The sequence below is a fragment of the uncultured Allobosea sp. genome (genome assembly GCF_945956895.1).
GTDB lineage: Bacteria > Pseudomonadota > Alphaproteobacteria > Rhizobiales > Beijerinckiaceae > Allobosea.
The window spans coordinates 1-57,097 of record NZ_CAMFJF010000017.1 but is presented as its reverse complement, the minus strand read 5'-3'; the positions used below and the strand labels follow the sequence as shown (position 1 = coordinate 57,097).

Below are 57,097 nucleotides of genomic sequence, written 5' to 3'. Positions count from 1 at the left end.
GCCATAGAAGTTCTTCTCGCGGCTGAACATGTGCATCGAGCCGCCCTTGCCGCGCGAATAGCCGCCGCGCCGGCCGGTCAATTCCGCCATCACGCCGCGCGATTCCATGCCGCAGGCCAGCATATGGCCGTGGTCGCGATAGCCGGTGATGACCTGATCGCCATCCTTGGAGGCCATCTGCATGCCGATCACGACGGCTTCCTGGCCGATATAGAGATGGCAGAAGCCGCCGATCAGGCCCATGCCGTACATCTGGCCGGCCTTTTCCTCGAAGCGCCGGATCAGCAGCATCTCGCGATAGGCGTGGAGATCTTCGTCCTTGGTGAAGGTCGGCGTGTTGCTGAGAGCCCCCTCGACCTTGCCGGCGCCTTCCTTGCCCGCCCGGGCCCGCGCCGGCTTCGCGGCGGCTTTGGGTTGAGCGGGAGCTTTCGACTTACGCGCGGCAACAGCCATAGGCGGTCCTCCAAGGTCATCCGACTATTGTTGTAGAGGATCGAAAAAACCTTGGCGAGCACGCTATCTCGCAATGCAGCATGGCCTAACCTGTTGAAAAACAAGAGGTGATGAACATTAACCGAGATCGAGTTAATCGATACGTCCGCGACTAAGTGCGGCGAGTTTTGGAACGCCCGGGCCGCTGGGTGGAACTCCGCCTTTCGGAGAAGGCCGGCGCGGCAACAACGAGATCGATCGACGCCATACGCCCGCAAGGGCGCCGGCTGTCGAGGGCTCAGCGCCCCATGATGACGATGTCGTTCTTATGGGTCCGGCCGAGGATCTCGCGGGCGTTCTCTTCGAGGAGATCGCGATCGACGGACTCGCTGCGCACCAGGGCGAGCTTCTGCTCCCAGGACTTGCGCTCGGTCACGAGGGTGGCAAGCTCGCCCTCCATGTCGCGCAGCGACTCCCGGATCGCGCCGCGCGCCTCGAGGCCGCGTGCGCCGTGTTGGGCGTGGAACATGAAATAGGCGACGGCCGCCCCCGATACGAGGTAGAGGGCCAATGTCACGAAGATCGACCGGAGACCGCGGCGAATAACCATGGCGGAAACGCTAGGACGGTTTGGTTTCCGGCGAGTTAACGGGGCCTCTGGGCGCCGCAGCAAGATTTCGCGCAGCGCATGCCTGCGGTGGTGAGCGGGGTGGGGATCGAACCCACGACCACATGATTAAAAGTCACGTGCTCTACCACTGAGCTACCCGCCCTCACCGGGGCGCTGAATACGGAGCCGAACGACGCCGGTCAACTCGTTCCGTGAAGATTGGCTGCAGCCAGGATCATTCCTCACATCTTTCAGCCAGACATCGTTCAGCCAAGCCGCCGGGTCACGCCGCCCCTGTGCCCGCGTCCGGAAGGAAGAGCCGGCGGCGCAGGCAGGAGATACGCGCCCCCTGCCCTGCCAAGCGCCGGCCAGCCGGGATCGGCATAGGCGTTGAGTTGCCAGCAGCGCAGGCGCTCGCGCTCCGCATCGCTCGTGGCATCGGAGCAGGCCGATACCTGCGAACGCTGCCAGAAGGCGGATGCAGGCCGGCTCGCGACGGCGATCATCGCTACCGCCAGGCAGGCCGGGATCAGAAAACCACGCATCATCCGCCCTTCCGGCACCTTGCACCCCACTGAAGACCGCTCATGATGCCCGCCACGCCCTTGCTGAAGGCTTAAGTCGATGCGACGCCCCAGCGGGAGCGCTCTCACGCCAGTCACAGTCGAGCATCAAAGGCGTTGTGCAACCAGGCACGCGCGCCGAATATAGGCGGCGAAGCGCCTACCGGGCCGGAACCCGCCACGCCCGAAAGGCGTTCCGGTCGACGCCGGGCGCCCTCCAGTGGTCATGGAAGGGCAGCGGTATTGCCGGCCAGCCCGTGCACGCCACGCCTTGCCGCGAAGGAGAACAGCACCGTGAAGCTCCCCATCGTGATCCACACCGAGGAAGACTACGACCGCGCGCAGCAGCGGGTGGAAGAGCTGAACGCGATGCCGAACAGCGCCGAGAAGGAGCGCGAGCTGCATGCACTGGGCGAGGCCATGCTAGCCTTCGAGCTGCGGCGCGACGATGCCGACGACTGACGGCAGCAACCCTCCTGAATCTCAGGAATCGTTGCTCGCGTTGAGATCCTCAGGGCGCAGCCCCTCGTCCGGCACCACGAGATGCTCCGGGCTCGCCGCCCAGGCGGCGAGAATGTCCTCGATGAGCTCGGTGCGCGAGCGCCCCTGCCGATGGATCTCGATATAGTGGTCGAGCGCGGCCAGTATGCGCTCGTCCACGGACAGCGTGACAGGAACGGCGGCCATCGAAGCACCTCGCGGAACCGAGGATGGAACAGCGCCGCAGCGGCGGCGTTCCGATAAGGATGGCATTGGAGCACAGCTCCAGCCGACAAGCAAATATCCGGCGCGACGAAGCACATGTGGCCGGATGGCGAATTTTCATTACCCACTGACTCTGTCATACGCAAGAATTCGGTCAACAGAAGAATTTAACCTCACGAAAATCTGAACAAAGCGGCTTCTCGTTTGTTTTCGAAACGACCCGCTTGAAGCGGAAACATTCTGGAGGACGATATGATCAGGCATCATCACTTCATGCTGTCGACCGTTGGTGTCGCGATGCTCGCCACGGCCGCCATGGCCCAGACCAGCGCGCCGACGCCGCCGTCCGCGGCGCCCGCCGCGCCGACCGCCACCCAATCGAGCGCCAGCGCCCCGGCCCACACCAATCTGGCCGGCCAGGGCAAATGGCGCACGAGCAAGCTGATCGGCGTCGATGTCTACGGCCCGGACGACAAGAAGGTCGGCGACGTCACCGAGGTGATCGTCGACAAGTCCGGAAAGGTCGAGATGGTCACGATCGGCGTCGGCGGCTTCCTCGGCATAGGCTCAAAGGACGTCGCGGTTCCCTTTGACCAGGTGACCTGGAGCGACCAGCCGATCGCCCCGCCGGCTCCTGCCCCGGCTCCGTCCGGCAGTGCCGGCAGCACAGGCGGTAGCATGGCTTCCCTGCCGCCGGCCGCGGCGGCTCCCCGAGCGCCGGCAATGTATCCCGATCACGGCAAGATCGCGCTGACCAAGGACCAGCTCAAATCCGCGCCGAGCGTGACCTATTCCGGCACCTGACGCCTATCGCCGCAAATTGGCTGGATAATCGAGCAGGCCCACCCCGTGAAAACGGGGCGGTTTTTTCTGCGTCGTGTTACCTCACAATGCGAAGATGCTCCGCATCAGCGATGGGATCGCCTCGGGCAGGTCGTCGGCGATCAGCCCCATTCCCAGCCCTTCGCCGGCAATGCCATGCAGCCAGACGGCCGCGCAGCCTGCTTCGAAGGCAGGCATGCCCTGGGCCAGGAGGCCGCCGACCAGCCCGGCCAGGACATCGCCGGATCCCGCCGTCGCCAGCGCCGACGAGCCCGTCGCGTTGATCGCCGCACGCCCGTCGGGCGCGGCGATGACCGTATCGGCGCCCTTGTAGACGACGATCGCACCGGAGAACGCCGCAGCCTTCCGTGCCTTCTCGAGCTTCGACCGCTCCGTGGCGATGGCAGGATCTTCCCCGAACAGACGCTGGAACTCGCCTTCATGCGGCGTCAGCACGGCCGTGCCGATGCGGCCATGGAGAAGGCGCACGCCTCCATCGGGAAGGCTCGCAAGCACGGTCAGCGCGTCGGCATCGAGCACCGCCGGCTTGTCGCTTGCCATCAGGCCCCCCACCAGATCCTGCGCACGCGCCCCGAGCCCCAGCGCGGGACCGGCGACAACGGCTGAAACCCGGCGATCCCCAAGGAACGCGTCCAGCGCGGCACGATCGACGATTGCCCGCTGCATCAGCGCATCCGGCCCCCGCGCGGCATGAACGGGCAAGGCCTCGGGCTCGCACAGAAGGGTGGCCAGCCCAGCACCGATCCGCAATGCCGCCCGCGCACTCAGCCGCGGCGCCCCCACACCAGCGATGCCTCCGGCGATCACGGCAACCGCGCCACGCCGGAACTTATGCGTATCGACTTCGTGTTTCGGCCAGACAGGCCGCCAGAGCGCCGGGTCATTGCGGAAGGCGGTCGGCCCGACTGCGTCGAGCGCGGCCCCGGCCGGAATGCCGATATCGGCGACCGTCACCGGGCCGCAGCGCGCGCGGCCGGGTTGCAACAAGTGCCCGGGCTTCAAGCGGAAGAAGGTGACGGTCTCGCTCGCCTTGACGGACATGCCGTCCGCCCGGCCGGTATCGCCGGACACTCCGCTCGGAATATCGACGGCAATGACCGGACGACCAGCCTTGTTGAGGAAGTCCGCGGCCTCGGCGAAGGCCCCCGCCAGAGGGCGCGTCAGGCCGGCGCCGAACAGGGCATCGACGAAGACATCGGCCTGCCCCGCGCAAAGCGCGCTCAACGGCTCGACCGGGCCGGCCCAGCGCTCCAGCGCGATGGCGGCATCGCCCTTGAAGCCCTCCGCGCCACCCGGCAGAACAACGCGCACCTTCAAACCCCATTCGCGTAGAAGACGCGCCGCAATGAGGCCGTCGCCGCCATTGTTGCCGGGGCCGCAGAGCAGCGCGACGGCGCCTCCCGCCCCTGCCCGCATCAGGATGACTTCCGCCACGGCGTGGCCGGCTCGCTCCATCAGCTCGATGCCGGGAACGCCTGCCGCGATCGCTATGCGATCCGCCATCCCCATCTGTTGCGTGGTCAGCAAGGCGAGCTCTGCCCTGCCCGTCATCTCGGCGCCGGTATCGTCCATGCCGCATCTTCGGGCGGCGTCCGGCTGGCCGCAAGTTGCGGCGGAATGCCGCTTTTGATCAACAGATATGCAAATGCTCATTTTTTATGCTGTTTATTGCCCTTCTGTCAGGCGCGCAGCCGGGCGTTGCCGCATGGCGGGGCGTCGGCGCCAATGCTATGAGCAGAGGCAAGGCTGCATTTGCCCGATAGCGCGGACCTCTTTCCCGCGCTGGAGGGTATTGGCGGCCGCGATCCGGCCCGAGCCGGAGCCCGCGATGCAATGGAGGCCGGTCGGCGCATGAAGAAGATCGAAGCGATCATCAAGCCCTTCAAGCTGGACGAGGTGAAGGAGGCGCTCCAGGAGGTCGGGCTGCAAGGCATCACGGTCCTGGAAGCCAAGGGTTTCGGCCGGCAGAAGGGCCATACCGAACTCTATCGCGGCGCCGAATACGTCGTCGACTTCCTGCCGAAGGTGAAGATCGAGATCGTGCTCGCCGATGACATGCTGGACCGCGCCATCGAGGCCATCATGAAGGCAGCACAGACCGGCCGCATCGGAGATGGCAAGATTTTTGTATCGACCATCGAGGGGGTGATCCGCATCCGCACTGGCGAGACCGGCGCGGACGCGATCTGAGGTCGTCTCCCCGATCATTGGACAACGAGCCGCTGGCCGGATTGGAGCCGGTTGCGGCAGCGTGAAATTGAATAACTGCTGGCAAGAGGAATGCTGAAATGAAAAGCGCCAAGGATGTCCTGAAGGCGATCAAGGACAACGACGTCAAGTATGTCGACTTCCGCTTCACCGACCCGCGCGGCAAGTGGCAGCATGTGACCTTCGACGTCGGCATGATCGACGAGGATATCTTCGCCGAAGGCACGATGTTCGACGGCTCCTCGATCGCCGGCTGGAAGGCCATCAACGAGTCCGACATGCTGCTGATGCCGGATCCGACGACCGCGACGATGGATCCGTTCTTCTCGGCCCCGACCATGGTCATCAACTGCGACGTGCTCGAGCCCGGCACCGGCGAGCCCTATGGCCGCGACCCGCGCGGCATCGCCAAGAAGGCCGAGGCCTATCTGAAGTCGACCGGCATCGGCGACACCGTCTATGTCGGCCCCGAGGCCGAGTTCTTCGTCTTCGACGACGTCAAGATCGCCGCCGATCCGTACCACACCGGCTTCAAGCTCGATAACGTCGAGCTGCCGACCAACGGCTATTCGGACTACGAAGGCGGCAATCTCGGCCACCGCATCGCCACCAAGGGCGGCTACTTCCCGGTTCCGCCGCAGGATTCGGCGCAGGACATGCGCGGCGAGATGCTGGCCGCGATGCAGTCCATGGGCGTGGTCGTCGAGAAGCACCATCACGAGGTCGCCTCGGCCCAGCATGAGCTCGGCATGAAGTTCGACACGCTCGTGCACACCGCCGATCTGATGCAGGTCTACAAGTACGCGATCCACAACGTGGCCCAGAGCTACGGCAAGACCGCGACCTTCATGCCGAAGCCGATCTATGGCGACAACGGCTCGGGCATGCACGTCCACCAGTCGATCTGGAAGAACGGCAAGCCGGTCTTCGCCGGCAACAAGTATGCCGACCTGTCGCAGGAGTGCCTGTGGTACATCGGCGGCATCATCAAGCACGCCAAGTCGCTGAACGCCTTCACCAACCCCTCGACCAATTCCTACAAGCGCCTCGTCCCGGGCTATGAGGCTCCGGTGCTGCTCGCCTATTCGGCGCGCAACCGCTCGGCCTCCTGCCGTATTCCGTGGACGACCTCGCCGAAGGCCAAGCGCGTCGAGGTCCGCTTCCCCGATCCGATGGCGAACCCCTACCTCGCCTTCGCGGCCATGCTGATGGCCGGCCTCGACGGCATCGTGAACAAGATCGATCCCGGCCCGGCGATGGACAAGGATCTCTACGACCTGCCGCCGCGCGAGCTGAAGAAGATCCCGACGGTCTGCGGCTCGCTCCGCGAGGCGCTGGAGTCGCTCAAGAAGGACAACGCCTATCTCAAGGCCGGCGGCGTCTTCAACGACGACTTCATCGAGAGCTATATCGAGCTCAAGATGCAGGATGTGGCGCGCTTCGAAATGACGCCGCACCCGGTCGAGTTCGCGATGTACTACTCGTACTGAGGAGTTTGGCCGGCGGCGCAAGCGCGCCAGCCGACATCCGCGGAACGATCAGGCCGGGGCGGCAACGCCCCGGCTTTTTCGTGGGCGCGGGAGCCGCGGCGCCGGGTAACCTCGCCTTCATGCGTGATCGGGCAGGTTCGGCGGAGATTGGCTGAACGGCGGTGCCCAAGACTTGCAAACCCAAGACACGCCAACATTCTCTATCAACGGGCGGTTTCTCGGCCAACCGCTGACCGGGGTGCAGCGCTTTGCTCTGGAACTGACCAGGGCGCTCGACCGGCGGATCGGCGCTGGCGCCCTTCCCGACAGGCTGAAAGGCGCGCGCTGGCGACTGCTCGCGCCCCTGGACGTTCCCGAGACCCATGAATTCAGGCATATCACGCTGGAGCGCTTCGGGCCGTTTTCCGGCCATCTCTGGGAGCAGACCGCGCTCGCGCGCCGGGCGACGGGAGACATTCTCATCGGCTTCGGCGGCAGCGGTCCCCTGTTGCATCGGCGACAGCTCGTCGTCATCCACGACGTCACCATCTTCCGCCACCCGGAAGCCTTCAGCTGGGCCTATCGCGCCACCCACAAGGCTCTGGGCTTCGGGCTGACGCGCACGGCGCGCATCGCCACCGTCTCCCGGTTCTCGCGCGGCGAGCTGAGCACGATCTTTCGTGTCCCATCGGACAAGATCGCGGTGATCTACAACGCCACCGACCATTTCTCCGGGCTGGCTCCGGACGAAACCGTCCTGCAGCGCCTCGGGCTCGACGGCACGAATTTCTTCTTCATGCTGGGTACCCTGAAGCCCAACAAGAATGTCGATTTCGCCATCCGCGCCTTCGATGCCCTGGGCGACCGCGGCTGGAAGCTCGTCATCGCGGGAACTCTCGACAGGAATGGCGTGTTCAAGGCCGATGCGCCGGCGAGCGCCGAGAACCTCATCTTCACCGGGCGCCTGAGCGATGCCGAGATCGTTGCGCTCGAACGCCGCGCCCGCGCCTTCGTCTTTCCGAGCCTCTACGAGGGCTTCGGCATCCCGCCGCTCGAAGCGATGACGCAGGGCTGTCCGGTCCTGGCAGCGAATATCCCCGCGGTTCGCGAGGCCTGCGGCGAGGCAGCGCTCTATTTCGATCCGCGTAATCGCGCCAGCCTCGAAGACGCCATGCGCGGGATCATGGACGCTGGCGGCGACACGCCCGGACTGGTCGAGAAGGGCCGGACCAACCTCGCCCGCTTTTCCTGGGACAAGAGCGCCGAGACGCTGCTTTCGACCCTCTCGGAAATGGCGGCCCTGCGGCGCTGATCGCGCCCTTCAGGACATCTTCGGCGACGCGTCCTGGCGCTGGAGCAATGCGATGGCGGTCGCGACCGTCGGCGGGATGCAGAGCAGGAAGACCACCAGAGACACCGGCAACGATGCCTGCGGCGTACCGCCATTGGCCAGACCCGCGATGACGAGCGCGGCGAGCGCGCTGCCGAGCGTGAAGCGCGGCCAGCGGAACGGCATCGACAGGAAGAGCGGCGTTCCCAGCATGACGGCGACGGCCGCCCCGGCGGCACTGCTATAGAGCAGCCCGGCCAGCGAGCCGCCGGACACGATCCAGCCAGCGAGCGCGCTCAGGTTGAGCAGGATGGCATCGGCAACGGCGAGCCCGATGATCGGCCGCAGGCGTTGCGCCAGATGCGCCGGCGTCGGCAGCAGGTTCTGCACCCAGGCCCGCAGCAGCGCGAGGATCGTCACGGCCGGCGCGGCCAGCAGGAAGGCCTCGCGCAGCTCGGCCTTGACCAGCCAGGCGGCAGCCGGCGCCAGCAGGCACAGAATCACGGCCGCCGCTACGAGCGAGCAGTTCGCCAATTGTCCGTAATAGCCGCCGAGACGCTCGCGGAATGCCGGCGAGTCCGGCTCCCGGTCATAGCTCGCAACCAGTTCGGGATAGCGGATCGCATGCAGCGCCGAAACGACCAGGACGAAGGGCCGCTGCAGCAGATCGAGCGCCAGCAGCGCACCGGCTGCGCCCTGGCTGCCGATCATGGCCGTTATCAATGTCTTGAGCCCGAGCGGCGCCAGCAGGCTCGCCACCGAGGCTCCGGCCGAGGCGCCGCCATAGGCCAGGTATTTTTTCACCAGGGGACGCTGCGGGCGCCGAAGCCCTTGCGCCAGGGACCCGCCGGCAAGCCGCGCCAGCACCACATAGGCTAGGCCCCCAGCCAGCATGCCGGCCACCGCGCCGGACAGCGTCGGGGCGAACAGCGCGCCGCCGACCGTTCCAATCGCCAACAACGACGACCGGATGACCTGCAGGATCGAGAACAGCCGGAAATCCTGCCGGAAGCGCAGCATCGTCAGATGCAGCTCCGTACCGCCCTGGAAGACCGCCACAAAGGCTCCGCCGACGGCAATTCCCGCCGAAATGACGCCCGACACGAGAACACCCGCCCCCACCAGCAGGCAAAGTACGGCACAGACCGCGAAGGAATACAGGATCACCGAGCGCTGCGCCGTCTCGTCCGCGCCCGGGTAGAACCGGCTGCAGGAAAAGCGCAGCCATTCGAAAGCAGCGATGCTGCCGAACTGACTGATCGTGACGAAGAGCGAATAATAGGTGAAGTCCTGCGCCGGCAGCAGGCGTGAGACCAGCAGCAGGAGCCCGAGCGCCAGCAAGGCCTGGTAGGCATAGGCTGCGAGAGCGACGATCTGGCCCATCGGCGCGATGCTCAGCTCAGAGCATGCCGGACGCGCAAAGGAGCGTGGCAAGCAAAGCCGCCCCACGCCCGGCCGAAATGCAATCTGTGATGACGCGGCACATCCAATCGCCCTCCGGCCATAGGCCTAGATCACCGCGCGTCCTATCGGACGCGATAACGACGATCTATTCCATGGGTATTGCATCGGGTTGACCCGAAAAGCGGATTCCACTTTTCGGCCCGATGCTATCCGGCAAAAAGGTTGACATTTCCGCGCTAAGAGACGGTCTCGTCAGGAGAAATGCAGGACCGCAAGCCCGGCGGACGCGGCAACCGCGGCCAGCCACCAGAGCCAACGCGACGCATGCAGATCGGCCGTCGCCAGGGGCGTGCCGATGACATCCTCATGACCGAAGGATTCGCCGGCGAGGCGTGCAGCACGCTGCAAACCCGCTATACCCGCAACCGGCACAGACTGACGCGACGCCACGGCCTTCTCCCCTTCAGCCCGATCATAGCGCATTGCGGGAATCCGCATAGGCCTGACCGTGTTGATCATCCTCGGCATCGATGGTTAACACCACCTGAACACATCCGTTCCATGCCGCTCTTGCGCATGCCGGCGACGCGCATGTGACAGGATCGCGCGCGCCAGGGGCGCAGAGCCGGTTTCGATCCGTTGATGAGGTGTCTATAAGCTGCCCCTGACAGGGCACGGCAGCCCGCAATGCGCTAGAGTTTACAGTCGCGAATCAGGAAGCATTTGGTGGCAATGGCGGATAACGGCGATCTTTTCGGTTCGGAGCCGGAGCGGCCGGACGCGGCGAGCCCGCGACCGGAAACGCGCCCGCCCGCCACGGCTCCAAAGGCAGGGCCGGCGCCTGCGACGCCGGCCCGCAACGGCACCCTCTCGGAGGCCGGCTACGATGCTTCGGCCATCGAGGTCCTTGAGGGGCTGGAACCGGTCCGTCGCCGGCCGGGCATGTATATCGGCGGCACCGACGAGCGGGCGCTGCACCATCTCTTCGCCGAAGTGATCGACAACGCCATGGACGAGGCCGTCGCCGGCCACGCCACCTTCATCGATGTCGAAGTGTTCGAAGACGGTTCGATCGCCGTCACCGATAACGGTCGCGGCATCCCGGTCGATCCGCACCCGAAATTCCCCGGCAAGTCGGCGCTCGAAGTCATCATGACGACGCTGCACGCTGGCGGAAAGTTCGACTCCAAGGCTTACGAGACCTCCGGCGGCCTGCACGGCGTCGGCGTCTCCGTCGTCAATGCGCTGTCGGACCGGCTCGAGGTCGAGGTCGCGCGCGGCAAGACGCTCTACCGCCAGGTCTTCTCGCGCGGCCTGCCGCAGGGTCCGCTTGAGACGGTCGGCGCCGTCGCCAACCGGCGCGGCACCAAGGTGCGCTTCCATCCCGACGCGCAGATCTTCGGTGAGGGCGCGCATTTCTCCCCGGCCCGCCTGTTCAGGATGGCGCGCTCGAAGGCTTATCTCTTCGGCGGCGTCGAGATCCGCTGGACCTGCGCGCCGGCGCTGCTGAAGCCTGAAGGCGACGTCGCGGCCGAAGCCGTGTTCCGCTTCCCCGGCGGCTTGCGCGACTATCTCGGCCGCGAGATCGAGGGCAAGGACCTCGTCGCCGAGCCGATCTTCTCCGGCAAGATCACGAAAGAAGGCAGCCACGGCTCGCTCGAATGGGCGGTGGCCTGGCTCGCGACCGGCGAGGACGGCTTCTCCTCCTCCTATTGCAACACGATCCCGACGCCCGAAGGCGGCACGCATGAGCAGGGCTTGCGCATCGCCTTGCTGCGCGGCTTGCGCGACCATGCCGAGCGCATCGGCCAGTCCAAGCGCATGGCGCAGGTGACCTCCGACGACGTGATGGCCACTTGCGCCGCCATGCTCTCGGTCTTCATCCGCGAGCCGGAATTCCAGGGCCAGACCAAGGACAAGCTCGCGACGCAGGAAGCTCACCGCATCGTCGAGGGCGCGGTCCGCGACGCCTTCGACCATTGGCTCGCCGCCGCCCCGCAGCAGGCGCTACGGCTGCTCGACTGGTCGGTCGACCGGGCCGAGGAACGCTTGCGCCGGCGCCTCGAAAAGGAAGTCTCGCGCAAGACCGCGACGCGTAAGCTGCGCCTGCCCGGCAAGCTCGCCGACTGCTCCAATGCCGGCGCGGCCGGCTCCGAGCTCTTCATCGTCGAGGGCGACTCGGCCGGCGGCTCCGCCAAGCAGGCGCGCAATCGCTCGAACCAGGCGATCCTTCCGCTGCGCGGCAAGATCCTCAACGTCGCCAACGCGACGCGCGAGAAGCTGAACCAGAACCAGCAGCTCGCCGATCTCATCCTGGCGCTCGGCTGCGGCATCGGCACCCAGTTCCGCGAGGACGACCTGCGCTACGAGAAGGTCATCGTCATGACCGACGCGGATGTCGACGGAGCCCATATCGCTTCGCTGCTGGTCACCTTCTTCTGGCGCCAGATGCCGCGCCTGATCGAGAAGGGCCATCTCTATCTCGCCGTGCCGCCGCTCTACCGGCTCCAGCACGGGGGAAAAAGCATCTATGCCCGCAACGACGCCCATAAGGACGAACTGATCGAGACCGTCTTCAAGGGCAAGAAGCCGGAGATCTCGCGCTTCAAGGGCCTTGGCGAAATGATGCCGGCCCAGCTCAAGGAAACCACCATGGACCCGAGCAAGCGCATCCTGCTCAAGGTCATGGTCGATCACGACGCCAAGGAGGAGACCTCCGACACGGTCGAACGCCTGATGGGCAACAAGCCGGAAGCGCGCTTCGTCTTCATCCAGGAACGCGCCGCCTTTGCCGGCGAACTGATCGACCTGTGAGAGCTGAGCCCTGCATGTTTGCAGGGCTGGGCCTCAAGCCCGGCGGGCTGCTCGACGGAGCGTTTCCCGGCAGGGTTCGCGCATGTCGAACCCTCCTCACGCTCCGGACCGTCATGCCCCTCACCATCACGCCACTGCCCGGGACTGGCCGCTGACGGCATGGGCGAGCCTGCTTCCCCTCCATCTCGACGCAACGGTGAACTGGCATCGCCGGCCGGACAGGCGTCCTGGGACGACATCCGCATCTTCAACGCCGTCGCCGTCGGCGGGTCGATGGCCGTGGCGGCGGCGCAGCTAGGTCTGAGCGAAGCGACCATCGCTCGCCGGCTGAAGAGCTTCGAAACCGAACTGGGCCTGCAACTCTTCACGCGCGAGGCCAACCGGCTCGTGCCGACCTTGATCGGCACGGAACTCGCGGCCGAGGCTGCTCTCGTCGAGGCCGCCGCCAGACGCTTCGCCATCCGCGCCGACGCCGCCCGCCCGCAGGCCAATGCACCGGTCCGTATCACCGCCACCACCTCGATCAGCCTGCTGCTGACGATGAACGCGACCGCGATCTCGCAAGCGGCCGGCGGCGTCGAGATCGTCATCATCAGCACGCGCAGCCGGCTCGACCTGGCGCGCGGCGAGGCCGATATCGCGCTGCGCATGACCAGGGTGCCGAGCGAGTCCGGCCACTACGCCCAGAAGATCGGACGATTGATGCAGGCGCTCTATGTCCGCCGTGACGTCGATCCCGCGACCGCGCCGATCATCTCGGTCAACCGCGAAACCTCTTCGCGGATCGACGACCACATCATGACCTATGCCGCCGGCCGGCCGATCGCGGCCCGCGTCGGCGATTCCGCGGCCCGCTACGAGAGCATCCGCTCGGCCGGGGCGCTCTCGATGGCGCCCTGCTTCATGGGCGATGCCGATCCGACGCTCCACCGCCTCCAGCCCCCGCCCGAGCAGACCGGTGACGACATCTTCCTCGTCTCGCACGAGGTCTCGCGCCGCAGGCCCGGCGTCGCCGCCGTGCTGAGCGCCCTGCGCAAACTGTTCAAGGAGCATCAGGCCCGGCTTTCGGGAAAGGCGGTCGACGCCTGAGACGATCACTAAAGTCGTCCGCAACCCGGCAAGACTTAGCTAACCATCCTTTTACTGCTGAGGGCGCATGCTGCCGCAAAGCTCGTGAAGTCACGGGCCGTGGAGAGTGCGCCATGCGCCTGATCGAACTGTTCTGGAAGAACAATCGCGGCACCCTTGCCGCCGACATCGCCAAGGCCGGCGCGGCCATCGCCTTCCTGTCGGTCATCGCCGCGAATTTCCTGTCGAGTCAGACCGCCTCGCTCGACAAGGAGCGCATGGCGCAGATCAGCCTCGCCGCCTCGAAGCGCCAGGCCGTCGATCCGATGATCACCGGATCGATCGGCCAGACCGCGAACGCGACGAAGCTCGACCCCTGCGCCCTGCCGCGCTGATCAAAACTACGCCAGCCAGCGCAGCAATTCCGCCGTCACAGCTTCAGGCGCTTCCAGCGTCGACAAGTGGCCGCAGCCCGGCACGACCACGAGCCGCGCTCTGCCCTCGGTCGCCTTCGCCATTTCCTGCGCTTCGGCAACCGGGGTGATCTCATCCCCCTCGCCGACCAGAACCAGCGCCGGGATCGACAGCCCCGCCAGAATCGGCCGCGAATCCGGGCGCTGCATGATCGCCTTCTGCTGCCGTACGAAACCGTCGGCCCCGACCTCTTCAGCCATCTGACGCACCAGCAGGCGCAATGGTTCGTCCGTCAGGCGCGCCGACGCGACCAGCCTCTGCCAGAGCAGTGTCGTGACGTTGTCGAAGGCGCCCTTTTCGGCGAGCGCGATCATCTGCTCGCGCGGCGCATTGGTCTCGAGCGTAGCAGGTTTGGCGCTGGTATCGAGCAGGGCGAGCCGCGTCACGCGCTCGGGCGCCTGCCGCAGCACTTCGAAAGCGACATAGCCGCCCATCGACAGGCCACAGAGCGCAAAACGCGGAGGCGCAGCCGTCAGCAAGCGCTTCGCAATGGCAGAAAGCGTGTCGTCTCGGGCGTGATCGGCAACCAGGATCGGGCGTCCATCGGCAAGAGCCGGCCATTGCGAAGCGTAGAGCGCAGCGTTGCAACTCAGGCCGGGAACGAGAACAAGCGGCTCCTTCATGAGGCTTATGCGGTCCTTTCGAGGCTAGATGATTGACTTTGCCGCGTTTTCTTTGCATTCCACACGGGTCCGCAGGCGCGCAGGAACTGTCGTCGCGCCAACGTGGTGGTTGAGCAGGTCATCCCACCGCGTTTCACCGACCCAGAAGAAGCAGCATACGCGATGTCATTTGCCGAACTCGGCTTGAGCGAAAAGGTTCTGACGGCTGTCACGGCCGCGGGCTATAGCACGCCGACCCCCATCCAGGCCCAGGCCATTCCGCATGTTCTTGCCCGCAAGGACGTTCTGGGCATCGCCCAGACCGGCACCGGCAAGACGGCAGCCTTCACGTTGCCGATGCTGACCATCCTGGAAACCGGCCGCGCCCGGGCCCGGATGCCGCGCACCCTGATCCTGGAGCCGACGCGCGAGCTCGCGGCGCAGGTCGAGGAGAACTTCACCCGCTATGGCGTCAACCAGAAGCTCTCGGTCGCGCTGCTGATCGGCGGCGTCTCCTTCGGCGACCAGGACGCCAAGATCACCCGCGGCGTCGACGTGCTGATCGCGACGCCCGGCCGCCTGCTCGACCATGTCGAGCGCGGCAAGCTCTTGCTCACCGGCGTCGAGCTGCTCGTCATCGACGAGGCCGACCGCATGCTCGACATGGGCTTCATCCCGGATATCGAGCGGGTTTGTAAGCTCGTCCCCTTCACGCGGCAGACGCTGTTCTTCACCGCGACCATGCCGCCGGAGATCACCCGCATCTCCGAGCAGTTCCTGCATAACCCGGTCCGCGTCGAGGTCTCCCGCCCCGCCACGGCAGCCGCGACCATCACGCAGCGCCTGATCGCCTCCAACGCCCAGGATTTCGAGAAGCGCGAGACACTGCGCAAGCTGATCAAGGGCGCGGTCGACCTCCAGAACGCGATCGTCTTCTGCAACCGCAAGCGCGATGTCGCGACGCTGCACAAGTCGCTGCAGCGCCATGGCTTCCCGGCGGTCGCGCTCCATGGCGACATGGACCAGTACGCCCGCATGGCGGCGCTGGAATCCTTCCGCACCGGCGAGAATCCGATTCTGGTCGCCTCGGACGTCGCGGCCCGCGGCCTCGATATCCCGGCCGTCAGCCATGTCTTCAATTTCGACGTGCCGACCCATGCCGAGGACTATGTCCACCGCATCGGCCGCACCGGCCGCGCGGGCCGCCTCGGCTCCGCCTTCACCATCGTCACACGCCATGACGACAAGCTTGTCTCGGCCGTCGAGAAGCTGACTGGCCAGACCATCGCCTTCGAAGGTCCGGGCCTGGACGCGCTGCCCCCGGGCCAGCCGCGCGAGGAACGCCGTGGCGGCCGCCGGGACGACAAGCGCTCGTCGTCGCGCGATGGCCGCGGGCGGCCGGAGCGCGGCGCGCGCGCAGAATCCAGACCCCCGCGGTTGGACGAAGCCGAGAGCCCGGGCGATACGCCGCGCAAGCCGCGTCGCGTGCCGATCCGGCCCGATTCCGAGACGGCAGCCCCACCGCCTGCTGCGCGCGTCCATGAAGAGCCCCGGCGCGGACGCGGCTCGCATAGCCGCGACGACGATGACGGTCCGCAGGTGAAGGGCCTGGGCGACCATGTCCCGGCCTTCCTGCTGCGTCCGGCACGCGTCGGATAGCGTTACGGCATCAACCCGTTTTTAACATCATCGCCCTAGATTGTGTTTCGCTGCGGAGGGAAACCCTCGCGGCGGACGGGCGCATGCCGCCGTATATACGGACAGGATGTCCCGCTTCGATTGTGTCAATCGAAGCTGACGTGGCCAAAGGCCGCGAACCGGCTTCATACCGGATGGCGAAGGCATGGACGACCTGGTTTCGGTTCCCGCCCGCACTGATGATCTCGCCGAGCGCGTGGTCGCGGCGATGCGGGAGCATGGCTCGCCGAGTTATCCCCGCGCCTTCGAGGTCTGGTACGCTCATCTGAGCGGCGAGATGCCGGCCGTCAGCATCGCGATGAACGCCATCCTCACCGGCAGCGACGGCAAGGTCAGTGCCGCCGATATCGACAGCCTCTACGAACGCTTCATCAGTACCGAGCGCTTCTCGCGTCAGGCAGAGCGTACCAGCCTGCAGGTACTGAGCGAGATCGACGCGATGATGGGGTTGGTCGACAAGGCGCTCGGCTCCAGCGAGCTCTATCACGGTCGTCTCTGCGCCATGTCCGAGGATGTGCCGCCGGCGACCGACCGTCACAAGCTGCGCGAATGGGTCGAGGCGCTGGTGATGTCGACCCGCGAGGAAGTCACGCGCAAGGCGCAGCTCGAGGCGGAGTTGCGCAACAGCTCCAACGAGATCCGCAACCTGCGCGAAGCGCTGGAATCGACCCGCGCCGAGGCTCTCACCGACCCGCTGACCGGCCTCGCCAATCGTCGCCATTTCGAGGAGATGCTGCAGAAGTCGATCGATCAGGCGACGCTGCGCCGCGAGCCCTTCGCGCTGGTCATGGCCGATATCGATTTCTTCAAGCGCTTCAACGACGCCCATGGCCACCTGACGGGCGACCAGGTGCTGCGCCTCGTCGCGCGCACGATGAAGGACAAGTTCAAGGACAAGGCGATCATCACCCGCTTCGGCGGCGAGGAATTCGCCATCATCCTGCCGGAGGCCGACCTGATCGCCGGCAAGTTCGGCGCCGAGACGGTGCGTCAGGCCCTGCTCACCCGCGAGTTGGTCAAGCGTTCGACCAACGAGAATCTCGGCCGGATCACTATCTCACTCGGCGTCTCCAGCTATCGCCGCGGCGACACGGCCGGCTCGCTTGTCGACCGGGCCGATCAGGCCCTGATGCAGGCCAAGCGCGACGGCCGCAACCGCACCGTCACCGAGGATGTCGTGGAGACGGCGAGCCGCGTGGCCTGACCTTTCGCGCTGCGGCCCGCCCGCCGGCTTCCCGCGCCAGCGAGACCCATTCGGCGAGCGCCCCGATATTGCTTAGCGCGCTTTCGGGAAGGCTCCAGTAGCTCGTCTCGCGCGTGGCGCCGCGCATCGCAATCCGAAACGGCTCGCTGCCGGCCTCGGCATAGCGTGGGCGCGTGGCATCGTCGGTCTTCAGGTAAATGCGGTCGGCGATCGACAGGGCAAACATGCTGTCATCGTCGTAGACACCGATCCCGCCGAACATGCGGCGCGTGCGGATGGCGAGGACCGGCGCGAAGAAGGCTTCGAGCTCCTTCGCCTTCACGGCTCAAGGCGCCGTCAGCGCGCTTTCGCTGCGCGGCTTGATCTCGACGGATTCGCCGCAGCCGCAGGCCGAGACCTGATTGGGGTTGTTGAAGACGAAGGTCGAGGAAAACCGGTCCGTCTTGAAGTCGAGTTCGGTGCCGAGCAGGAACAGCACGGCCTTGGCATCGACGACCACCGTCGCGTCCTTGTCGGTCACGATCTCGTCGCCCTTGCTGACCGCGCACGCGATCTCGAAGGTGTATTCCATGCCGGCGCAGCCGCCCTTCTTGACGCCGACGCGAAGGCCGATCGCCGGAGCATCCCCGCCCGAGGATTGCGCCATGATCTCGCGGATGCGGGCCGCCGCGGCATTGGTCAGCGAAATGACCTTGAGGCCCGGTATCGAAAACATCTGTTTCCCTCCTCGACCGGGTTCAAGGCCCGGTGAAGCAAGATTGTTCCTGCCAACATAGGGATCGACAGGGCTTTCGTCGAGATGGCGCCCGCACGCCATGCGCCCGCTATCCGCCCCCTGCCCGCCCAGCGCATTGCGGAACGGGCCGGCTCATGCACTCTGGCGGCTGAGATCCGCGAGACCCCAAGACCTCTCCCAACAAGACCTCTCCCAACCGGCAGGAAACCCATGGCGCATCGTCTGCATCGCCCCGAATCGCTGCATGCCCTCGTCCGCGACATGGTCGTGAAGGCCGGCTGGACGGAAGCGGAGGCGCAGGAGACCGCCGACCATCTCGTCCTCGCCAATCTCAGCGGCCATGACAGCCACGGCGTCGGCATGCTGCCGCTCTATTTCCAGTCGCTGGCCGACGGCAATCTCAGCCCGGCGTCGCAGCCGCAGACGCGCGTCGATGCCGCGCCCTTCCTGATCATCGACGGCAAGATCGCCCTCGGCCAACCCAACGCGCGCAATGCCGTCGACCGGGCCGTCACCATGGCGCAGACGGGTGGCGTCGCCATCGTCAACCTGCTCGATTCCCATCATATCGGCCGCATCGGCCATTATGCCGAGGTTGCAGCAGCGGCCGGGCTGATCTCGTTCTTCTGGGTCAATGTCGCCGGCCGCCCGCCGATCGTCGCGCCCTACGCCGCCAAGGAAGCCCGCTTCGGCACCAATCCCCATGCGATCGGCATCCCCGTGCCCGGCGGCGATCCGCTGATCCTCGATTTCGCCACCAGCCGCATGGCCCATGGCAAGGCGCGCGTCGCGCTCAACAAGGGCGAGCAGGTGCCGCCTGGCTACATCATCGACGGCGAGGGCCGCCCGACCACCGACCCGGCCCATGTCTTCGCCAGCCCCGACCATCCGCTCGGCGCGCTGCTGCCCTTCGGCGACCACAAGGGCGCCGGCCTCTCGCTGATTGCCGAACTGCTCTCGGCCGGGTTGATGGGCGCGGCGCGCATCGACCAGAAGCCGCAGAAGACCTGGGTCATCAACTCGCTCTTCGGCGTCATCATCGACCCGGCCCGGCTGGAGCCGGACGCTGAACTGCGTCGCAACCGCACCGAAAGCTATCTCGCCTTCGTGCGCGCGGCGAAGCCGATGGACCCCGCCAACCCGGTGCTGGCGCCCGGCGACAAGGAGCGCAAGGTCAGGCTCGAACGGCAGGCCGCCGGCATCCCGCTCGACGACGAGACATGGTCGCAGATCGTGGCCGCCGCCAGACAGCACGGCCTCGACGCCGAGAGCTACTGAGCCAGGAGTTGCCGACGCGATGTCGCCCGAAGCCTACAACGCCTTCTGCGCCTCGCTGCCTGCCACCAGCCATGTCGTGCAATGGGGCGGCGCCGATGTCTGGAAGGTCGGCGGCAAGGTCTTCGCCATTGGCCGGCAGCAGGATGACGGCGAGATGGCCGTCTCCTTCAAGTGCTCGCCGATGGGTTTCGACATCCTGAGCGAGCAGCCGGGCCTCAGGCCCGCGCCCTATCTCGCCTCGCGCGGCATGAAATGGATCCAGTGGCTTACCGGCGAAAGCATGCCGGACGATGCCTTGCGGGATTACCTTGCCGAGAGCCACCGCCTCGCCGCCGCCGGGCTGACGAAGCGGGCTCGGGCAGAACTGGGCCTATAGCAGCGCCTCTCCCCGGAACATCGGTACGCAGCCGCCGCCGACCCGCGAGCGGAACCCATCCGCGACGCGACGGGACGTGACGTTCAGCCGGCTCGGCCGCCCCATCTCGACGCCCTGCGTGATGCTGTAGGCAGCCTCGTCGCCGCCATCGAGCGACAGGAGCAATGCACCGAGCGTGGCGCTGGCGCTGCCGGTGGCGGGGTCTTCCCAGGTCCCGGCCAACGGCGCGAACATCCGCGCCCGGATCGCGTTGCCGTCGCGGGCATAGAGGAACAGCGACAAGCGTCCCTGCAATTCCGGATTCTGGCCTTCGAGCTTGCGGAAGGCGGCGATATCGGGCGTTGCACCGGCAAGCGCGGCCGGCGCAACCTGCGCGAGCACGAATTTCACGCCGAGCGAAGCCTGGACCGGCGTGTGGCCGCTGGTGACGATGTCGGAGGCCGAAACACCCGCGCAGGCGGCGATACCCTCGACCGGCAATTCGATGCCCAGCGACAGCGCCTGCGGCGCGGCGATGACGGCGCCCGTGACGGCGCCGGCCGCATCGCGCTCGACTGCAATCTCGACCAGCCCTGCCATCTGCTCGAAGCGCAGCACGCCGTTGCGATCGCGGCCGTGGCGCGCCAGCACGCAGGCCGTGCCGACATTGGGGTGGCCGGCGAAGGGCATTTCGGCTGTACGATGGAAGATACGCACGCGCGCATCGTTGGCCGGGTCGTCCGGCGGCAGGACGAAGGTCGTCTCGCTATAGTTCATCTCCGCCGCAAGCGACTGCATCTGCGCGTCCGAGAGCCCGCGTGCATCGGTAAAGACCGCGAGCTGGTTGCCGCCGAAGGGGCGGTCGGTGAAGACGTCGACGGTTTCGTAGGGAAAGCTGGCCATGGCGGGCTCCGGGAACGGATGACGCGCCTATTCCTGCCAGCTGCGCGATCTCAGCACCAATGAAGCGATGAGATGCGATTCATCAACGCGACCGGTCTCGCGCTCACCACATGTCGAGCGCGACGCGGGCCTCGTCGGACATGCGCGACTGGTCCCAGGGCGGATCGAAGGTCATGTTGACGGTGACGCCGGCGACGCCCGGCACGGCGCCGACCGCATTCTCGACCCAGCCCGGCATCTCGCCGGCGACCGGGCACCCCGGCGCGGTCAGCGTCATGTCGATCGTGATCTGCCGGTCATCGGCAATGTCGACGCGGTAGATCAGGCCGAGCTCGTAGATATCCGAGGGAATCTCGGGGTCGTAGACCGTCTTCAGGGCGGCCACGATATCGTCCGTCAGCCGGTCGATCTCCTCCGGCGGCAGCGCGGTGCCCTTGCCCATGGCGGGGGCGTTCGGCTTCAGGTCTTCAGCGACGCTGTCGGTCATCTCTTCAAATCCCGGTCAGGCGAACAGGCTCTCGGCCTTCCGCAGGGCGTCGACCAGCTTGTCCACTTCTTCGAGCGTGTTGTAGAGCCCGAAGGAGGCGCGGCAGGTCGATGTCACCCCATATCGTGCCAAAAGCGGCATGGCGCAATGGGTGCCCGCCCTGACTGCGACACCGGCGCGGTCGATCACGGTCGCGACGTCATGGGCATGGGCGCCCTTCATCTCGAAGGCGACGATCGCGCCCTTCTCGCGCGCCTTGCCGAAGATGCGGATCGAGTTCATCTCGCCGAGCCGCTCCATGGCATAGGCGCCGAGCTTGGCCTCATGGGCCGCGATGTTCTCGCGGCCGAGCGCCATCATGTAGTCGAGCGCGGCGCCCAGGCCCACCGCCTCGACGATGGCCGGCGTGCCGGACTCGAAGCGATGCGGCGGATCGTTATAGGTCACGCTGTCTTCGCTGACGGTGACGATCATCTCGCCGCCGCCTTCGTAGGGCGGCAGCTTGTCGAGCCATTCCTTCTTGCCCCAGAGGATGCCGGAGCCGGTCGGTCCATAGGTCTTGTGGCCGGTGAAGGCGTAGAAATCGCAGCCTAGAGCCTGCACGTCCACCGGCAGGTGGACAGCGCCCTGGCTGCCGTCGACGACAAGCGGAATGCCGTAGGAGCGGCAGATCGCGGCAACCTCGGCAATCGGGATGATCGTGCCGATCGCGTTCGACATCTGCGTCAGCGACACCACCTTGGTGCGCGGCGAGATCAGCTTCTCGAATTCCTCGACAAGGAAATTGCCGTCCTCGTCGACCGGGGCCCATTTGATCACGGCGCCATGGCGCTCGCGCCAGTAGTGCCAGGGCACGATGTTGGAATGGTGCTCCAGGATCGAGAGAATGATCTCGTCGCCTTCCTGGATCTTCAGGTGGCGCCCGAGCGACGAGGCCACGGTGTTGAGCGCGCCGGTGGAGGAGCGCGTGAACACGATCTCCTCCAGATGCGCGGCGTTCAGGAAGCGGCGCGCACTTTCGCGAGCCGCTTCATAGGCTTCCGTTGAAGCGTTGGCGAGATAGTGCAGGCCGCGATGGACATTGGCGTAGTCCTCCCGCATCAGCCGCGTCATCGCCTCGATCACCGCTTCCGGCTTCTGGGCCGAGGCGGCGTTGTCGAGATAGACCAGCGGCTTGCCGTAAACTTCCCTGCTCAGGATCGGGAAATCCTTGCGGATCGCCGACACGTCATAGGGATTCGCCAGCGCGTTCATCGGTTCAGGCCTTTCCGGAAGCCGGAGCCTTGTCGGCGACCAGTTCGCCGCCATGGCCCCAATCCTCGCGCTCGATCTCCTGGATCACGATATGGGTGTTCTGCGGGTTCTTGCCGAGCACCTTGACCAGCGTCTCCGTGAATTCCTTCACGATCTGCGCCTTCTGCTGGCGCGACGCGCCCTTGGTGATCTGGAGATTGATATAGGGCATCAGACGGTGCTCACCTCGGAAGCGGCCTCGCGGGCCTTCAGCCAGGCCTCGACCTCGGCCATGACCAGATCGCGTACGTTCTCGTCGCCGACGAACTCGACCGCCTCGCCGGCGAAGGCCTGCAGAACCAGCGCCTCGGCCTGCGGCCGCGGCAGGCCGCGCGCCATCAGGTAGAAGAGCTGCTCGCCGTCGATCTGCGCGACCGTCGCGCCATGGCCGCAGACGACGTCGTCGGCGAAGATCTCAAGCTCGGGCTTGTTATACATCGAGGCGCCGTCGTTCAGCAGCAGCGCGTTGCTCTTCATGCTGCCATCGGTCTTCTGCGCGTATTTGCGCACGATGACCTTGCCCTGGAAGACGCCGGTGGCCTCGCCGCCCGCAATCGTCTTGAACAGCTCGCGGCTGGTGCCGTGCGGCACCTCGTGGTCGACGATCAGCGTGACGTCGGAATGCTGCGCCTTGTTGATCAGGTTGACGCCGCGCAGGCCGATCTCGCTATGCTCGCCGGCATAGCGGATGAAATGCTGCTGGCGCACCGTGCCGGCATTGGCGACCAGCGCGAAGGAATCGAACTTCGCGTGCGCGCCGACCGTCGCGAGCAGGCTCTGCACCTCGACCGTCGCCGCCTGCTGGCGGGTGACGATGCGGACATGCTGGATCTCGCTCTCGTCGCCGGTCTCGAAGACGATCGCGCCGTTGATCTGCTGCGCGGCATGGCCGGCCGCCTCACTGACCTCGACGATCGTGCCCTTGACGCCCTTGCCGGCAAGCACGACCGAGCGATGGAACACCGCACGCTCTTCCTCGCCCGAAGCGAGCGCAACGATCACGATCCGCTGCTCCAGCTCGACGCCGTCGGCGATTTCGATAAACACGCCGTCGCGCATCAGCGCGGTGTTGAGCGCGAGGCCCATATCGTCATCGCCGACCGAGGGGCCGGCCAGGATACGGGTCAGATCCTCGCGCGGCGAAACCAGCGCTTCGGCGAGCGACTGCACCGAGACGCCCTCGGGGATCGCGTCGAGCGTGGAGAGCTCCGGCGCGAAGGCGCCGTCGACCAGCACGAGGCGCAGGCCGTCGAGCTTCAGCGCGGCAAGGCGCGCCTTGACCGCCGCAGTGACGGCAGCGCGGCCAGCGAGCGGGCGCGCCTCGCGCAGCAGCGTGCGCAGGTCGGTATAGCGCCAGGATTCAAGCCGGCGATGCGGCAGGCCCTTGGCCTCGAAGCCGGCGAAGGCGTCCTCGCGCAGCTTGCGCACGGCCGGGCCGCCGGGCAGCTCCGCCTTGCTGTCAGCGAACTGCTGGATCAGCGTCTGCTCGGCCGCCGTCTTCAGCGGGGTGACGATGGCCATCAGGCGGCCTCCCCATAGGAAGCGTAGCCCGACTTCTCGAGCTCCAGCGCCAGCTCCTTGCCGCCGGTCCTCACGATCTTGCCCTGCGACATGACGTGGACGGTGTCCGGCACGATATGGTCGAGCAGGCGCTGATAGTGGGTGATAACGAGGAAGCCGCGGTTCTTGTCACGGAGCGCGTTGACGCCCTCGGCGACGATGCGCAGCGCGTCGATATCGAGGCCGGAATCGGTCTCGTCGAGGATGCACATGGACGGCGAAAGCAGAGCCATCTGAAGGATTTCCATGCGCTTCTTCTCACCGCCGGAGAAGCCGACATTGAGCGGACGGCGCAGCATGTCCTTGGCGATGCCGAGCTTGTCGGCGGCGGCATTGACCTGCTTGATGAAGTCCGGCGTCAGCAATTCGTCCTGCCCGCGCGCCTTGCGCTGCGCGTTCATCGCCGCCTTCAGGAAGGTCATGGTGGCGACGCCGGGGATCTCCAGCGGGTACTGGAAGGCGAGGAAGATGCCGGCGGCGGCGCGGGCATCGGCCTCCATCTCCAGCACGTTCTCGCCATTGAGCAGGATCTCGCCGTCGAGGACCTCATAGTCCTCCTTGCCGGCGATGACGTAAGACAGGGTCGACTTGCCGGAGCCGTTCGGCCCCATGATCGCGGCGACCTCGCCATCGTTCACGGTGAGGTTCAGGCCGTTCAGGATCTGCTTGTCCTCGTCGGCGATCTTGACGACCAGATTGCGAATTTCGAGCATCGTTTCGTTCCTGTGTCATCCCGTGCGCGATGCAGCGCGAAGCGGTGCGCCGCAGACCCGGGATCGTTTTGTCCAGTGGTTATTCCGATGACGGTCCCGCATCTGCGCCGCAGCACTCCGTGCCGCAGCGCGTGCGGGAAGACCGCCCTTATCCAACCGAGCCTTCGAGCGAGATCGTGATCAGCTTCTGTGCCTCGACGGCGAATTCCATCGGGAGCTGCTGCAGCACCTCCTTGACGAAGCCGTTGACGATCAGCGCCACCGCCTCCTCCTCGGAGAGGCCGCGCTGCTGGCAGTAGAAGAGCTGGTCCTCGCCGATCTTCGAGGTCGTGGCCTCATGCTCGAAGATCGCGGTCGCGGTCTTGGCCTCGATATACGGGATCGTGTGCGCGCCGCACTGGTCGCCGATCAGCAGCGAGTCGCAGTTGGTGAAGTTGCGCGCGCCCGTCGCCTTGCGATGGGCCGAAACCATGCCGCGATAGGTCGAGTCCGACTTCCCGGCCGCGATGCCCTTGGCGATGATCTTCGAGGTCGTGTTCTTGCCGAGATGCAGCATCTTGGTACCGCTATCGACCTGCTGCATGCCGTTCGACACCGCGATCGAGTAGAACTCGCCGCGCGAGCCGTCGCCGCGCAGAATGCAGGACGGGTACTTCCAGGTGATCGCCGAGCCGGTCTCGACCTGCGTCCACGAGATCTTCGAGTTCTTGCCGCGGCAATCGCCGCGCTTGGTCACGAAGTTGTAGATGCCGCCCTTGCCCTCGGCGTCGCCGGGGAACCAGTTCTGCACGGTCGAGTACTTGATCTCGGCATCGTCAAGCGCGATCAGCTCGACCACCGCGGCGTGGAGCTGGTTCTCGTCGCGCTTCGGCGCCGTGCAGCCTTCGAGATAGCTGACATAGGCGCCCTCATCGGCGATGATCAGCGTGCGCTCGAACTGGCCCGTATTCTGCTCGTTGATGCGGAAATAGGTCGACAGCTCCATCGGGCAGCGCACGCCCTTCGGGATGTAGACGAAGGAGCCGTCGGTGAAGACCGCGCTGTTCAGCGTCGCGAAATAGTTGTCCGTCACCGGAACGACCGTCGCGAGGTACTTCTTGACGAGCTCGGGATGTTCCTGGATCGCTTCCGAGATCGAGCAGAAGATCACGCCGGCCTGCGCCAGCTCCTTCTTGAAGGTCGTGACCACCGAGACGGAGTCGAACACGGCATCGACCGCGACGCGGTTCTCCGGGGCAACGCCGGCCAGGATTTCCTGCTCGCGCAGCGGGATGCCGAGCTTCTTGTAGGTATCCAGGATCGCCGGATCGACCTCGTCGAGCGACTTCGGCGAGGCGCCCTTCTTCGGCGCGGCGTAGTAGTAGAGGTCCTGGTAGTCGATCGGCGGATAATTCACGCGCGACCAGGTCGGCTCGGTCATGGTCTTCCAGCGGCGGAAGGCGTCGAGCCGCCATTCCAGCATCCATTCCGGCTCGTTCTTGCGGGCCGAGATGTAGCGCACTGTGTCTTCAGTCAGCCCCTTGGCTGGCTTCTCGACCTCGACCTCGGTGACGAAGCCGTATTTGTACTCGGTCACGTCGATGGACTTGACCTGATCGATGGTCTCCTGGACCGCTGCCATGTTCAGTCTCCAGTCGCGGGTTCAAGGCCCGCCGGTTCAGTCTTCATATTGCGGAACGCGTCAGGCGGCAGCCCGGGCGCTCCGATTGGTATCCGCAGCCACGAGCTTTGCGTAGGCTGCGAGAAAGAGATCGATATCCGCCTCGCAGGTGGTCCATCCGAGCGAAGCCCGCAAGGCCCCAGCGCTCATGGCGGGGTCGATTTTCATCGCATCGAGCACATGCGAGCGCTTGACCTTGCCCGAGGAGCAGGCCGAGCCGGAGGACAACGCCGCGCCGGCGAGATCGAGCTTGATCAGCACGGTCTCGGCCTTGAGGCCGGGCGTCGCGAAGGCACTGGTATTGGGCAGGCGCGGGGCTGACCGGGCGAAGATCGCCGTCTCCGGCGACAGCGCTGCAAGCCCTGCCTCCAGACGGTCACGCAGGCCGGAAAGCCACGCAGCTTCGTCAGCGAGAACCTTGCCCGCGAGCTCAGCCGCCGCGCCGAAGCCGATGATTCCCGGCAGGTTTTCGGTTCCGGCGCGCCAGCCGCGCTCCTGCCCGCCGCCGCGCATCGGCTTGTCGGCGAGTTCGAGCGCGCCCGTCCGGAAGACGATGGCGCCGATGCCTTTCGGCCCGCCGATCTTGTGCGCCGAGAGGGTCAGCACGTCGGCGCCAACAGCCATGATGTCGATGGCGATCTTGCCGGCCGCCTGCACGGCATCGCTATGCAGCAGGCTGTCATGGCGATGTACGATCCCGGCCGCCTCGGCGATCGGCTGAATCACGCCGGTCTCGTTATTGGCGAGATGGATCGAGACGAGCGCACGGGCGCCGGGGTTCTCGGCGACGAAACGCGCCAGCCGCTCGTCAAGCCAGGCGAGGTCGACGATGCCATTGCCGTCGACCGGGATCGCTTCGACCCCGCCTGCCGGGAAACGATGCCCGTCACGCACGCAGGCATGCTCGGTTGCGCTATGAAGCAGAAGCGTCGCGGGCGTCCGCACGCAGTCGCGCCCGCCATCGCAATCCATCAGGCCAGGCGAGAGCACGGCGACATTCGCTTCCGTGCCGCCACTGGTGAAGACGACGTTCGAAGCCTTGGCGCCGACGAGCCTCGCGACCTGCTCGCGTGCCCGCTCCATGGCGGCGCGCGCCGCCCGTCCCTCGCCATGGACGGAGGACGGATTGCCGGGCAGCGTCAGCGCATGCACGACCGCGTCCACCACCTCCGGCCGCACCGGGGTTGTGGCATTATGGTCGAGATAGGCGCGTCCCGCCGTCACGATCCTGCCTGCTCCATCCTTGTCATTGCCATCAGTCGATACGAAAAGCTTGAAATCGCACCTGTGCGCCGTGCTATAGCCGCCCATCCGAACCAGCCGGAACGGTCGAAACGCTATTCGCTCTCGCGAGCTAACGTTTTGTTCTCGACTTGTTCATGGCTGTTAGAACTATTCTAAGCGCTCTTCATCTAGGGCGCGCATGGTGGCGCCGTCAAGGGTGGCCGGGTTTCGAGCAGGCATGCGCCCGCTTTCTGCCCGCCCGCGCCGGCACTGCCGCAAGAAGCGGTGAGACGATGCCAGAGGTTATCTTCAACGGGCCCGCAGGCCGGATCGAGGGTCGCTACCAGCCCGCGAAGAAGCGGGGTGCGCCGCTCGCGATCATCCTGCACCCGCACCCGCAATTCGGCGGGACGATGAACAACCAGATCGTCTACAACCTGTTCTACACCTTCGTGAACCGGGGCTTCTCGGCGCTGCGCTTCAATTTCCGTGGCGTCGGCCGCAGCCAGGGCCATTTCGACCATGGCGCGGGCGAGCTTTCGGACGCCGCCGCGGCGCTCGACTGGATGCAGGCGCTCAATCCCGAGGCCAAGAGCTGCTGGATCTCCGGCGTCTCCTTCGGCGCCTGGATCGGCATGCAATTGCTGATGCGCCGCCCGGAGATCGAGGGCTTCCTCTCGATCGCCGCGATGGCGAACCGCTACGATTTCTCGTTCCTGGCGCCCTGCCCGTCCTCCGGCCTGTTCGTCCATGGCTCGGAAGATCGCGTCGCTCCGGTCAAGGAAGTCATGGCGGTGATCGAGAAGGTGAAGACCCAGAAGGGCATCCAGATCGAGCATACGGTCGTGGACGGCGCCAACCACTTCTTCGACGGCAAGGTCGATGTACTGATGAGCCAAGTCGGAGCCTATCTCGACGCCAAGGTTGGCCCCGAGATCCTCAAGACCGAGCAGGAACAGGCCTGAGCCTGCCCGGCCGAATGATAACTGCGTCATGCTCGCCCCTGTGGCGAGCATCCATGTATTGAACCCCGCCCTGCGGGAGAAGACGTGGATGGTCGGGACAAGCCCGACCATGACGGCAAAACCGAAAAGTCGTCGAGTCTTGCCATGACCACCTACAAGTCCGATTTCCTGCGCGTGCTCGACGAGCGCGGCCTCATCCATCAGGTCTCCGACGCGGAAGGCCTCGATGCTCTGTGCCTTCAGGGAACCCAGACGGCCTATGTCGGCTATGATGCGACGGCGACCAGCATTCATATCGGCAACCTGATCTCGCTGACGATGCTCTACTGGTTCCAGGAGACCGGCCACCGCCCGATCACGCTGATGGGCGGCGGCACCTCCATGGTGGGCGACCCGTCCTTCCGCGACGACCAGCGCAAGCTGCTCACGGTCGAGGAGATCGCGACCAATATCGAGAGCATCAAGCGGGTCTTCGGCCGCATCCTGCGCTATGGCGACGGGCCGACCGACGCGATGATGGCCAACAACGCCGACTGGCTCTTGAAGCTGAACTATGTCGAGTTCCTGCGCGATGTCGGCCGGCATTTCTCGGTCAACCGCATGCTCTCCTTCGATTCGGTGAAGCTCAGGCTCGACCGCGAGCAGTCGCTGTCCTTCCTCGAATTCAACTACATGATCATGCAGGGCTACGACTTCACGGAACTCAACCGCCGCTATGGCTGCCGCCTGCAGATGGGCGGTTCCGACCAGTGGGGCAACATCATCAACGGCGTCGACCTCTCGCACCGGATGGGCGGCCCGCAGCTCTACTGCCTGACGACGCCGCTGCTCACGACCTCCTCCGGCGCCAAGATGGGCAAGACCGCCAATGGCGCCGTCTGGCTCAATGCCGACGTCTTCAGCCCCTATGATTTCTGGCAGTATTTCCGCAACACCGAGGACGCCGATGTCGGCCGTTTCCTCAAGGTGTTCACGCGCCTGCCCATGGACGAGATCGCCCGGCTCGCTGCGCTCGGCGGCGCCGAATTGAACGAGGCGAAGAAGATTCTCGCCACCGAGATCACCGCGATCGTCCACGGCCGCGAGGCGGCCGAGGCCGCCGCCGAAACCGCACGCAAAACCTTCGAGGAAGGCGGGCTCGCGGCTGACCTGCCGAGCGTCGCGATCGCGCGGGCCGAGATCGAGCCGGGCATCGGCGTGCTCACCGCCTTCGTCAAAGCAGGGCTGGTGCCCTCGACAGGCGAGGCCCGCCGCCAGGTCAAGGCCGGGGGCTTGCGCGTCAACGACGTCGTCGTGGCCGACGAGCGCGCCTCGCTCGGCCTCGGCGACCTCACGTCGGAAGGCGTGATCAAGCTCTCCTTCGGCAAGAAGAAGCACATCCTGCTGCGCCCGGAGTAAGGGCGCGGCAGCGACAGCGCAACCACTCTATAGAGCACGTGCTATAGGGCGCGTGTCATCCCGCACGCGCTGCGGCATGCAATGCCGCTGCGCAGATGCGGGACCGTTCCCAGAAAAAGGCGCCCTCTCGTCGCACGGTCCCGTGTCTGCGGCGCATCGCTGCGCGCCGCACCGCGCACGGGATGACAGGCGCCCTCAACAACGCACCACCAGGTCTCAGCGTGGCTGCGCCTGCCGGGGCTGCACCGGCTTCTGCGCCGGCGCGCCGCCGAGCGGATCGACGAAGCGGCGCAGGATGCCGGGCGCCAGCGCCGAGAGCGGGTTGATCGACATGGTCGGTGCGCTGGCTGCGCCCGAAATCCGGAAATTCATCGCGAACAGCCCGCCATACTGGCTGCCGCCGCCGAGCAGCGCACCGACCACCGGCACCTGCGCGAAGGCATTATTGAAGGCGTAGCCCGGCACGAAGGTGCCGCCGATATCGACGCGGTCACGGCCGTAATCGACATGGCCCTGCAGGGTGAAGCCGACTTGCTGGCCCCAGATCACCATGTCGGAAACGTCGAGCCGGCTGGCAGAGCGGGTGAACTCCGCCTTGAGCTTGGTGAAGGCGACTTCGGTCACGTCGATCCGCGGCTCCGCCACGTTGTCGCCGACAAGGGCGCTCGACGACTGCGCGCCCACGACGCGACGCAGCGCAGGCTCGTCCCGGACCGTGAAATTGCGGAACAGCAGATCGCCGCTCTGGCTCTCGCCCGGCCCCAGCGTCAGCATGAGATCGCCGCCATAGGCCTTGTTGTAGAGATCGAGGAAGCGCAGCAGCGATCCGCCATTGTCCGACTGCACGACGAGCTGCCCGCCCTCGCCCTGGCGGCCCTGCCGGGCCGAGACATCCGCCTTGCCGATCCGCCCCTGGAAATTGGCGGAGCGGATATCGCCGCCACGCTTCGCGAATTTCAGCGTTCCGCTGGTGATGGCCTCATTGTTGAAGCCAGTCAGGATCGGCACGTCGAGATCGACATCGTAATCGCCGCCCTTGGCACCGGACTTGTCGCCCTTGCCTCCCGATCCCGGGCTTTGCAGGTCCTTGATGAAGGGGCGCAGATCGGCGACCGCGCCACGCACGACGAGCTTAACGACGTTGCCATCCCGCTTCGCATCGATCTTCAGATTGTCGCCGGGCGACAGGCGGAACTGCGAGAAGCTCGCGGCATCCAGTCCGTTCTGCTTGTTCAGCTCGATGCGCCCCTTGATCAGGGCCGAGCCGGCCTCGAGCGAGAAATCCTCGAGGTCGGGTCCGTCCGCATCCAGGACATAGGTGAAGCTGACCTTGCCCGGTCGCCCTGCCGGCTTGGTCAATCCGGGAACGACGCCATCGAGCGCAACCTTGGTAAGGTCGATCTCGACGCGAGGCGGCAGTTCGGGGGTCTTGCCGAGCGGCTTCGTCACCTTCACGGGCAATGTCCCGGAAATTCCGGTATCGGCGCCGAAACCGCGCCGTTGCCGGGCGGCGGCGTCGAGTGCGAGCTGCAATGTCGCCTCGCCCTGGCCCTTGCCGTTTTGCTTGAGCTCGACCTGCGCCTTGTCGCCGCCGACCCGCGCATCGCCGCGCAGCGACAACCCGTTGCGATCGACATTGACGGTGAAGCTGCTGGCATCGAGCTTCTCCGTGCCCAGAAGCGTGTCGGAGGCGACATTCGCGAGCGTGCCGGTCCCTGTCACCGCAATCTCGTCCGGCTTGAGGTCGTCAGCCAGCGGCAAGGTGATGCCGACCTTCAGATCGCTCGTGCCCTTGATCGCCACCGGGTCGATCCTGCCGGGGCTAAAGTCCTTCAGAGCCGGAAACGCGAACAGCGTCGCCAGGGCGTCCATCGAACCCACAGAACGGAAGCCGATGCGGGCCTGTGCGCGATGCTGATGATATTCGGGCATGGCGAAGCTGCCCTCGCTCAGCTGAAGCTGGCGCCCGCCGCCGAGCTCGGCTGTCGCCTTGCCGATGGCGAGCTGAACGGTGCGGCCGCCGACCCGACCGGACACAGTCGCATCGACCAGAGGCGGCAGGCCGGGATCGGGTAGATAACGAACCCGATCGGCATCGATCATCACCGACAGCGAGGAATCGGGCATGCCCTCGCCCTTGAGCAGGCGGGCATGATCCTCCGGCGCCAGGTCGAGATCGACCGACAAGGACTTGATGCGCCCTGCGGCGAGCTGCCGCCGCAGCGTGCCATGCACCTCCGGCGAGGTAAAACCCGGCCAGATCGCGAGCAGCGCGCGCGGGTCGGAATTGGTAGCCTTGATCGCGAAACGCTGCAGCGGAGAACTGCTCACCCGCTGGACGAAGGCCGTCATGTCGACCGAAGCGGCCGGCCCCCGCAGTGAAACCGCATCGACCGTCACGGCATTGTTGGCAGGATCGAGCTTCAGCGCGGCCTTCAGGCTGTCGATCTGGACCGGCGGGTCGTTGTCGAGCCCCGCGAGCTGGCCGTTGGCATCGAGCGCGATGCGCCAGCCGCCATTGTCCTCGCGCAGCGAGCCCGTCGCGGAAAACCGCGTCTCGCCGGCCTTGATCTCGCCGCGCACGATGTTGAGCTCCGACAGGTCGGCACCGCTGGCCAGCTCGACATCCGCCGAATCCACAACGAAGGACGAGATCGGGCTCTCCGGAAAACGCAGCGCGCCGGACCGGACACCGACCCGCGCCGTGATCGACTTCTTGCCGTCCGGCGACTGCCTGAGGGTTGCGCGGCCTTGCAGCGGCAGGCCTTCGACCAGGACGCCGGACGTTCCGAAGGCGAGCGCGACGGCTTCCGCAGGCTCGAAGCGCTGGATGTCGATATCGGCGCGCTGTGTTCCGTCGGCCTCCGTCGACAGGTCGACCGAGAGCTCCTTCCAGCGCTGGCCGGTCCGCCCCTTCATCGTCATCCGCGTGCCGCGTTCGGCGATGCGGGTCAGCTTGATCTCGACATCTTCCAGCCCGGCCTTCTGGCGCCCCTCCGGATCGACCAGCGACAGCCGTGCGCCGTTGATGCCGGCCTCCTCGAGAGAGCCGAGAAGGCCGTCGCCCCGCGCCAGCGTCGAGATCGCGCTCATGATGCCGGTGAAGGCGTTCCACTGCGCGGCATCCGGCACGGTCGGCTGAGGCGGTGTCTCGGCTGGCGCCGAATCCGCGTTGATCACGAGCGCGCCGTCCTTGCTGACGCCGAGACGGACATTGACGCCGCGCAGATCGACCGAGACGAGCTTGATGTCGCCCTTGAGCAGCGCCATCGGCGCATAGCCGAGAACGGCTTCGGGCGCCCGGATCACGGCGCCGCTGCTATGCTGGAACGAGACCTGCCGGACCCTGAGCTGGGAATGCCCGTCGATGCGGCCGAGCTCGGCCGAGGCCGCCGTGACCTTCCAGTCCGGTCCGAGCCGTTCCTCGATCGCGGCTGTGATGCGTCCTTCGAAGCCCGAAAGCGGAATAATGCCCGTGACCAGCAGCGTCGCCGCCGCACCGGCCAGCACCAGCACGGCGACCGTGACCGCGACGCAGATCGTGGCGAGCCCCGCCTTGGCGCGCCGCTTTACGATCTCGACATCGCAGGCCTCGCTCGCGGGCAAGACATTTCCTTGCCCCGCAGCCGCAGCCTTTGCTTCCTGGTCCGACAAGATCCGCGTGGTCCTTTTCTGCGCCTGTGTCGGTTTGCGCGAGGGTGCGCCCGATCGCCCCTTGCCGCAATCCCGGAAGGGAGCATGCATGTCGATGTGGTCAGGCGAAGCGATTCGGCAATCCGGAAACGGGAAGCGTCCGGCGTTTCGTCGATCCTTGCCGTGAGCCGGCTCGCCATGCCGGATCGCGGGCTCCATGCAGTGAGATCACGACGAAAGGAAGGCAGCGGCCATGGCATTGCAGGAAGGCGACCCGGCCCCGGACTTCACGCTGCCGCGCGACGGCGACGGCGAGATCAGCCTCGGCGCGCTGCGTGGCCGCAAGGTCGTGCTCTATGCCTACCCCAAGGACAACACCCCGGCCTGCACCGAGGAGGCGATCGCCTTCAACCGGCTGCGCCAGGAATTCGCCGCCTGCGGCACCGAAATCATTGGCGTTTCGCCGGATTCGGCGAAGAAGCACGTCAATTTCAAACGCAAATACGAACTCGACTTCCCGCTCATGGCAGACGAGTCGCAAGCCCTGGCGAACGCCTACGGCATCTGGGTCGAGAAGAGCCTTTACGGTCGCACCTATATGGGCGTCGAGCGCTCGACCTTCCTGATCGATGCCGAAGGGCGCCTCGCCCGCATCTGGCGCAAGGTGAAGGTCGCCGGCCACGCCGAGGAAGTCCTCGCGGCGGCGCAGGCGCTCTGACGTCTTGAAGCATTGCGCAGGCGTTGCGCGGGGCGAAATTTGCGAAAGATTAACCCTAACAATGTCTGATGACGGTATCGGCAGCGTTATTACCGGTTCCGCGTATGCATCCTCAGTCTCAGCCCGCCCCCGCCCTCCCCACCCTCGGTCTCGTCTCCCACAGGACCTATACGGTGCGCCGCTCCACCATGCTCGCGGGGCTCGCCTGGCTGGCTCTGAGCACGGCCTGCAGCGGTGGTGCCGGCTGGTACATCCTCAGCCGCGACGACCTCGCCGCCAGGCTGATCGCCCGCGAGACGACGCGCCAATACGCCTATGAGGATCGGATCTCCGCGTTGCGGGCCGATATCGACCGCTACGCCAGCCGTGCCCTTCTGGACCAGGACGGCGTCGAATCGCGGGTCGACGAACTCGCCAGCCGACAGGCCGAACTTGAGTCGCGCCAGTCCCTGGTCGCGGCGCTCACCGATACCATGCAATCGAATGGCCTGATGTCGGCCGCAAAGCTGCCGCTACGCTCGCAGGTCATCAAACCCGGCGAACCGATCCGCGCCTCCGGCGTGACCAGCTTCGCGCCGATCCTGCCGAACAAGCCGACGCCGGCGCCGGAGACACCTTCGCTGCGCGGCGCCGATGGCGGCGGCTGGCAGTCCGGCGAGACGCCGCCCGAACCGCCGGCCAAGCGGGTCGATGCCGCGCTGACCAAGCTCGACGGCGCCATGACCCGGACGTCCGACGCCCAGCTTGCGGCGCTGAAGGACATGGACGAGACCCTCGCTGCGACCCAGAAGCGCCTGCGCAGCGCGCTCGCCGAAACCGGGCTCGACGCCGAGCGTCTCGCCGCTCCGGCAACCTCCGCCGGCGGCATGGGCGGCCCCTTCGTACCGGTGAAGCTCGACTCGTCGGATGGTGCCTTCGCCGCGACCCTCAATGCCCTCCAGCCACGCATGACCTCGGTCATTCGCCTGCGCGGCGTGATCGACCAGTTGCCGCTGGCCCGGCCGATGGCCGGAGACCACGACTTCACCTCGAATTTCGGTTACCGCACCGACCCGTTCACCCGCGGCCTCGCCATGCATACCGGCGTCGATTTCCGGGCCGAGACCGGCTCCCCGATCGTGGCGACCGCGCCGGGCAAGGTCGTGGCGGCCGAGTACAATGGCGGCTACGGCAATATGGTCGAGGTCGAGCATGCCAACGGCCTGAGCACCCGCTACGCCCATATGTCGGCGATCTCGGTGACGACCGGGCAGATGGTGAAGGCCGGCACGGTGGTCGGTCGCGTCGGCTCGACCGGCCGCTCGACCGGCCCGCACCTGCATTACGAAACCCGCATCAACGACGAGCCGGTCGATCCGACCCGCTTCCTGCGCGCCGGCGGCAAATTGCTCGCGAACGCGCTCTGAGATAGCCTCCGAAACGAAGAAGGCCGCGCTTCGGGCGCGGCCTTCTTGTTTGCAGTTCGGCTTGGGGCCAAAACTAGTCGATATCCTCGACCTCGACCGTCGTGCCGTAGACGCGCTGAGCCAGCGACGCCTCCATGAAGGGGTCGAGAGCGCCGTCGAGCACCTCGGACGGCGCCGTCGAGCTCACGCCCGTGCGCAGGTCCTTCACCAGCTGGTAGGGCTGCAGCACATAGGAGCGGATCTGGTGGCCCCAGCCGATATCGGTCTTGGAGGCCTGCTCGGCATTGGCCTTTTCCTCACGCTTCTTCAGCTCGACCTCATAGAGGCGGGCGCGCAGCATGTCCCAGGCCTTGGCCCGGTTCTTGTGCTGGGAGCGCTCCTGCTGGCAGGCCACCGCGATGCCGGACGGGATATGCGTGATGCGCACCGCCGAATCCGTCGTGTTGATGTGCTGCCCACCGGCTCCTTGAGCGCGGTAGGTGTCGATCCGGCAATCCGATTCCTTGACGTCGATGACGATGCGGTCGTCGACGACGGGATAGACCCAGATTGAAGCAAACGAGGTCTGCCGCCTGGCATTCGAATCGAAGGGCGAGATGCGCACCAGCCGGTGCACGCCCGATTCGGTCTTCAGCCAGCCATAGGCGTTATGGCCCTTGAACTGCAGCGTCGCCGACTTGATGCCGGCCGTATCGCCATCCTGGTATTCGAGCGTCTCGACCTTGAACTTCCGCCGCTCGCCCCAGCGCCGATACATGCGCAACAGCATCTCGGCCCAGTCCTGGCTCTCGGTGCCGCCGGCCCCGGGATGGATTTCGACATAGGTGTCGAGCATGTCGGCTTCGCCCGAGAGCAAGGTCTCGACCTGCAGCCTGGCAGCTTCGTCCTGGACGGCCTTGATCGCCTGCTCGCCCTCGGTGACGGTGGCGTCGTCGCCTTCCATCTCGCCGAGCTCGATCAGCGTCAGCGCGTCGTCGAGCTCGCGCTCGAGCTTGGTGATGCCCTCGATCTGGGTTTCCAGCGAGGTGCGCTCGCGCATCAGCTTCTGCGCGGCTTCGGCATCGTTCCAGAAATCGGGTCCCTCGGAGAGGGCGTTGAGTTCCGCTAGGCGGCGCTGGGCTTGATCCCAGTCAAAGATGCCTCCTCAGCAGTCCGATCGACTGCTTGGCGTTATCGAGCTGCGTCTGGATTTCGGGGCGCATGATGCGGGCAGAACTTTCCTTGATGGGATTCGATCCGGCAAGCCGGACGATGCTGTTCAGATAGGGGGGAAAGCCGCTGCTGTAAACGACAAGCGGCACGACCACCGTCATTCTCGGGCGAAGCGAAGCGCAGACCCGAGTTTCTCCTGACCAGGAGTCACTGGTTTCCGAGATGCTCGGGTCAAGCCCGAGCATGACGCGCGCGGGTCCGAGACCCTCAGTAGAGCAAGAACCTCAGTAGAGCCCGCCGGTACCGGAACCGACGGCGCGGCCGCCGCCGCCCGGGCCGACATTGAGCGGCGCGCTGCCGTCGCCGGCGGCACCGATCACCGAATAGCTGTCAGGCGGCGCCGTGCCCGGCTTGAAGGCCTCGAGGATGCCGCCCTCGCCGCCGGCGCGCATGCCGGTGCGGGGATCGACACGGATCAGCTTGATGCCGGCCGGCACGCGGAACGGCGTCGCCGGCTTCTCCTTGAGCGCAACGGTCATGAAGTCGCGGAAGATCGGCGCGGCATACTGGCCGGCGGTCGCCGAGGTGCCGAGCGATTTCGGCTTGTCGAAGCCCATATAGACGCCGACGGCGAGATCCGGCGAGAAGCCGACAAACCAGACGTCCTTGGCGTCGTTGGTCGTTCCGGTCTTGCCGGCAAGCGGCTTGCCGACGGACTTCACCACGGTCGCCGTACCCGCGTTGACCACGCTTTCGAGGATCGAGACCATCTGATAGGCAGTCAGCGGGTCGAGCACCTGCTCGCGATTGTCGATCAGGCGCGGCTCCTGCTGGTTCGCCCATTTCTCGGCGTTGCAGCCCTCGCAGACGCGCTGGTCGTGCCGGAAGATGGTCGAGCCAGTGCGGTCCTGGATGCGGTCGATCAGGGTCGGGCGGATGCGCTTGCCGCCATTGACCAGCATCGAGTAGCCGGCGGTCATCCGCATCACGGTCGTCTCGCCGGCACCGAGCGACATCGACAGCACCGGCTGAAGGTCGTCATAGACGCCGAAGCGGCGGGCATACTCGGCGATCAGCGGCATGCCGACATCCTTGGCGAGCCGCACCGTCATCAGGTTCTTCGAGAACTGGATGCCGTAGCGCAGCGTACGCGGACCGGTCGACTTGCCGTCATAGTTCTCCGGCCGCCACATGCCGAGCCCCGGCCCCTGGTCGACCTCGATCGGCGCGTCCAGAATGATGCTCGACGGGGTGTAGCCGTTATCCAGCGCGGTCGCGTAGACGAACGGCTTGAACGAGGAGCCGGGCTGGCGCAGCGCCTGCGTCGCGCGGTTGAACTCCGACTGGTCGTGGCTGAAGCCGCCGACCATCGCGAGTACGCGGCCTGAGAACGGATCCATCGCGACGATGGCGCCATTGACCTCGGGAAGCTGCCGCAGGCGCGCGAAGCCCGGCCGGCTGTCCATCGGCTCGACATAGACGATATCGCCGACCGACACGGCCTGCGAGACGCGGGCGCGGCGGGTCCATTTGATGCCGTCGGCCGCCAGCGTCAGAATCTGGCGCTCCTTGTTGAGATGGCCGGCATTGTCGCGCAGCGGGTGCAGGCCAAGCCTGGCGCTGTCGCCATTGACCTCGAGCACCACGGCGAGACGCCAGGGCGCGACGTCGCCCAGCACCGGCAGTTCGCCGACGACGGCGCCCCATTCCTTGCCGCCGATATCGAGCTTCTGGATCGCGCCGCGCCAACCACGCGCCTCGTCGAAACGCACGAGACCATCGACCAGCGCCTTGCGGGCCATCAGCTGAATCTTGGGATCGACCGTGGCGCGAACCGAGAGGCCGCCTTCAAGCAGCTTCTTCTCGCCATAGCGATCCTGCAATTCGCGGCGGATTTCCTCGGCGAAATAGCCGGCGGCGATCTGGTTCGGCGAGACCGTGCGCGGATTGACGCCGAGCGGCTGCTTCTTGGCGGCTTCGCCTTCCTCCCGCTTGACGTAACCGTTCTCGACCATGCGATCGATGACGTAGTTGCGGCGCTCGATCGCGCGGTCGCGATTGCGGAACGGATGGAGGTCGGTCGGCGCCTTCGGCAGCGCCGCAAGGTACGCGGCCTCCTGCAGGTTCAGCTCATGCACCGACTTGCCGAAATAGTTCAGCGCAGCGGCGGCGATGCCGTAGCTGCCCTGCCCCGGCGCCGGCGCGCCCAGATAGATCTCGTTCAGGTAGAGCTCGAGGATCTTGTCCTTCGAATAGGTCGATTCGAGCTTCAGCGCGACGAGCGCCTCGCGGATCTTGCGCTCGATCGACTGCTCGGGGCTCAGGAAGAAGTTCTTCGCAACCTGCTGGGTGATGGTCGAGGCGCCCTGCGGCCGGCGATTGGCGCCGCGGTTGCGGAAATTGGAGATCGCCGCGCGGACCAGGCCTTCCGGGTCGACGCCGACATGCTTGTAGAAATTCTTGTCCTCGGCCGAGATATAGGCATCGACGACGAGCTTCGGCACGGCCTGGATCGGCAGGTAGAGGCGCCGTTCGCGTGCATATTCGGCGATCAGGCTGCCGTCGCCCGCATGAACGCGGGTCATCACCGGCGGCTCGTAATTCCGCAGCTGGGCGTAATCGGGCAGATCGCGCGAGTAATGCCAGATCAGTCCGCCGGCGATGGCGGCGCCGACCACGAAAGCGATCGCGCCGGCGGCGAACAACCATCCGAAGATTCGCAGAATGAACCGCATCTCAGGCCCTGGACCCCGTAACTGCCACCCGGCGGGCGCCAAATCAGGGCGCTTCGCAAACCGTAGCTATAACATGACGGAGATGGCGGAACCGTGGCCTCGCGACCACATTACGCATCATCCGGCAGCCTTCGAAACGCTACGCGGGCACGACGCCGACGATTCGGCCGTTCCCCATCCCTGCCGCCATTGGCGACAGGACGCAACCGGAACCGCTAGTTCCGGCTCTCCGCCGCCTTGCCGACCGAGGCCCGCTCGCGGGCGAAATAATCCTCGATCGCGGCGGAGACGGCCGTCACGGCCTTGCCCCGCCATTCCGGCGAATTCAGCAATTCGGCGTCCTTGGGGCTCGACATGTAGCCGAGTTCGATCAGCACGGACGGCACGTCCGGCGCGCTCAGCACCCAGAATCGCGCCGAACGCAGCGGAATCTTGTGCATCTTGATCGAGCCGCCGAGCTTCTCGACGAGATTGCGCGCGAAGACCCCGGTAAAGGTCCGCGTTTCACGTCGGGCGAGATCCATCAGGATGCCCGCGACGTCTTGAACTTCCTCGCTGGTCTCAAGGCCGGCGATGGCATCCGCCTCGTTCTCCTTGGCCGCGAGCCGGGCGGCCTCGGCGTCAGTCGCGCGCTCCGAGCGGGTGTAGACGGTCGCGCCGCGCACCTCCTGCGCCTGGGTCAGCGAATCGGCATGGATCGAGATGAACAGGTCCGCCTGCTCGCCCCGCCCGACCTGCACGCGATCGCCGAGCGAGACGAAGCGGTCGTCGTCGCGGGTCATCACGATGCGATAGCGGCCATTGGCCTCGAGCTGCTCCTTGAGCGCCTTGCCGAAAGCGAGGACCACAGCCTTCTCGGCGATGGAGGCGACGGTGGCACCGGGATCGATGCCACCATGACCGGGATCGATCACGATCGTGCGACGCGCTTCACCGGCCGCCTTGGCCGAAGCCGGAGTCGGCATCGCCGGTCCGGGCTTGAGCACCTTGCCGGCCTCGGCCAGGAAATCCGCCCGCGCAGCCTTCTTCAATTCTATCGTCAGCTCGCCGAAACCGCCGCGCACCATCTTCACCTCCGCCTTGGCGATGGTCGCGGGCTGGGACAGGTCGATGATGATTCGGGCCTTGTCGGCCGTAAACAGGCCGTAGCGATAGCCGCTGACGAAGCCGGCGCTGCGCTTGGCCGAGGGCTGGATCTGGAAATTGGTCGAAGGCAGTTCGACGATGACCCGGTCCGGCGCGGCCTGCACCCAGGCGTCGACGGCAACCGACGAGGACAGCATCATCGAGAGGCGCACGGTCTCACCGCTTTGCTCGATGCGGGCGTCGGTCGCGACCGGGTATTCGCTCTGCGGCCGCGTTTCCGCTTTCGGCTGCGCCGAAGCCGACGAAAGGCCTGCCACGGGAGCGATCACCAGCGGGCAGGCGACGGCCAACGCGCACCGCAGCGCCCGGGATCGCCACGGCGCATCCCAACGGCTCCAATCAGCGCGGCGGATGCACGAGAACAGTTGAAAAATCCCGTCTCTTGTCACGAGGGTTTAACCATAACGGGGCTGAAATCCTAACAGGGCGTTACCATCTCTCCCGAGAGCCGGGAACCGCCTCCGCGCGCCCTGGCCGAAATGCGGCCGTCATGTGACTTGCAAATCACCATCACCTGTCTGTAATGGAACAGGTTGCTTGTCAGCCTGCCCGAGTGACACATCCGGATCGTGCGATCCGTCGGCGTCCGAAGCAGGCTGGGCTGCCGCTCCAGAACGGAGTGGCGGCAACAAGACGACCGCAACGGATCGTCCGCAGACGGTTGGCATCGGGATTGCGTGTTTTCTGCGCCCTGCCCTGTCTTGCGAGCGTGCAAACGCGATGCGCCTGGCTGTCTGGCCGGAGCATCGCAGGTCAGGACAGATGACGGGGCATAAGACGCCGCTAGCACCATCGGTGAACCGTCCGAACCTGCGGAACTGCGCCGGGCTTGTCGCTCGGATGGCTGTTCCGAGCCGCCTTCCTGTCTCGACCGCTTCCTCCTCCCTCCTGCAACATGCCGGCCTCTGCCGGCCTTCTCGCGGCGCCTCGGCCCGCGGCAGCGGACGAGCGTCCGTAGCCGCGCAGCCCCGTTTGGCGGCCGCGCCAATGGAAATTTCTTATGGCCAACAAGATGCTTATCGATGCCACCCACCCGGAGGAGACCCGGGTCGTGGTGGTCCGCGGATCCCGCGTCGAAGAGTTTGATTTCGAATCCGCCAGCCGGAAGCCGCTCCGCGGCAATATCTACCTCGCCAAGGTGACCCGCGTGGAGCCCTCGCTCCAGGCGGCCTTCGTCGAGTACGGCGGCAATCGCCACGGCTTCCTCGCCTTCTCCGAGATCCATCCCGACTACTACCAGATTCCGGTCGCCGACCGGCAGGCGCTGATCGAGGACGAGGCCCGCGCCGAGCGCGACGAGGAACGCGACGAGGAGCGCCGCGAGAAGCGCGGCCGCCGCGACCGCGGCCGCCGTGGCGATCGCGACAACCGCGCCAAGAAGGCTGCCGCAGACGAGACCGTCTCGGCCGAGCTCGAGGCGACCGCCGAGGACGTCCAGGTCGAGACCGACGGCAAGGAATCCGCCATGGTCAACGAGGGCGCGCCCGCCTTCGGCGAGTTCTTCGCTCCGGACGTCGCCGAATCGACCACTGAGGACGCAGCCCCGAACGCCGCGCCTCTGACCTTCGAGACCGTCGAGACGGCCGTCTCGGTCGAGGAGACTGTTTCGGCGGAAGCCGCCGAGGGCGCAGACGCCGAAGCGCGCAAGCCCTCCGACGAGGACAGCGACGACGAGGACGCCGAAGAGGCGCCAGAGCAGCTCGGCGGCGGCGACGCCCTCGACGACATGCCGGAGCGTCCGCAGCGCCATTCGCGCCGCCAGTACAAGATCCAGGAGGTGATCAAGCGCCGCCAGATCATCCTGGTCCAGGTTGTCAAGGAAGAGCGCGGCAACAAGGGTGCGGCGCTCACCACCTATCTCTCGCTCGCCGGCCGCTATTCGGTGCTGATGCCGAACACCGGCAAGGGCGGCGGCATCTCGCGCAAGATCACCAATACCGAGGACCGCAAGCGCCTGAAGGAAATCGCCCAGGAGCTGGAGGTCCCGGAGGGGATGGGCCTGATCCTGCGCACGGCCGGCGCCTCTCGCACCAAGGTCGAGATCCGGCGCGACTATGAATACCTGATGCGGATGTGGGAAAGCGTGCGCGAGCTGACGCTGGCCTCGGTCGCGCCTGCGCTGGTCTATGAGGAGGGCAACCTCGTCAAGCGCTCGATCCGCGACCTCTACAACAAGGATATCGACGAGGTTCACGTCGCCGGCGAGAGCGCCTATCGCGAGGCCAAGGACTTCATGCGCATGCTCATGCCGAGCCATGCCAAGAGCGTGAAGCCCTACCGCGAGCAGACCCCGCTCTTCGCGAGCTTCGGCGTCGAGAGCCAGCTCGACGCGATGTTCTCGAACACGGTGACGCTGAAGTCCGGCGGCTATCTCGTCATCAACCAGACCGAGGCGCTGGTCGCGATCGACATCAACTCGGGCCGCTCGACCCGCGAGCACAATATCGAGGACACCGCCCTCAAGACCAATCTCGAAGCGGCGGAGGAGATTTCCCGCCAGCTGCGCCTGCGCGACCTCGCCGGCCTCATCGTGATCGATTTCATCGACATGGAGGAGAACCGGAATAACCGCGCCGTCGAGAAGAAGCTGAAGGAGTGCCTGAAGGACGACCGTGCCCGCATCCAGGTCGGCCGCATCTCGGCCTTCGGCCTCTTGGAGATGTCACGCCAGCGCATCCGCACCGGCGTACTCGAATCGTCCTCGGTGCCCTGCCCGCACTGCGCCGGCGCCGGCATGATCCGCTCGACCCCGTCCGTCGCGCTGCAGATCCTGCGCGCGCTGGAGGAGACGCTGATCAAGAGCGCCTCGCACAACCTGACCGTCCGCACCCGGCCGGAGGTCGCGCTCTACGTCCTCAACCAGAAGCGCCCCCACCTCACCGATCTCGAGACCCGCTTCAACATCGCCATCACCATCTCGACCGACGCAAACCTGCTGGGCACGCGCTATTTCGAGGTCGAGCGCGGCGAGTTCGTCGGCAATGAGGGCCGGGTCATCCCGACCAGCTTCAAGGCCGAGGCGATTGCGTCGGATGTCGATGACGAAGCACTCGACGCTGCCGCGGAAGCCGCTGCCCTCGACGCCGAGACCGGCGGCAACGAGACCACCGCGGCCGAGGCGCAGGACCAGTCCGAACGTGGCGAAGGTGAGAACGGCCGCCGCCGCCGCCGCCGCCGCCGGCGCCGGCGCGGCGGTGATCGTGACGAGCAGGGCCAGCAGCTTGAAGGCGCGCAGGCCGATGACGACGCCGAAGGCGACGAGGGCGAGGAAGACGGCGAGAAGGCCGTGACCCCGGCCGTCGTCGAGCCGATCGTCGAAGCGGTTGCCGAGGTCGCGCCGGAGCCGGTCGCCGAGGAGCCTGCGGCCGAGCCGGCCAAGCCGAAGCGCAGCCGCGCCCGCAAGCCGAAGGCCGAGGCCGCCAAGGAGACCGAGGCCAAGGCCGAGACCGTCGCCGCCGAGGCCGCTCCCGCCGAGGCCGAGAAGCCCAAGCGCAGCCGTTCACGCAAGAAGGTCGTGCCGATCACGGAGGGCGGCGAGGCCGCTGCTGAAGCCGCTCCGTCTCCGATCGAGACTCCGGTCGCCGCTCCCGAGGCCGTCGCGGCCCCGGCCGAGCCTGCTCCGGCGCCTGAACCCGCTCCCGCTCGGGCGCCTGCCGAAGAGCCGGTCGCGGTCGTGCTGACGGAGCCGGACCCGAACCGGCCCAAGCGTGGCGGCTGGTGGAACAGGCTTGCCGGTCGCTCCTGACGGCGCCGCCCAGGTCCGAGGAATGAAGAAGCCCGCTGCGATCCGCAGCGGGCTTCTCCTTTTCATGGGCCGGCAGATACTTGGAGGCAGCGTCGAGGTCGCCGCGCCATGGCTGCAGGAGGCTAGGGCATCGGCTCGAAAAGTGGCACGCGGTCTTCGGGAAAAGCCGATGCTCCAGGCCCGACCTGTGGCGACGACAGACTGCCCGTCTCAGCCCGCCGGCACGAGCGGGCTCGGCGGCGGCACGGTCGCGATCGCGGCTGCTGCGCCGGTTTGCGCGCCCCCCTCGCCGCCGCGGACGGTGACGGCATTCGAGGCGAAGGGAATGTGGGCGTCGTTCAATGCGCGATAGACGCGCTTCAGCGACTCGCGCTGCAGCATCGAAGCCTGATTAGGCTTGCCCGTGAACTTCAGCCGGATCACGATCGCTTGGTCGGTGATATCGGCGACGCCCTGCATCTTGAGCTGCGCGATGAAGTGCGGCCCGTATTCGGGGTCCTCCAGCAAGGCAAGGCCCACCTTCTTGATGGCCTTGCGCGCCTGCTCGAGATCGGCCGAATGGTCGAGGCGGACATTGAACTTCACCGTCGCCCAGTCGCGGCTGGCATTGGTCAGCGACTGAACCTGCCCGAAGGGCACGGTATGGATCTGGCCGCTTTGGTGGCGCAATTGCATCGAGCGCAGCGAAATCTTCTCGACCGTGCCCTTGAGCCGGCCGGTATCGACATACTCGCCGACGCGGAAAGCGTCCTCCAGCATGAAGAACACGCCCGAGACGATGTCGCGCACCAAAGCCTGCGAGCCGAAGGAGATGGCGAGGCCGAGGATGCCGAAGCCGGCGAGCAAGGGGCCGATATCGACACCCAGCCGCGACAGCACGATGAGGATGGTGAGGCCGAGCACTGCGCCGAGCACGACGCCGCGCAGCACCGGCAGCACGGTCGCCAACCGGCTCGGCACGCCCTCTTCATGCACCACATCCTCGTCGGTGGGGCCGACGACATGCCGCTTTGGCGTATAGGCCTCGAAGAACGCATGCAGGAAGACGAGCGCCACCCAGCCGGCGAAGGCGAAGATCGCGACGCCGGCCGTCTGGCGCATCACGGCCGCGAACTGGGCCGAGCTGACACCGAGCAGGAGCCCTGCCCAAAGCCGCGCCAGGACGAAGAACCCGGCCGCCCAGAGCACCCCGACGGCCGCCGCTTGCAGGGCCGCGCCGCCAGCGCGCCGCATCGGAGTAGCGCCATGTTCCGCTTCGCGCCGCATCGCATGGCAGCGCATCAGGCTGGCGATCCCGACGGCAAGGATCGGAATGATGACGATCGCCACCTGCGTCATCGCCGAGGCCTCGGCCCAGCGCCCGCCATTCGACATCATCGCAGCGGCACTGCTGACCATCCACAGCAGAACCGTCGTGGCGATGTAGAACCAGGCCGTCCCGGATGCGATCAGCCGCCGGATCGGGCCGGGCTCCGAGGAACTGGAGAGGACGAGCGCCGCGAGATCATGGCGCCCGTCATGGAACCACCAGATCTTGAACAGAGAGATGACCAGCCCGGTCAGTGCGATCAGCCCCGTCACCGGCCGCGGGCCGGCGCTGACGTGTTGGGCGAGCAGGATGCCGGTCACGATCATCGGGGTCAGAATCGCATAGGCGACGAGCCTGCGGAAATGCACCTCGGCGCGCGGCAGCGACATGATCCGCCGGTCCGGCGCGCCGGGGGCGACCAGGAAGCGGCCGACGGCGATGTAGAGCGCGCCGATCGCTGCGCCATTAGCACCCGTCGTCAAGGCGATATTGGCGAGGTCGTTCTCCGGCAGCCAGGCGTTGCGAGCGATCCGCGCCAGGGCCAGGGCGAGCAGGATGGTCGCGACATCCTGGAGCAGCCCCCAGGACGAGGCGATCAGGCGCGGCGTGAATTCAGGCCCCGCCGGGCGCATCTTGCGCGCGAACCAGCGAGCGGTCGCGATCCGGAAGGCGAAGGCGGCGGCGAGCGCAATGCAGATGATCCCGAAGACGCGCCAGCCGGCGGGCAAGCTTTCGCGGCCATTGAGATTGCGCCGCCAGACGCGGCCCCAGTCGGACGGCAATTCGCCGATCGCAGGGATCGAGGCGCCGCCATATTCGACGCCGTCGACGAACAGGTCGACCAAGGCGTTGACCTCAGCCTGGAAGCCTTCCTCGTCTGCCATCGACGGTGCAACAGCAGGTTGAGCGACTGCGGGCTTCGCCTTCTCCGCCGGCGGTGCCGCAACGGGTACTGCCGTCGCGCCGCCGACCCTGATCTCGACCTGCCGCCCCGGCGCGGACAGGGCGTCGACCATCCGGCGGATCGTCTCCGGCGTCTCGTCGCCGCGCAGGTTGAGAACGATCGAGGATTGATCCTCGGCGCCGGCGGGGGTGACCGGCGCGAGAAACATGAAAACAAGCGCGAGCCAGCCGAAAAGAGAGATCATTCCGGCGATGCTTCGCCGCGGCACGGATGCCCCCGATACAGCGACGTTCATGACATGCCTCCGCGCTACCCCACGGCTGCAGAATGGTGGGATTCCGCGAGTTCTGGCAAGGCGTTCTCGCAGCCGCGCGAGTTGTCTCTCAGCGCTTCTTCATCCAGTCGCCGATGCGCGTCACCGCCTCCTCGCACTCGCCGAGCGAGCCGGCGAAGGAGAGCCTGATCGTGCGCGCACCCCGCGCCTCGTCGAAATCGAGCCCCGGCGTGATCGCGACGCCGGCCTCTTCGAGGACGCTGCGGCAGAAGGCCATGGAATCGTTCGAATACCGACCAATGTCGAGATAGATGTAGAAAGCGCCGTCCACGGGCAGGAAATCGCCGAGCCCGATCTCAGGCAGCGCCTTCAGCAGGAAGGCGCGGTTTTCGGCATAGCCCGCCTTGATCGCCTCGCATTCGCCAGTGGCATCGAAAGCCGCCTCGCCTGCCACCTGGCTGAGATAGGGCACCGAGATCGAGAAATTCTGTTGCAGCCGCTCGATCGTGCGCACAAGACGCTGCGGCACCACGAGCCAGCCGACCCGCCAACCGGTCATGCAGTAATATTTGGAGAAGGAGTTGACGACGATCGCGTCCGGATCGGCCGCGAGCGCCGTCGTTGCCGGCGTCTCGTAGGTCAGGCCGTGATAGATCTCGTCCGAGATGTACCAGAGCCCGAGCTTGCGGCAGCAGGCGGCGACATCGGCGATCGCGCCCGGCGTCATCACCACGCCGGTCGGATTGGCCGGGCTCATCGTCAGCACGCCGGCCAGCGGCTTTTCGCGATGGGCGCGTTCGATCAGATCGGGCGTCAGCGCGAAGCGGGTCTCGGGGCCGACCTCGATCGCCACAGGCTCCAGCCCGAGCGCGATCAGGATGTTGCGATAGGCCGGGTAGCCCGGCGCGGTGATCGCGATCCGCGAGCCCGGCTGGAAACAGGCGAGGAAGGTCAGGATGAACCCGCCGGAAGAGCCCGTCGTCACCACGACGCGTTCGGCCGCCACATCGACGCCGTAAGCCTCGCGATAATGGCGTGCGATGCGATCCCTCAGCGAATCCGTGCCGAGCGCCTGCGTGTACCCGATCCGGCCGTGCTCCAGCGCCCGCGCGGCAGCCGCGCGAATCGAGGCCGGCGTCGGCGCCGAGGGCTGGCCGACTTCCATATGGATCACCGAGCCGCCGCGGCGTTCGATCGCTGCCGCCTGGTTCATCACGTCCATGACGATGAAGGGGGCGACGCGCTCGGCCCGCTCGGCGAGGGCAGGCAAGGCGGCGGGCGCAATCAGGGGATTCGACATCGGCTCGTCCAGGTTCGCGAGGCAGCCAGACCGCGTAGCCGAGCCCACGACCCCCTGCAACCATCGGCCGCATCCGCTGGCAGAGCTGTGATTTGACCTCCGCCCCCCGAACACCCACAAGCTCGCGCCCAGACGCGTTGCTTCCGCCTCTGCAATTGCAGCCGGCGGCCTTGAAAGGATGACGAGATGGCTTTCCCGACCCTGACCAGCCTGGCGCGCGCCTGCCTGCGGCCAGCCGCCGTCGCGCTGAGCCTCTGGCTCGCGGCCTCCGCCGCGCCGGCCCTGGCGCAGGGCCAGCCGCTCTCGCCCGAGCAGCGCAAGGCGGTGACCGACCTGATCCGCGAGACGATCCTGAAGAATCCCGAGATCATCCAGGACGCGCTGATCGAGCTGGAGCGCCGCAACACGGTCGCCCAGGCCGATGCCCAGCGTAATGCGGTCGCAGCCGAGAAGGCCCGCATCACCGATCCCGCGACCTCGGTCGTCATCGGCAATCCCGACGGCGACATCACCCTCGTCGAGTTCATGGATTACAATTGCGGCTTCTGCAAAAGGGCGATGGAGGACGTGACCGCGCTCTCCAAGGCCGACCCGAAGCTGCGCGTCGTGCTCAAGGACTTCCCGATCCTCGGCCCCGATTCGGTCGAGGCCAGCCATGTCGCTGTCGCCGTGAAGAACCAGCTCCAGGGCGCGAAGTACTTTGATTTCCACAACAAGCTGATGGCCGTGAAGGGCAAGGTCAACGCCGCCAAGGCGCTCGACATCGCCAAGGAAGCCGGCGCCGATGTCGCCCAGTTGAAGAAGGACATGGAAGCGCCCGCCACCAAGGCCGCGATTGCGGATACCGTCGCGCTCGGCGACCGTCTCGGCCTCACCGGCACGCCGGCCTTCATCATCGGCGACGAGATCGTCTTCGGTGCCGTCGGCCAGGCTGCTCTCAAGCAGAAGATCGACTCGGTGCGTCGCTGCGGCAAGACCGACTGCGCCGGCTGATCGGCTCTTCCAAACAAGCTCCAATGGGCCGGCAGGGTGCTTCAGGCTTCCCCTGCCGGCTCGCAACGTTTATGAGGGCGGCTCCTGCCGCCTGCGCGCGGTGCCGGAATCAACGCTTTCGATGGTCGCCGTCCACGTCCTGAACGGACCCAATCTCAACCTGCTCGGAACCCGCGAGCCCGGAACCTATGGTGCGGTCACCCTGGCCGGCGTCGAGGAACGCCTGCGCCGCAAGGCTGAGACCGCGGGCGTCGACCTCACCTTCCGCCAGACCAATTTCGAGGGTGAGCTCGTCACCTTCATCCAGCAGGCGGGCCTGGCCGGTGCCGGCGTCATCATCAATGCGGGCGCCTATACCCATACCTCGGTAGCCTTGCGCGACGCGATCAAGGGCGTCGATGCGCTGGCGATCGAGGTCCATATCTCCAACGTGCATGCGCGCGAGGAATTCCGGCACCATTCCTATATGGCTCCGGTTTGCGTCGGCGTGATCTGCGGCTTCGGCGTCGCGAGCTATGACCTGGCTTTCGACGCGATCGTGCCGCTGCTGGAAAAGCGGGCGGCGCAAGCCGCCTGAACCTTTTGAACGGGAGCACGGTCGAGACCGTCGTTCCCATCCGAATATCCGAAGAAGACGGTGATACCCGCCATGGCGACCAAGAGCCCAATCGACCCCGAACTTGTCCGCGAGCTCGCCGAGCTCCTGAACCAGACCGATCTCACCGAGATCGAGGTCGAGAAGGGCGATCTGCGCGTCCGCGTCGCCCGCAACATCTCCACGACCGTGCAGGTCCCTGCGGCGGCCCCGATGGTCGCGATGCCGGCCCCGGTCGTCGCTTCCGCCGCGGCCCCCGTCGAGGCCAAGCCGACCGCCGCCCATCCCGGCGCCGTGCCCTCCCCGATGGTCGGCACCGCCTATCGCCGCCCCTCGCCCGATGCCAAGCCTTTCGTCGAGATCGGCAGCGTCGTGAAGCAGGGTGAGCGCATCCTGCTCGTCGAGGCGATGAAGACCTTCAACGACATCGTCGCGCCGCGCGCCGGCAAGGTCACGGCCATCATGGTCGAGGACGGCCAGCCGGTCGAATACGGCGAGCCGCTGCTGGTGATCGAGTGAGCGCGGCGCCTCGCGCCGCCGGGTCCGATTTGGGTTTCAAGATGTTCGACAAGATCCTGATCGCCAATCGTGGAGAGATCGCGCTGCGCGTGCTGCGCGCCGCCAAGGAGCTCGGCATCGCGACCGTCGCGGTGCATTCCACGGCCGACGCCAACGCCATGCATGTGCGCCTCGCCGACGAGAGCGTCTGCATCGGCCCGCCACCGGCCCGCGAGAGCTATCTCAACATCCCCGCCCTGATCGCGGCCTGCGAGATCACCGGCGCGGACGCGGTCCATCCCGGCTACGGCTTCCTCTCCGAGAACGCCCGCTTCGCCGAGATCCTGGAGCGGCACAACATCGCCTTCATCGGCCCCAAGGCTGAGCATATCCGCAGCATGGGCGACAAGATCGAGGCCAAGCGCACGGCGAAGCGCCTCGGCATCCCCTGCGTGCCGGGCTCCGAGGGCGGCGTCGCCGACGAGGCGGAGGCGCTGCGCATCATCCGCGAGATCGGCCTGCCCGTCATCATCAAGGCCGCCTCCGGCGGCGGCGGCAAGGGCATGAAGGTCGTGCGCAACGAGGAGGAGCTTCCCGTCCTGCTCGCCACGGCCCGCAGCGAGGCCAAGGCCAATTTCGGCGACGACGCGGTCTATATCGAAAAGTATCTCGAGAAGCCGCGCCATATCGAAATCCAGGTGCTCGGCGACGGCCGTGGCCACGCGATCCATCTCGGCGAGCGCGACTGCTCGCTGCAGCGCCGCCACCAGAAAGTCTGGGAAGAAGGCCCCTCGCCCGCCCTCAATGCCGGCGAGCGCGACCGGATCGGCGAGATCTGCGCCAAGGCGATGTGCGAATTGCAGTATCGCGGCGCCGGCACGATTGAGTTCCTCTACGAGGATGGCGAGTTCTACTTCATCGAGATGAACACCCGCATCCAGGTCGAGCACCCGGTCACCGAGATGATCACCGGGATCGATCTGGTCAACGAGCAGATCCGCATCGCCGCGGGCGCGCCGCTCTCGCTCAAGCAGTCCGACATCATCATCGAGGGCCACGCCATCGAGTGCCGGGTCAATGCCGAGCATCACGCGACCTTCCGCCCCTCGCCCGGCAAGATCGCCTCGTTCCACACGCCGGGCGGCCTCGGCGTGCGCGTCGATTCCGCCGCCTATCAGGGCTACACGATCCCGCCGCATTACGATTCGCTCGTCGGCAAGCTGATCGTGCATGGCCGCAACCGCGACGAATGCCTGATGCGTCTGCGCCGCTCGCTCGACGAATTCGTCGTGGATGGCGTCGACACGACGCTGCCGCTGTTCCGCACGCTGGTGCGCAATCCCGACATCCTCAACGGCGACTACAACATCCACTGGCTCGAGAAATTCCTCGCCGCCGGTGGCATGGGCGAGCCGGAAGCCTGAGGGCTCCTCCGGCAGTTCCCGAAATGAGAAAGCCCCTCGCGTCGCGAGGGGCTTTTGCTTTCTCATGTCGCGAATTCAATCCGCGAGTCATCCCGGACGCAGCGAAGCGGAGATCCGGGATCCATGCCGGAGCGTTTCCGGCAAAGGTTCAGGAATGGATCCCGGGTCTCCCTCTGGTCGCCCGGGATGACCCGCATTTTCCCGAGAAGCCGTGCGTGAGGCGACGGTGCCTCAGATCGTCTCCAGCAGGCCCTTCATCAGCGCCTGACGCGGCCCGATCGAGGAGATCAGCCCGTATTCCTGCAGCGTATGCGCGCCGTCGCCGTCGATGCCGAGCCCGTCGAGGGTCGGCACGCCGAGCGCGGCCGTGAAATTGCCGTCGGAGCCGCCCCCCGTCATCGGGCAATCCTGCAGGTCGAAGCCGGCATCGGCCGCAACCTTGCGCGCCAGCTCGAACAGCGCGGAGACCTCCGCCGATTTCTCATAGGGCGGACGGTTCATCCCGCCGGTGATGCGCAATTGAACATCCGGATCATGTGGCTTCAGGCTCAGGATGCGGTTCTCCATCATCGTGCCGTCAGCCAGAGTGGTCACGCGGCAGTCGACGCTGAACCAGGCATGCTGCGGGATGACGTTGGCCGCCGTGCCACCACCGACAAGCGCGACGCTCGTCGTGATGCCGCGCGCATAATCGGTCATTCCCTCGATCGCGAGGATCTGGCGCGCCGCCTCGCGGATGGCGCTACGCCCTTCGGCATGTTTCGAGCCGGCATGGGCGGGGCGGCCTTCCAGCCTGACGTCGAAACGGCCGACGCCCTTGCGCGCGGTAACGATCTTGCCGCCTTGCCGCGCCGGCTCGGTGACGAGCACGGCCTTCGATCTCCGGCCGATCTCCTCGATCAGCGCGCGGCTCGTCGGCGAGCCGATCTCCTCGTCCGGTGTAAACAGGAAGACCATTGGCCGCTTGGCCGAGCCTGCGACGGCAACCTGCTTGAAGGCCTGCAAGGCGAGCCAGGCGCCCCCCTTCATATCGTAGACGCCGGGACCGTAGAGCCGGTCGCCATCGATCCGGACCGGCAACTCCTTGGCGCTGGTCCCGACCGGATGAACGGTATCGAGATGCGACATCACGGCAACGCCCGGCTGACCATTGTCGAGCCCGGCACGCAGCACGACCATGTCGCCGAGCCCGTCGCGGCCGGGAATGCGCTCGACGGCGATCGGCAGCCCCGTGATCTCATTCTGGACGAGATCCATCATGCCGCTCACGCCAGCGGGATGGCTGGTGGGACTTTCGAGCGCGACCCAGACGGAGAGCGCGGCGGCGGCTTCTTGCTGATTCATGGCGTGATGTTCTCCGATGAAGCCCTCCGCGCGCAAGGCGGCTTCCATGCGCGGCGCACAGCCCGGAACCGCGAATCCTGGCCTGCACCTGCGAAGAGTCGGGTACTGGCAGGCAAGGGCACGCCATGACGTCCCGTGGGCCGACGCAGCTTGTCGACCATCCGTCGCCGAACCGTTTCGATCAGGAGCGATCTGAGGAGACCTCCGGCTCCATCCTCCGGTCCTTACATCGGGGAGATCGGGGGCGGTCGAGATGCGAAGCAGCGGCAAGGGGTGGTCGGCGACGTTTCTGTGAAGCGTTTTGCACTGAGGGTGAATTCTGCTCTTGCCAAGCCGGATTGCATTGATTAGACCCCGGCTCACCAACGCGGCGCCACACCGAAGCGCCTCTATCGTTGGGGGATCGTCTAACGGTAGGACCCCAGACTCTGACTCTGGTTGTCTAGGTTCGAATCCTAGTCCCCCAGCCATTTGCTCACTTTCTGAGACAAATGGCTCAAGACTCTCAGACATTTGCTGATTTCCTTGAGCTTTTCGCGCGCCTGTTTGGTGCCCTCAAGGCGCATAGGTCCACCGGGCAGGTCCACCGCACTCGCTCTGCGCCAGTCTGGGCCCTTTAACTATGTTCACTCCTTGTACTCGTCAGCGGGGTGCAATTTCCCTGTTTCGGCGGAAGATTCCCCATGACCTGCGAATCAAATTCGGCGCTGCCGAGATCGTCAGGTCGATGGGCCGGGCCACCCCCGGAGAAGCCCGGCGCATGGCATCGGCCCTGTGGCAGGCGACGGAGACACTGTTCATGACGATCCGTGTGAATCCGGCGATGACGCGCGAGGCCGTGCGTGCCATGGCTGAGGCCAGCATCGCCAGCGCGACCTGGACGAAGACCGAGGACGCGATCCTTGAGCGCGTTGCTGCGGGAGTGCCCGAGCATCCTCTTGAGACGGCGACCGATCAGCGCAACAAGATGGTGGGGCTTTCAAGCTTTCTGCGCCAGGCGGTGCGCGAGGGCGCCATCTCGCCCGACTATCCAGCTGATGAAAATCGCACCGCGCTCGTCAAGAATGCGCTGACCCGCGCACGCATTCATGCGGCTGAAGGCTACGCCGACATCTATGCTGCCCTCCCGGCGAGCGGGGACGAAGGCGTCGCGATCGTGTCGGAGGGAGAGGTCGATCTTCCCGCCGACTGCCCGCTGACGACCGCCCAGATTCACGCCAACCTGCGCTCGGCGAAGGTCGGTGATCGTGTCCAGGACAGGATGCCGCATCATTGGGTTATCGGCGGCGCTGCGACAGCGGCGGCGCTCGGCCGCGATCGAGCGCATGACGACGGCTCGGTCGCCGCCTCTATGCCGGGGACCGCGGTTCCAAACTGGGTAGGAAAGCGCCTGTCCGAGGTTTGGCCGATCTTCTTGAACGACGCCGTCGAGAAGAAGCGGATCGACGAGGCTCAAGCGATCCAAGGAAAGAGCACCTACAAGCTGCTGATCGAGTTTTGGGGGGACGTTACGCTCGACCAGATCAAGCGCCCCCATGTTACGAACCTGATCCGGCAACTGCAGAAGCTGCCGTCCCAGTACATCCGAGGCGAGTTTGGCAGGATGCTGAAGGATGGCTGCTCCTTCACGCACATCATCGAGCTCGCTGCGGCCTTGGACCAGGGCAAACCCCATGACCAGAAGATCCCGAAGCTGAAGGGAAAGACGATCAATCGGCACCTCTCACTCTTCAACCTGCTTTGGGAATACGGCATCGACAACGGCGCAATCGCGGCGGGCAGCGAGACGCCGACAAAGGGTCTGTTCCTGCCGGTCGATGGTAATGATGAGGAGGAGGAAGGATCGCTCATTCGCGAGAAGGGGGCTCGCGACATGTGGGAACCCGCTGATCTGAAGACGCTCTTCGCCTTGCCATTTTTCGTCGGCTGTCGCTCGGATCGTGATCGCCTCACAATCGGCAACTGCATTCCGCGCACGCCGCTCTGGTGGGGCGTAATCATCGCGGCGCATCAGGGCATGCGAAGGGAGGAGATCTTCCAGCTGCGTGTCCGGCACGTCGTTCGCGACGAAGAGACCGGCATCTGGTACTTCGACCTCAAGACAGACAAGACGCTGAAGCTGAAGGGCGACAAGCGCCGGGACAAGCCGAGCCGGCGGTTCGTGCCCCTGCACGACAATCTGTTGCGCCTCGGTTTCCTGGCCGCGCGTATCGAGGGGCGTGATCGCGACGAGCGACTGTTTCCGGAAATCAGTGCCGGCAATGCCCAGCGTTCGTGGGGTGCGGCTCCGGGGCGTCGCTTCTCGGACTTCAAGTCGGCCGCCGGGTTTCCCAGCGAGCTCGACTTTCATGCCTTCCGGCACAGCGTCTGCACGCTGCTCTATCGCGCCATCGACAACGTTGCTCACGCCGAGGAATTCGTCGGGCATGCCAGCGCGGCTCGCAAGTCGACGTTCCGGGTCTACAACAAGGGGCAGACGCTGACCGCGCTCAAGGCGGACGTCGATAAGCTGGACATCCCGATCGATGTCGATCGAATCCTCGCGGCGATCGCCAAGGCTCCGCCCGCCAGCTTCGATGATCAGGACTGATCCCGAAGTTGCGGCGACCGCGCCCGCGCTGCACGTCAGCGCGGTCGCGGCTTTGCCACCGTCACGCGTCCTAACCGTTCAAGCTTGGCCGTCATGGTGAGTTCCACTCCGTCGCCGCCGGTCGCATTATCTGAACGCGGTGATGGGCGCCGATGGTCAGGGCGCGATGGCGGAGCGGCATGCTGCTTGGCGGCGGCTTCTGTTCGGCGCGGCTTGTCGAACAGGAGCTTCAGCAGGAAATAGACGAGCCGGGTCGTCCAGACTGCGCCTGCCATGGTTTTATGGCCTTCGCGATTGAGCCTCTGGCATACGTCCATCGGCTTACGGACCTGCTCGCGGGAATACGTCCGAATTAGCGGACCGTAGGTGGCGAGCAGCCGTCCGAGTGTCTCCTCATCGTCGCCGAAATGGCGTAGCTCCGCCTTGGTCAAGTCACCCGTTGGCTCTTTGGCGGGCCTGGGACTGTGCCGTGAACCAGGACGCTTGAGCAGGGTTGCGCTGGTGGAGAGCCGCGTCGTCGGAACCGGAGCCTGATGGCCGGACACCGCGTCCAGATAAGGCTCGACAACCCCGCCGTCGCGAAACTGCATCGGGTGCAGGGTGAGCGGATCGACATAGGAGACCATCCCGTCCTGGTGGCCGATGATGTCGCCTACAGACAGCGGAAGCTCGGTGCTCTGGACCGTAACCTTGAAGGATTCGCGCGCGGTCGTGTCCAGATATTCGCCCGTGACGGTCGAGTTGCTACTACCCGAGGAGACGCTGAGAACGACGACGGGTCGGTATCGGCTTTGGCCTGCTGGCCCAGGCGACTGGGCCAGCATCCCGATGGTGTTTGCCGCCTTGACCAACTCCTGCATGAGCCCGGCGCTGCGTCGCTCAATCGGGCGCATTTCCACCATAGCGTGTCGATCGGTGCAGGGATGTTTGGGCCATGGCGGTCCCAGGTCGTCGAAGAAGACGCGGCTGCCGGCCGCGTTGGCGTAGAAGAAGACCGGCTCGTTACAGACCGGGCACCGGGCGTTCGGGTTGACGTAGCATGCAAGCCTCGATCGAATCCGATGTCGCTGAAGGAGATGCGTGGCGTCGCGAGCCGAAAACAGGCTTTCGACAGAACTCCGTCCTGACCGGCTCGACCAGCCTTTGGCACACCATCCGCAGGGGCAACTCGGATAGTGGTTGTAACCAGGCATCGGCGTCGAAGCTCGCTCTGAACAGGCGTCGCCCAGCCTCGTTGGCGCCGACGCAGAGGTCAATGTCCCTTGCGCCCTTTGTACTTGGGGTGTTGATTTCCGCCGAGAAGTGACCCTGGGTTTCCACTGAGAAGTGACCCGC

Annotated in this window: 50 protein-coding genes and 2 tRNA genes (1 of these 52 cut by a window edge); 23 read left to right on the top strand and 29 right to left on the bottom strand. The window is 66.1% G+C overall.

The window, feature by feature from the left end; genetic code table 11:
* The 4 genes from pdhA to Q0Q02_RS12255 form a co-directional block, all read right to left on the bottom strand.
* A protein-coding gene (gene pdhA, locus Q0Q02_RS12270) for a pyruvate dehydrogenase (acetyl-transferring) E1 component subunit alpha (RefSeq protein ID WP_293809759.1) crosses the window boundary here: on the bottom strand, nt 1–453 show its 5' portion. 645 nt of this gene lie to the left of the window's left edge; 453 of the gene's 1,098 nt are visible here — the first part of the coding sequence; the start codon lies at nt 451–453; the stop codon falls past the left edge of the window.
* A 277-nt stretch (nt 454–730) separates the two neighbouring features.
* A complete protein-coding gene (locus tag Q0Q02_RS12265; protein ID WP_293809757.1) occupies nt 731–1,009 on the bottom strand; it encodes a septum formation initiator family protein in 279 nt (92 codons plus the stop codon).
* Nucleotides 1,010–1,130: 121 nt separating this feature from the next.
* Nucleotides 1,131–1,205 (bottom strand) — tRNA-Lys (locus tag Q0Q02_RS12260).
* A 103-nt stretch (nt 1,206–1,308) separates the two neighbouring features.
* A complete protein-coding gene (locus Q0Q02_RS12255) occupies nt 1,309–1,590 on the bottom strand; it encodes a hypothetical protein (protein ID WP_293809755.1) in 282 nt (93 codons plus the stop codon).
* A gap of 309 nt (nt 1,591–1,899) precedes the next feature.
* On the opposite strand from Q0Q02_RS12255, the gene Q0Q02_RS12250 reads away from it, so the two are divergent.
* The gene (locus Q0Q02_RS12250; RefSeq protein ID WP_293809753.1) at nt 1,900–2,067 is read left to right on the top strand and encodes a hypothetical protein; all 168 of its coding nucleotides are present in this window, start codon (nt 1,900–1,902) and stop codon (nt 2,065–2,067) included.
* 21 nt (nt 2,068–2,088) lie between these two features.
* Here the strand turns inward: Q0Q02_RS12250 and Q0Q02_RS12245 are convergent, their stop codons facing one another.
* Nucleotides 2,089–2,292: a ribbon-helix-helix protein, CopG family gene (locus tag Q0Q02_RS12245; RefSeq protein WP_293809751.1), complete on the bottom strand. Its 204-nt coding sequence runs from the start codon at nt 2,290–2,292 to the stop codon at nt 2,089–2,091.
* A gap of 270 nt (nt 2,293–2,562) precedes the next feature.
* Here Q0Q02_RS12245 and Q0Q02_RS12240 point away from each other — a divergent pair, with 270 nt between their 5' ends.
* Nucleotides 2,563–3,114, top strand: a complete 552-nt coding sequence (locus Q0Q02_RS12240; protein WP_293809749.1) for a PRC-barrel domain-containing protein — start codon at nt 2,563–2,565, stop codon at nt 3,112–3,114.
* 81 nt (nt 3,115–3,195) lie between these two features.
* On the opposite strand, the gene Q0Q02_RS12235 is transcribed toward Q0Q02_RS12240, so the two are convergent.
* Nucleotides 3,196–4,725, bottom strand: coding sequence for an NAD(P)H-hydrate dehydratase (locus Q0Q02_RS12235; protein WP_293809748.1), 1,530 nt, complete (start codon nt 4,723–4,725; stop codon nt 3,196–3,198).
* 279 nt (nt 4,726–5,004) lie between these two features.
* Here Q0Q02_RS12235 and Q0Q02_RS12230 point away from each other — a divergent pair, with 279 nt between their 5' ends.
* The 3 genes from Q0Q02_RS12230 (at nt 5,005) to Q0Q02_RS12220 (ending at nt 8,142) form a co-directional block, all read left to right on the top strand.
* Complete coding sequence (locus Q0Q02_RS12230) at nt 5,005–5,343, top strand: P-II family nitrogen regulator (RefSeq protein WP_265059502.1); 339 nt, start codon at nt 5,005–5,007, stop codon at nt 5,341–5,343.
* A 98-nt stretch (nt 5,344–5,441) separates the two neighbouring features.
* On the top strand, nt 5,442–6,851 hold the full coding sequence (gene glnA / locus Q0Q02_RS12225; RefSeq protein ID WP_293809745.1) for a type I glutamate--ammonia ligase: 1,410 nt from the start codon (nt 5,442–5,444) through the stop codon (nt 6,849–6,851).
* A 238-nt stretch (nt 6,852–7,089) separates the two neighbouring features.
* Complete coding sequence (locus Q0Q02_RS12220) at nt 7,090–8,142, top strand: glycosyltransferase family 1 protein (RefSeq protein ID WP_293809743.1); 1,053 nt, start codon at nt 7,090–7,092, stop codon at nt 8,140–8,142.
* Nucleotides 8,143–8,151: 9 nt separating this feature from the next.
* Here Q0Q02_RS12220 and Q0Q02_RS12215 read toward each other — a convergent pair whose 3' ends face one another.
* Together Q0Q02_RS12215 and Q0Q02_RS12210 are read right to left on the bottom strand one after the other, a co-directional pair.
* A complete protein-coding gene (locus Q0Q02_RS12215) occupies nt 8,152–9,543 on the bottom strand; it encodes a hypothetical protein (protein WP_293809741.1) in 1,392 nt (463 codons plus the stop codon).
* 273 nt (nt 9,544–9,816) lie between these two features.
* Nucleotides 9,817–10,083 (bottom strand): hypothetical protein, encoded by a 267-nt coding sequence (locus Q0Q02_RS12210; protein ID WP_293809739.1) that lies wholly within the window; start codon nt 10,081–10,083, stop codon nt 9,817–9,819.
* A gap of 213 nt (nt 10,084–10,296) precedes the next feature.
* On the opposite strand from Q0Q02_RS12210, the gene parE reads away from it, so the two are divergent.
* The 3 genes from parE (at nt 10,297) to Q0Q02_RS12195 (ending at nt 13,841) form a co-directional block, all read left to right on the top strand.
* Entirely contained in the window at nt 10,297–12,378 is a 2,082-nt protein-coding gene (gene parE / locus Q0Q02_RS12205) for a DNA topoisomerase IV subunit B (protein WP_293809812.1), read from the top strand.
* 159 nt (nt 12,379–12,537) lie between these two features.
* The gene (locus tag Q0Q02_RS12200; protein WP_293809737.1) at nt 12,538–13,467 is read left to right on the top strand and encodes a LysR family transcriptional regulator; all 930 of its coding nucleotides are present in this window, start codon (nt 12,538–12,540) and stop codon (nt 13,465–13,467) included.
* A 113-nt stretch (nt 13,468–13,580) separates the two neighbouring features.
* Complete coding sequence (locus Q0Q02_RS12195) at nt 13,581–13,841, top strand: hypothetical protein (protein ID WP_293809735.1); 261 nt, start codon at nt 13,581–13,583, stop codon at nt 13,839–13,841.
* Between the two features lie 6 nt (nt 13,842–13,847).
* Here the strand turns inward: Q0Q02_RS12195 and Q0Q02_RS12190 are convergent, their stop codons facing one another.
* On the bottom strand, nt 13,848–14,543 hold the full coding sequence (locus tag Q0Q02_RS12190; protein ID WP_293809733.1) for an alpha/beta fold hydrolase: 696 nt from the start codon (nt 14,541–14,543) through the stop codon (nt 13,848–13,850).
* Between the two features lie 162 nt (nt 14,544–14,705).
* Here Q0Q02_RS12190 and Q0Q02_RS12185 point away from each other — a divergent pair, with 162 nt between their 5' ends.
* Nucleotides 14,706–16,181, top strand: a complete 1,476-nt coding sequence (locus Q0Q02_RS12185) for a DEAD/DEAH box helicase (RefSeq protein WP_293809731.1) — start codon at nt 14,706–14,708, stop codon at nt 16,179–16,181.
* 184 nt (nt 16,182–16,365) lie between these two features.
* Entirely contained in the window at nt 16,366–17,424 is a 1,059-nt protein-coding gene (locus Q0Q02_RS12180; protein ID WP_293809729.1) for a GGDEF domain-containing protein, read from the top strand.
* Here Q0Q02_RS12180 and Q0Q02_RS12175 read toward each other — a convergent pair.
* Together Q0Q02_RS12175 and Q0Q02_RS12170 are read right to left on the bottom strand one after the other, a co-directional pair.
* On the bottom strand, nt 17,384–17,746 hold the full coding sequence (locus Q0Q02_RS12175) for a TfoX/Sxy family protein (RefSeq protein ID WP_293809727.1): 363 nt from the start codon (nt 17,744–17,746) through the stop codon (nt 17,384–17,386). The genes Q0Q02_RS12180 and Q0Q02_RS12175 overlap by 41 nt on opposite strands.
* Nucleotides 17,747–17,749: 3 nt before the next feature.
* Nucleotides 17,750–18,139 carry an iron-sulfur cluster assembly accessory protein gene (locus Q0Q02_RS12170; protein WP_293809725.1) on the bottom strand — a complete coding sequence of 130 codons (390 nt, stop codon included), beginning with the start codon at nt 18,137–18,139 and terminating at the stop codon, nt 17,750–17,752.
* A gap of 231 nt (nt 18,140–18,370) precedes the next feature.
* Between Q0Q02_RS12170 and Q0Q02_RS12165 the strand changes: the two genes are divergently transcribed.
* Complete coding sequence (locus Q0Q02_RS12165; protein ID WP_293809723.1) at nt 18,371–19,438, top strand: malate/lactate/ureidoglycolate dehydrogenase; 1,068 nt, start codon at nt 18,371–18,373, stop codon at nt 19,436–19,438.
* A 19-nt stretch (nt 19,439–19,457) separates the two neighbouring features.
* Nucleotides 19,458–19,814 carry an MmcQ/YjbR family DNA-binding protein gene (locus Q0Q02_RS12160; RefSeq protein ID WP_293809721.1) on the top strand — a complete coding sequence of 119 codons (357 nt, stop codon included), beginning with the start codon at nt 19,458–19,460 and terminating at the stop codon, nt 19,812–19,814.
* Here the strand turns inward: Q0Q02_RS12160 and Q0Q02_RS12155 are convergent.
* From Q0Q02_RS12155 to Q0Q02_RS12120, 8 genes are all read right to left on the bottom strand, one after another.
* Nucleotides 19,809–20,696, bottom strand: coding sequence for a PhzF family phenazine biosynthesis protein (locus Q0Q02_RS12155; protein ID WP_293809719.1), 888 nt, complete (start codon nt 20,694–20,696; stop codon nt 19,809–19,811). The genes Q0Q02_RS12160 and Q0Q02_RS12155 overlap by 6 nt on opposite strands.
* Nucleotides 20,697–20,799: 103 nt before the next feature.
* Nucleotides 20,800–21,183 carry an SUF system Fe-S cluster assembly protein gene (locus Q0Q02_RS12150; protein ID WP_293809717.1) on the bottom strand — a complete coding sequence of 128 codons (384 nt, stop codon included), beginning with the start codon at nt 21,181–21,183 and terminating at the stop codon, nt 20,800–20,802.
* A gap of 15 nt (nt 21,184–21,198) precedes the next feature.
* Complete coding sequence (locus Q0Q02_RS12145; protein WP_293809715.1) at nt 21,199–22,437, bottom strand: cysteine desulfurase; 1,239 nt, start codon at nt 22,435–22,437, stop codon at nt 21,199–21,201.
* A gap of 4 nt (nt 22,438–22,441) precedes the next feature.
* Nucleotides 22,442–22,648, bottom strand: coding sequence for a 4-oxalocrotonate tautomerase family protein (locus Q0Q02_RS12140; protein ID WP_293809713.1), 207 nt, complete (start codon nt 22,646–22,648; stop codon nt 22,442–22,444).
* The gene (gene sufD / locus Q0Q02_RS12135) at nt 22,648–23,997 is read right to left on the bottom strand and encodes a Fe-S cluster assembly protein SufD (RefSeq protein WP_293809711.1); all 1,350 of its coding nucleotides are present in this window, start codon (nt 23,995–23,997) and stop codon (nt 22,648–22,650) included. Before sufD ends, Q0Q02_RS12140 begins: the two co-directional genes overlap by 1 nt.
* A complete protein-coding gene (gene sufC / locus Q0Q02_RS12130) occupies nt 23,997–24,749 on the bottom strand; it encodes a Fe-S cluster assembly ATPase SufC (protein ID WP_293809709.1) in 753 nt (250 codons plus the stop codon). The genes sufD and sufC overlap by 1 nt, the downstream gene beginning before the upstream one ends.
* Before the next feature lie 148 nt (nt 24,750–24,897).
* Nucleotides 24,898–26,370 carry a Fe-S cluster assembly protein SufB gene (gene sufB, locus Q0Q02_RS12125; RefSeq protein WP_293809708.1) on the bottom strand — a complete coding sequence of 491 codons (1,473 nt, stop codon included), beginning with the start codon at nt 26,368–26,370 and terminating at the stop codon, nt 24,898–24,900.
* A gap of 60 nt (nt 26,371–26,430) precedes the next feature.
* Nucleotides 26,431–27,636 carry a cysteine desulfurase family protein gene (locus Q0Q02_RS12120; protein WP_293809810.1) on the bottom strand — a complete coding sequence of 402 codons (1,206 nt, stop codon included), beginning with the start codon at nt 27,634–27,636 and terminating at the stop codon, nt 26,431–26,433.
* A gap of 290 nt (nt 27,637–27,926) precedes the next feature.
* Here Q0Q02_RS12120 and Q0Q02_RS12115 point away from each other — a divergent pair, with 290 nt between their 5' ends.
* Nucleotides 27,927–28,598, top strand: coding sequence for an alpha/beta hydrolase (locus tag Q0Q02_RS12115; protein WP_047577045.1), 672 nt, complete (start codon nt 27,927–27,929; stop codon nt 28,596–28,598).
* A gap of 144 nt (nt 28,599–28,742) precedes the next feature.
* A complete protein-coding gene (gene tyrS, locus Q0Q02_RS12110) occupies nt 28,743–29,996 on the top strand; it encodes a tyrosine--tRNA ligase (protein WP_293809706.1) in 1,254 nt (417 codons plus the stop codon).
* 216 nt (nt 29,997–30,212) lie between these two features.
* Here tyrS and Q0Q02_RS12105 read toward each other — a convergent pair whose 3' ends face one another.
* A complete protein-coding gene (locus Q0Q02_RS12105) occupies nt 30,213–33,602 on the bottom strand; it encodes a DUF3971 domain-containing protein (RefSeq protein ID WP_293809704.1) in 3,390 nt (1,129 codons plus the stop codon).
* A gap of 280 nt (nt 33,603–33,882) precedes the next feature.
* Here Q0Q02_RS12105 and Q0Q02_RS12100 point away from each other — a divergent pair, with 280 nt between their 5' ends.
* A complete protein-coding gene (locus Q0Q02_RS12100; RefSeq protein WP_293809702.1) occupies nt 33,883–34,347 on the top strand; it encodes a peroxiredoxin in 465 nt (154 codons plus the stop codon).
* A 173-nt stretch (nt 34,348–34,520) separates the two neighbouring features.
* On the top strand, nt 34,521–35,753 hold the full coding sequence (locus tag Q0Q02_RS12095; RefSeq protein ID WP_293809700.1) for a peptidoglycan DD-metalloendopeptidase family protein: 1,233 nt from the start codon (nt 34,521–34,523) through the stop codon (nt 35,751–35,753).
* A gap of 73 nt (nt 35,754–35,826) precedes the next feature.
* Here Q0Q02_RS12095 and prfB read toward each other — a convergent pair.
* The 4 genes from prfB to Q0Q02_RS12075 all read right to left on the bottom strand — a co-directional run bounded on the left by prfB (nt 35,827) and on the right by Q0Q02_RS12075 (nt 41,043).
* Nucleotides 35,827–36,955, bottom strand: a protein-coding gene (prfB, locus tag Q0Q02_RS12090) for a peptide chain release factor 2 (RefSeq protein WP_293809698.1) whose coding sequence is annotated in 2 segments (ribosomal slippage) — nt 35,827–36,885 and nt 36,887–36,955 — 1,128 coding nt in all. Because the reading frame shifts where the segments join, the coding sequence is not laid out codon by codon here.
* Nucleotides 36,884–37,060 (bottom strand): hypothetical protein, encoded by a 177-nt coding sequence (locus Q0Q02_RS12085; RefSeq protein WP_293809814.1) that lies wholly within the window; start codon nt 37,058–37,060, stop codon nt 36,884–36,886. The genes prfB and Q0Q02_RS12085 overlap by 72 nt, the downstream gene beginning before the upstream one ends.
* A gap of 129 nt (nt 37,061–37,189) precedes the next feature.
* Complete coding sequence (locus Q0Q02_RS12080; protein WP_293809696.1) at nt 37,190–39,640, bottom strand: penicillin-binding protein 1A; 2,451 nt, start codon at nt 39,638–39,640, stop codon at nt 37,190–37,192.
* Nucleotides 39,641–39,855: 215 nt separating this feature from the next.
* The gene (locus tag Q0Q02_RS12075) at nt 39,856–41,043 is read right to left on the bottom strand and encodes an N-acetylmuramoyl-L-alanine amidase (RefSeq protein WP_293809695.1); all 1,188 of its coding nucleotides are present in this window, start codon (nt 41,041–41,043) and stop codon (nt 39,856–39,858) included.
* 743 nt (nt 41,044–41,786) lie between these two features.
* Between Q0Q02_RS12075 and Q0Q02_RS12070 the strand changes: the two genes are divergently transcribed.
* A complete protein-coding gene (locus Q0Q02_RS12070) occupies nt 41,787–44,531 on the top strand; it encodes a ribonuclease E/G (protein WP_293809694.1) in 2,745 nt (914 codons plus the stop codon).
* Nucleotides 44,532–44,741: 210 nt separating this feature from the next.
* On the opposite strand, the gene Q0Q02_RS12065 is transcribed toward Q0Q02_RS12070, so the two are convergent.
* Both Q0Q02_RS12065 and Q0Q02_RS12060 read right to left on the bottom strand, forming a co-directional pair.
* A complete protein-coding gene (locus tag Q0Q02_RS12065; protein WP_293809692.1) occupies nt 44,742–46,988 on the bottom strand; it encodes a mechanosensitive ion channel family protein in 2,247 nt (748 codons plus the stop codon).
* Between the two features lie 139 nt (nt 46,989–47,127).
* A complete protein-coding gene (locus tag Q0Q02_RS12060) occupies nt 47,128–48,318 on the bottom strand; it encodes a pyridoxal phosphate-dependent aminotransferase (RefSeq protein WP_293809690.1) in 1,191 nt (396 codons plus the stop codon).
* Nucleotides 48,319–48,504: 186 nt separating this feature from the next.
* On the opposite strand from Q0Q02_RS12060, the gene Q0Q02_RS12055 reads away from it, so the two are divergent.
* From Q0Q02_RS12055 to accC, 4 genes are all read left to right on the top strand, one after another.
* The gene (locus Q0Q02_RS12055) at nt 48,505–49,311 is read left to right on the top strand and encodes a DsbA family protein (protein ID WP_293809689.1); all 807 of its coding nucleotides are present in this window, start codon (nt 48,505–48,507) and stop codon (nt 49,309–49,311) included.
* Between the two features lie 121 nt (nt 49,312–49,432).
* A complete protein-coding gene (aroQ, locus tag Q0Q02_RS12050; protein ID WP_293809688.1) occupies nt 49,433–49,888 on the top strand; it encodes a type II 3-dehydroquinate dehydratase in 456 nt (151 codons plus the stop codon).
* A gap of 72 nt (nt 49,889–49,960) precedes the next feature.
* On the top strand, nt 49,961–50,425 hold the full coding sequence (gene accB, locus Q0Q02_RS12045) for an acetyl-CoA carboxylase biotin carboxyl carrier protein (RefSeq protein WP_293809686.1): 465 nt from the start codon (nt 49,961–49,963) through the stop codon (nt 50,423–50,425).
* A gap of 41 nt (nt 50,426–50,466) precedes the next feature.
* Entirely contained in the window at nt 50,467–51,828 is a 1,362-nt protein-coding gene (gene accC / locus Q0Q02_RS12040) for an acetyl-CoA carboxylase biotin carboxylase subunit (RefSeq protein WP_293809685.1), read from the top strand.
* A gap of 231 nt (nt 51,829–52,059) precedes the next feature.
* On the opposite strand, the gene Q0Q02_RS12035 is transcribed toward accC, so the two are convergent.
* Nucleotides 52,060–53,172: a M20 family metallopeptidase gene (locus Q0Q02_RS12035; protein WP_293809683.1), complete on the bottom strand. Its 1,113-nt coding sequence runs from the start codon at nt 53,170–53,172 to the stop codon at nt 52,060–52,062.
* A gap of 396 nt (nt 53,173–53,568) precedes the next feature.
* Between Q0Q02_RS12035 and Q0Q02_RS12030 the strand changes: the two genes are divergently transcribed.
* A tRNA-Gln gene (locus Q0Q02_RS12030) sits at nt 53,569–53,642 on the top strand.
* Between the two features lie 152 nt (nt 53,643–53,794).
* Nucleotides 53,795–55,762, top strand: coding sequence for a DUF6538 domain-containing protein (locus Q0Q02_RS12025; protein ID WP_367275030.1), 1,968 nt, complete (start codon nt 53,795–53,797; stop codon nt 55,760–55,762).
* Between the two features lie 35 nt (nt 55,763–55,797).
* Here Q0Q02_RS12025 and Q0Q02_RS12020 read toward each other — a convergent pair whose 3' ends face one another.
* Together Q0Q02_RS12020 and Q0Q02_RS12015 are read right to left on the bottom strand one after the other, a co-directional pair.
* Nucleotides 55,798–56,664 carry a hypothetical protein gene (locus Q0Q02_RS12020; RefSeq protein WP_293809679.1) on the bottom strand — a complete coding sequence of 289 codons (867 nt, stop codon included), beginning with the start codon at nt 56,662–56,664 and terminating at the stop codon, nt 55,798–55,800.
* A gap of 100 nt (nt 56,665–56,764) precedes the next feature.
* On the bottom strand, nt 56,765–57,097 hold a 333-nt coding region (locus Q0Q02_RS12015; RefSeq protein ID WP_293809677.1), incomplete at its 5' end, for a hypothetical protein.

Bases quoted from the DNA above. Each gene is read 5' to 3' on its own strand.
- Q0Q02_RS12255 (WP_293809755.1), bottom strand. From the start codon at position 1,590: ATGATGCGTGGTTTTCTGATCCCGGCCTGCCTGGCGGTAGCGATGATC.
- Q0Q02_RS12245 (WP_293809751.1), bottom strand. From the start codon at position 2,292: ATGGCCGCCGTTCCTGTCACGCTGTCCGTGGACGAGCGCATACTGGCC.
- Q0Q02_RS12240 (WP_293809749.1), top strand. From the start codon at position 2,563: ATGATCAGGCATCATCACTTCATGCTGTCGACCGTTGGTGTCGCGATG.
- Q0Q02_RS12235 (WP_293809748.1), bottom strand. From the start codon at position 4,725: ATGGACGATACCGGCGCCGAGATGACGGGCAGGGCAGAGCTCGCCTTG.
- Q0Q02_RS12230 (WP_265059502.1), top strand. From the start codon at position 5,005: ATGAAGAAGATCGAAGCGATCATCAAGCCCTTCAAGCTGGACGAGGTG.
- glnA (WP_293809745.1), top strand. From the start codon at position 5,442: ATGAAAAGCGCCAAGGATGTCCTGAAGGCGATCAAGGACAACGACGTC.
- Q0Q02_RS12215 (WP_293809741.1), bottom strand. From the start codon at position 9,543: ATGGGCCAGATCGTCGCTCTCGCAGCCTATGCCTACCAGGCCTTGCTG.
- Q0Q02_RS12210 (WP_293809739.1), bottom strand. From the start codon at position 10,083: ATGATCAACACGGTCAGGCCTATGCGGATTCCCGCAATGCGCTATGAT.
- parE (WP_293809812.1), top strand. From the start codon at position 10,297: ATGGCGGATAACGGCGATCTTTTCGGTTCGGAGCCGGAGCGGCCGGAC.
- Q0Q02_RS12200 (WP_293809737.1), top strand. From the start codon at position 12,538: ATGGGCGAGCCTGCTTCCCCTCCATCTCGACGCAACGGTGAACTGGCA.
- Q0Q02_RS12195 (WP_293809735.1), top strand. From the start codon at position 13,581: ATGCGCCTGATCGAACTGTTCTGGAAGAACAATCGCGGCACCCTTGCC.
- Q0Q02_RS12190 (WP_293809733.1), bottom strand. From the start codon at position 14,543: ATGAAGGAGCCGCTTGTTCTCGTTCCCGGCCTGAGTTGCAACGCTGCG.
- Q0Q02_RS12185 (WP_293809731.1), top strand. From the start codon at position 14,706: ATGTCATTTGCCGAACTCGGCTTGAGCGAAAAGGTTCTGACGGCTGTC.
- Q0Q02_RS12180 (WP_293809729.1), top strand. From the start codon at position 16,366: ATGGACGACCTGGTTTCGGTTCCCGCCCGCACTGATGATCTCGCCGAG.
- Q0Q02_RS12170 (WP_293809725.1), bottom strand. From the start codon at position 18,139: ATGTTTTCGATACCGGGCCTCAAGGTCATTTCGCTGACCAATGCCGCG.
- Q0Q02_RS12165 (WP_293809723.1), top strand. From the start codon at position 18,371: ATGGCGCATCGTCTGCATCGCCCCGAATCGCTGCATGCCCTCGTCCGC.
- Q0Q02_RS12160 (WP_293809721.1), top strand. From the start codon at position 19,458: ATGTCGCCCGAAGCCTACAACGCCTTCTGCGCCTCGCTGCCTGCCACC.
- Q0Q02_RS12155 (WP_293809719.1), bottom strand. From the start codon at position 20,696: ATGGCCAGCTTTCCCTACGAAACCGTCGACGTCTTCACCGACCGCCCC.
- Q0Q02_RS12150 (WP_293809717.1), bottom strand. From the start codon at position 21,183: ATGACCGACAGCGTCGCTGAAGACCTGAAGCCGAACGCCCCCGCCATG.
- Q0Q02_RS12145 (WP_293809715.1), bottom strand. From the start codon at position 22,437: ATGAACGCGCTGGCGAATCCCTATGACGTGTCGGCGATCCGCAAGGAT.
- Q0Q02_RS12140 (WP_293809713.1), bottom strand. From the start codon at position 22,648: ATGCCCTATATCAATCTCCAGATCACCAAGGGCGCGTCGCGCCAGCAG.
- sufD (WP_293809711.1), bottom strand. From the start codon at position 23,997: ATGGCCATCGTCACCCCGCTGAAGACGGCGGCCGAGCAGACGCTGATC.
- sufC (WP_293809709.1), bottom strand. From the start codon at position 24,749: ATGCTCGAAATTCGCAATCTGGTCGTCAAGATCGCCGACGAGGACAAG.
- sufB (WP_293809708.1), bottom strand. From the start codon at position 26,370: ATGGCAGCGGTCCAGGAGACCATCGATCAGGTCAAGTCCATCGACGTG.
- Q0Q02_RS12115 (WP_047577045.1), top strand. From the start codon at position 27,927: ATGCCAGAGGTTATCTTCAACGGGCCCGCAGGCCGGATCGAGGGTCGC.
- tyrS (WP_293809706.1), top strand. From the start codon at position 28,743: ATGACCACCTACAAGTCCGATTTCCTGCGCGTGCTCGACGAGCGCGGC.
- Q0Q02_RS12100 (WP_293809702.1), top strand. From the start codon at position 33,883: ATGGCATTGCAGGAAGGCGACCCGGCCCCGGACTTCACGCTGCCGCGC.
- Q0Q02_RS12080 (WP_293809696.1), bottom strand. From the start codon at position 39,640: ATGCGGTTCATTCTGCGAATCTTCGGATGGTTGTTCGCCGCCGGCGCG.
- Q0Q02_RS12070 (WP_293809694.1), top strand. From the start codon at position 41,787: ATGGCCAACAAGATGCTTATCGATGCCACCCACCCGGAGGAGACCCGG.
- Q0Q02_RS12065 (WP_293809692.1), bottom strand. From the start codon at position 46,988: ATGATCTCTCTTTTCGGCTGGCTCGCGCTTGTTTTCATGTTTCTCGCG.
- Q0Q02_RS12060 (WP_293809690.1), bottom strand. From the start codon at position 48,318: ATGTCGAATCCCCTGATTGCGCCCGCCGCCTTGCCTGCCCTCGCCGAG.
- Q0Q02_RS12055 (WP_293809689.1), top strand. From the start codon at position 48,505: ATGGCTTTCCCGACCCTGACCAGCCTGGCGCGCGCCTGCCTGCGGCCA.
- aroQ (WP_293809688.1), top strand. From the start codon at position 49,433: ATGGTCGCCGTCCACGTCCTGAACGGACCCAATCTCAACCTGCTCGGA.
- accB (WP_293809686.1), top strand. From the start codon at position 49,961: ATGGCGACCAAGAGCCCAATCGACCCCGAACTTGTCCGCGAGCTCGCC.
- accC (WP_293809685.1), top strand. From the start codon at position 50,467: ATGTTCGACAAGATCCTGATCGCCAATCGTGGAGAGATCGCGCTGCGC.
- Q0Q02_RS12035 (WP_293809683.1), bottom strand. From the start codon at position 53,172: ATGAATCAGCAAGAAGCCGCCGCCGCGCTCTCCGTCTGGGTCGCGCTC.
- Q0Q02_RS12025 (WP_367275030.1), top strand. From the start codon at position 53,795: ATGTTCACTCCTTGTACTCGTCAGCGGGGTGCAATTTCCCTGTTTCGG.
- Q0Q02_RS12020 (WP_293809679.1), bottom strand. From the start codon at position 56,664: ATGGTGGAAATGCGCCCGATTGAGCGACGCAGCGCCGGGCTCATGCAG.